Source organism: Calothrix sp. CBUCES-K 9914, assembly GCF_059640475.1.
This window is the reverse complement of record NZ_JBXXZH010000057.1, coordinates 1-42,143: the sequence shown is the minus strand read 5'-3', so window position 1 is coordinate 42,143 and position 42,143 is coordinate 1. Positions and strand designations below refer to the sequence as shown.

The 42,143-nt window shown below is 38.9% G+C and carries 38 protein-coding genes; 24 read left to right on the top strand and 14 right to left on the bottom strand.

The window, feature by feature from the left end:
* Nucleotides 1-1,039: aspartate kinase (locus tag AC2JBO_RS15385; protein ID WP_496954527.1), on the bottom strand; the 1,039-nt coding region annotated here is incomplete at its 3' end.
* Nucleotides 1,040-1,160: 121 nt separating this feature from the next.
* A complete protein-coding gene (locus tag AC2JBO_RS15380) occupies nucleotides 1,161-2,090 on the bottom strand; it encodes a lysylphosphatidylglycerol synthase domain-containing protein (protein ID WP_496954526.1) in 930 nt (309 codons plus the stop codon).
* Between the two features lie 154 nt (nucleotides 2,091-2,244).
* On the opposite strand from AC2JBO_RS15380, the gene AC2JBO_RS15375 reads away from it, so the two are divergent.
* The 5 genes from AC2JBO_RS15375 (at nucleotide 2,245) to AC2JBO_RS15355 (ending at nucleotide 7,738) form a co-directional block, all read left to right on the top strand.
* Nucleotides 2,245-3,120 carry an alpha/beta fold hydrolase gene (locus tag AC2JBO_RS15375; protein WP_496954525.1) on the top strand — a complete coding sequence of 292 codons (876 nt, stop codon included), beginning with the start codon at nucleotides 2,245-2,247 and terminating at the stop codon, nucleotides 3,118-3,120.
* Nucleotides 3,121-3,158: 38 nt separating this feature from the next.
* Entirely contained in the window at nucleotides 3,159-4,151 is a 993-nt protein-coding gene (locus AC2JBO_RS15370; RefSeq protein ID WP_496954524.1) for an alpha/beta hydrolase, read from the top strand.
* Between the two features lie 191 nt (nucleotides 4,152-4,342).
* A complete protein-coding gene (locus tag AC2JBO_RS15365) occupies nucleotides 4,343-5,287 on the top strand; it encodes an alpha/beta hydrolase (protein ID WP_496954523.1) in 945 nt (314 codons plus the stop codon).
* Between the two features lie 112 nt (nucleotides 5,288-5,399).
* On the top strand, nucleotides 5,400-7,076 hold the full coding sequence (locus tag AC2JBO_RS15360) for a phosphatidylglycerol lysyltransferase domain-containing protein (protein ID WP_496954522.1): 1,677 nt from the start codon (nucleotides 5,400-5,402) through the stop codon (nucleotides 7,074-7,076).
* Between the two features lie 326 nt (nucleotides 7,077-7,402).
* On the top strand, nucleotides 7,403-7,738 hold the full coding sequence (locus tag AC2JBO_RS15355; protein ID WP_496954521.1) for a hypothetical protein: 336 nt from the start codon (nucleotides 7,403-7,405) through the stop codon (nucleotides 7,736-7,738).
* A gap of 27 nt (nucleotides 7,739-7,765) precedes the next feature.
* On the opposite strand, the gene AC2JBO_RS15350 is transcribed toward AC2JBO_RS15355, so the two are convergent.
* The 5 genes from AC2JBO_RS15350 to AC2JBO_RS15330 form a co-directional block, all read right to left on the bottom strand.
* Entirely contained in the window at nucleotides 7,766-8,200 is a 435-nt protein-coding gene (locus tag AC2JBO_RS15350) for a DUF4276 family protein (protein ID WP_496954520.1), read from the bottom strand.
* A gap of 127 nt (nucleotides 8,201-8,327) precedes the next feature.
* Nucleotides 8,328-8,540 carry a DUF4276 family protein gene (locus AC2JBO_RS15345; RefSeq protein WP_496954519.1) on the bottom strand — a complete coding sequence of 71 codons (213 nt, stop codon included), beginning with the start codon at nucleotides 8,538-8,540 and terminating at the stop codon, nucleotides 8,328-8,330.
* Nucleotides 8,537-9,625: an AAA family ATPase gene (locus tag AC2JBO_RS15340; RefSeq protein ID WP_496954518.1), complete on the bottom strand. Its 1,089-nt coding sequence runs from the start codon at nucleotides 9,623-9,625 to the stop codon at nucleotides 8,537-8,539. The genes AC2JBO_RS15345 and AC2JBO_RS15340 overlap by 4 nt, the downstream gene beginning before the upstream one ends.
* A 25-nt stretch (nucleotides 9,626-9,650) precedes the next feature.
* Nucleotides 9,651-10,958 (bottom strand): glycosyltransferase, encoded by a 1,308-nt coding sequence (locus AC2JBO_RS15335; protein WP_496954517.1) that lies wholly within the window; start codon nucleotides 10,956-10,958, stop codon nucleotides 9,651-9,653.
* Nucleotides 10,959-10,966: 8 nt separating this feature from the next.
* Nucleotides 10,967-12,310, bottom strand: a complete 1,344-nt coding sequence (locus AC2JBO_RS15330; protein WP_496954516.1) for a cytochrome P450 — start codon at nucleotides 12,308-12,310, stop codon at nucleotides 10,967-10,969.
* A 148-nt stretch (nucleotides 12,311-12,458) separates the two neighbouring features.
* Between AC2JBO_RS15330 and AC2JBO_RS15325 the strand changes: the two genes are divergently transcribed.
* Nucleotides 12,459-13,124, top strand: a complete 666-nt coding sequence (locus AC2JBO_RS15325; RefSeq protein ID WP_496954515.1) for a TetR/AcrR family transcriptional regulator — start codon at nucleotides 12,459-12,461, stop codon at nucleotides 13,122-13,124.
* A gap of 575 nt (nucleotides 13,125-13,699) precedes the next feature.
* Here AC2JBO_RS15325 and AC2JBO_RS15320 read toward each other — a convergent pair.
* Nucleotides 13,700-14,320 (bottom strand): DUF3611 family protein, encoded by a 621-nt coding sequence (locus AC2JBO_RS15320; RefSeq protein WP_496954514.1) that lies wholly within the window; start codon nucleotides 14,318-14,320, stop codon nucleotides 13,700-13,702.
* A gap of 227 nt (nucleotides 14,321-14,547) precedes the next feature.
* Here AC2JBO_RS15320 and AC2JBO_RS15315 point away from each other — a divergent pair, with 227 nt between their 5' ends.
* The 3 genes from AC2JBO_RS15315 to AC2JBO_RS15305 all read left to right on the top strand — a co-directional run bounded on the left by AC2JBO_RS15315 (nucleotide 14,548) and on the right by AC2JBO_RS15305 (nucleotide 16,831).
* Nucleotides 14,548-14,775: a hypothetical protein gene (locus tag AC2JBO_RS15315; protein ID WP_496954513.1), complete on the top strand. Its 228-nt coding sequence runs from the start codon at nucleotides 14,548-14,550 to the stop codon at nucleotides 14,773-14,775.
* Between the two features lie 625 nt (nucleotides 14,776-15,400).
* Nucleotides 15,401-15,535, top strand: coding sequence for a hypothetical protein (locus AC2JBO_RS15310; protein ID WP_496954512.1), 135 nt, complete (start codon nucleotides 15,401-15,403; stop codon nucleotides 15,533-15,535).
* Between the two features lie 207 nt (nucleotides 15,536-15,742).
* Nucleotides 15,743-16,831 carry a glycosyltransferase family 4 protein gene (locus AC2JBO_RS15305; protein WP_496954511.1) on the top strand — a complete coding sequence of 363 codons (1,089 nt, stop codon included), beginning with the start codon at nucleotides 15,743-15,745 and terminating at the stop codon, nucleotides 16,829-16,831.
* Nucleotides 16,832-16,870: 39 nt separating this feature from the next.
* Here AC2JBO_RS15305 and AC2JBO_RS15300 read toward each other — a convergent pair whose 3' ends face one another.
* Nucleotides 16,871-17,374 (bottom strand): hypothetical protein, encoded by a 504-nt coding sequence (locus AC2JBO_RS15300; protein ID WP_496954510.1) that lies wholly within the window; start codon nucleotides 17,372-17,374, stop codon nucleotides 16,871-16,873.
* A 401-nt stretch (nucleotides 17,375-17,775) separates the two neighbouring features.
* On the opposite strand from AC2JBO_RS15300, the gene AC2JBO_RS15295 reads away from it, so the two are divergent.
* From AC2JBO_RS15295 to AC2JBO_RS15255, 9 genes are all read left to right on the top strand, one after another.
* Nucleotides 17,776-18,363 (top strand): TetR/AcrR family transcriptional regulator, encoded by a 588-nt coding sequence (locus AC2JBO_RS15295; protein WP_496954509.1) that lies wholly within the window; start codon nucleotides 17,776-17,778, stop codon nucleotides 18,361-18,363.
* 50 nt (nucleotides 18,364-18,413) lie between these two features.
* Complete coding sequence (locus AC2JBO_RS15290; protein ID WP_496954508.1) at nucleotides 18,414-20,354, top strand: FAD-dependent oxidoreductase; 1,941 nt, start codon at nucleotides 18,414-18,416, stop codon at nucleotides 20,352-20,354.
* A gap of 80 nt (nucleotides 20,355-20,434) precedes the next feature.
* The gene (locus AC2JBO_RS15285) at nucleotides 20,435-20,959 is read left to right on the top strand and encodes a DUF5673 domain-containing protein (RefSeq protein WP_496954507.1); all 525 of its coding nucleotides are present in this window, start codon (nucleotides 20,435-20,437) and stop codon (nucleotides 20,957-20,959) included.
* A gap of 103 nt (nucleotides 20,960-21,062) precedes the next feature.
* Nucleotides 21,063-22,304, top strand: coding sequence for a damage-control phosphatase ARMT1 family protein (locus AC2JBO_RS15280; RefSeq protein WP_496954506.1), 1,242 nt, complete (start codon nucleotides 21,063-21,065; stop codon nucleotides 22,302-22,304).
* 561 nt (nucleotides 22,305-22,865) lie between these two features.
* Nucleotides 22,866-23,240, top strand: coding sequence for a hypothetical protein (locus AC2JBO_RS15275; protein WP_496954505.1), 375 nt, complete (start codon nucleotides 22,866-22,868; stop codon nucleotides 23,238-23,240).
* Between the two features lie 288 nt (nucleotides 23,241-23,528).
* Nucleotides 23,529-23,831, top strand: coding sequence for a hypothetical protein (locus tag AC2JBO_RS15270; protein ID WP_496954504.1), 303 nt, complete (start codon nucleotides 23,529-23,531; stop codon nucleotides 23,829-23,831).
* Nucleotides 23,832-24,522: 691 nt separating this feature from the next.
* Entirely contained in the window at nucleotides 24,523-25,710 is a 1,188-nt protein-coding gene (locus AC2JBO_RS15265; protein ID WP_496954503.1) for a DNA cytosine methyltransferase, read from the top strand.
* Nucleotides 25,711-25,722: 12 nt separating this feature from the next.
* Nucleotides 25,723-26,358, top strand: a complete 636-nt coding sequence (locus AC2JBO_RS15260) for an Eco29kI family restriction endonuclease (protein ID WP_496954502.1) — start codon at nucleotides 25,723-25,725, stop codon at nucleotides 26,356-26,358.
* A 735-nt stretch (nucleotides 26,359-27,093) separates the two neighbouring features.
* On the top strand, nucleotides 27,094-28,500 hold the full coding sequence (locus AC2JBO_RS15255) for an NAD(P)/FAD-dependent oxidoreductase (RefSeq protein ID WP_496954501.1): 1,407 nt from the start codon (nucleotides 27,094-27,096) through the stop codon (nucleotides 28,498-28,500).
* 105 nt (nucleotides 28,501-28,605) lie between these two features.
* Here the strand turns inward: AC2JBO_RS15255 and AC2JBO_RS15250 are convergent, their stop codons facing one another.
* A complete protein-coding gene (locus AC2JBO_RS15250) occupies nucleotides 28,606-31,503 on the bottom strand; it encodes a CHAT domain-containing protein (protein ID WP_496954500.1) in 2,898 nt (965 codons plus the stop codon).
* 1,210 nt (nucleotides 31,504-32,713) lie between these two features.
* Here AC2JBO_RS15250 and rbp point away from each other — a divergent pair.
* Nucleotides 32,714-32,986, top strand: coding sequence for an RNA-binding regulator (rbp, locus tag AC2JBO_RS15245; protein ID WP_496954499.1), 273 nt, complete (start codon nucleotides 32,714-32,716; stop codon nucleotides 32,984-32,986).
* A gap of 108 nt (nucleotides 32,987-33,094) precedes the next feature.
* Nucleotides 33,095-33,550 (top strand): response regulator, encoded by a 456-nt coding sequence (locus tag AC2JBO_RS15240; RefSeq protein WP_496954498.1) that lies wholly within the window; start codon nucleotides 33,095-33,097, stop codon nucleotides 33,548-33,550.
* A gap of 2 nt (nucleotides 33,551-33,552) precedes the next feature.
* On the opposite strand, the gene AC2JBO_RS15235 is transcribed toward AC2JBO_RS15240, so the two are convergent.
* Nucleotides 33,553-35,163, bottom strand: a complete 1,611-nt coding sequence (locus tag AC2JBO_RS15235; RefSeq protein ID WP_496954497.1) for a B12-binding domain-containing radical SAM protein — start codon at nucleotides 35,161-35,163, stop codon at nucleotides 33,553-33,555.
* 452 nt (nucleotides 35,164-35,615) lie between these two features.
* Between AC2JBO_RS15235 and AC2JBO_RS15230 the strand changes: the two genes are divergently transcribed.
* Nucleotides 35,616-35,927 carry a hypothetical protein gene (locus AC2JBO_RS15230; RefSeq protein WP_496954496.1) on the top strand — a complete coding sequence of 104 codons (312 nt, stop codon included), beginning with the start codon at nucleotides 35,616-35,618 and terminating at the stop codon, nucleotides 35,925-35,927.
* A gap of 36 nt (nucleotides 35,928-35,963) precedes the next feature.
* Here the strand turns inward: AC2JBO_RS15230 and AC2JBO_RS15225 are convergent, their stop codons facing one another.
* Nucleotides 35,964-37,214, bottom strand: a complete 1,251-nt coding sequence (locus AC2JBO_RS15225) for a hybrid sensor histidine kinase/response regulator (protein WP_496954495.1) — start codon at nucleotides 37,212-37,214, stop codon at nucleotides 35,964-35,966.
* A gap of 318 nt (nucleotides 37,215-37,532) precedes the next feature.
* On the opposite strand from AC2JBO_RS15225, the gene chlP reads away from it, so the two are divergent.
* Both chlP and AC2JBO_RS15215 read left to right on the top strand, forming a co-directional pair.
* Complete coding sequence (chlP, locus tag AC2JBO_RS15220) at nucleotides 37,533-38,753, top strand: geranylgeranyl reductase (RefSeq protein ID WP_496954494.1); 1,221 nt, start codon at nucleotides 37,533-37,535, stop codon at nucleotides 38,751-38,753.
* A 442-nt stretch (nucleotides 38,754-39,195) separates the two neighbouring features.
* Nucleotides 39,196-39,939 (top strand): choice-of-anchor K domain-containing protein, encoded by a 744-nt coding sequence (locus AC2JBO_RS15215; protein WP_496954493.1) that lies wholly within the window; start codon nucleotides 39,196-39,198, stop codon nucleotides 39,937-39,939.
* 99 nt (nucleotides 39,940-40,038) lie between these two features.
* Here AC2JBO_RS15215 and rpaA read toward each other — a convergent pair whose 3' ends face one another.
* Nucleotides 40,039-40,779, bottom strand: coding sequence for a two component system response regulator RpaA (gene rpaA / locus AC2JBO_RS15210; protein ID WP_496954492.1), 741 nt, complete (start codon nucleotides 40,777-40,779; stop codon nucleotides 40,039-40,041).
* 153 nt (nucleotides 40,780-40,932) lie between these two features.
* Here rpaA and AC2JBO_RS15205 point away from each other — a divergent pair, with 153 nt between their 5' ends.
* Nucleotides 40,933-41,982, top strand: coding sequence for a YheT family hydrolase (locus AC2JBO_RS15205; RefSeq protein WP_496954491.1), 1,050 nt, complete (start codon nucleotides 40,933-40,935; stop codon nucleotides 41,980-41,982).
* On the opposite strand, the gene AC2JBO_RS15200 is transcribed toward AC2JBO_RS15205, so the two are convergent.
* On the bottom strand, nucleotides 41,959-42,143 hold a 185-nt coding region (locus AC2JBO_RS15200), incomplete at its 5' end, for a hypothetical protein (RefSeq protein WP_496954490.1). The genes AC2JBO_RS15205 and AC2JBO_RS15200 overlap by 24 nt on opposite strands.

Below are 42,143 nucleotides of genomic sequence, written 5' to 3'. Positions count from 1 at the left end.
CTTCTTCATATTTTGTTGGGTTGCTGCGAAGTACTGGTGCAATCGCTGCTGCAACTGCCTCAGCCTTTTTTAATATTGGTGACATTACAGTAAACGCAATGTCATTACTGTTACCATCATGAATTGATTGAATAATTAAATCAACATCGACCTTTTGATGTGCAATTTCTCTAAACAAACGCGCGGCAACTCCAGGTTTATCAGGAACTCGTAACAAAGCTATTTTGGCTTGGTTAGCATCAAACTCAACTGCATCAACTGGACGGGCAATTTCTAAATTTATCAGCGAACGTTCTTCTTGTTTTTTTGAAGTTACCCAAGTACCTGGTTGATCACTCCAACTCGAACGCACTACTAAAGGCATACTATAGTTACGAGCAATTTCTACCGCACGTGGGTGTAAAACTTTTGCCCCTAAAGAAGCGAGTTCCAACATTTCATCACAGGTAATTTCGTCCATTAACTGCGCTTCGGGAACTAGTCGCGGGTCAGTAGTGAGAATACCTGGAACATCGGTATAAATTTCGCAAAAGTCTGCTTTTAATGCTGCCGCTAATGCTACTGCTGATGTATCCGAACCACCCCGTCCCAAAGTCGTAATTTCTAACGCTTCAGTACTGCTAATACCTTGGAAACCAGCAACTACAACTACTTTACCTTCTTTAAGGTGACGCTCTAATCTTTCGGTTTCGATGTGTAAAATCCGTGCGCGCGTATGGTGAGCTTCTGTGACAATTCCTACTTGGGCGCCTGTCATTGAAATCGCTGGTTGCCCAATTTCTTGTAAAGCCATACTCAACAAGGCAATAGTAACCTGTTCCCCCGTCGAAAGCAGCATGTCCATTTCCCGACGGTTGGGAGTTTTAGAAATTTCATGCGCTAACTTAACAAGTCCATCCGTGGTTTTACCCATCGCAGAAACCACTACAACAACTGAATTCCCAGCTTTGACAGCTTTGCAAATACGTTGTGCTACCGTTTGGATGCGTTCCACCGAACCAACAGATGTACCACCATATTTTTGTACTATTAGCGACATAACTTTAATGAAGTATACTAGAGCCTGTTATTTTGAAGTACTTTAGATTACTAACTTATCAGAATCTAACGATATGTTGAAGGAAAACTTTAGTTTAGATTCTGGCCACCCGCAACGATTGCTATTTAATACGATGTTTAAATTCATATACGACCAGCATTCCTGCGGCAACGACCATTGGTAGAAGATAGTAAATCGCGCGGTAAGCTAGCATTGAACCAAAAAGTGCGGCGCCAGAGATTTTTGAAGAGAGAATTACTAAGATTATCGTTTCAAATACACCTAGTCCGCTAGGAACGTTACTGGCAACACCTGCAAACATTGCAAGCAGGTAAACTCCTAAAAAGTCAAGATAAGAAAGCGGTGTATTTGCAGGCAATAATACATAAAGGACACCTGTTGCTAATAGCCAGTCTAAGCTAGATATGACAACTTGTATAAATCCAGTTTTGAAATTTGGAAATCTAAACTCATGACCCCGTATAACTAGGGGTTGCTTTAAAAATATACTGCCTAGTAAATAGATAAAAACTAGTACTAAAAATAATACACCTACTGGACGAGCATCGCTGAAGGGTACGTGTAGTTGCGGTGGTATTTGTAACGGGTTGACTACGAACATCAACCCTGCGACATTTAATATTCCTAGCCAGAAAGTGATATTTTCAAAGGCCATGACCTGCGCGATGTCAACAGCAGCTACTCCCCAACTCGCATAATATCTATACCGAACGGCGCCACCTGTCAATATACCAAAACCAATCGTGTTGCTAAAAACGGCACTAATAAAACCGACAAAGGCTATTTTATTCCAGCTAAGTGGGCGCCGAATATAAGCAAAAGCCAAAATATCATATGCTGCCAGTATTATATATCCTAGTGCAGTCAACCATATTGATAAACTCAAGCGACTTTTGGGAATAGCATTGATAGCATTCAATACATCACGGTAATTATAAGCGCGTAACTCATGGCTGATTGCCCATATTGAAAGAATGAGCAAAACCAAACCAATCAGCGAAGTGAAATTTAACTGGAGTTTTTTAAACATAAATCAAAAATTAGGGTTATATTCGCAAACTTGCCATTCAGAAGACACAGAATCAACACAATACTTATATAAGCTATAAACTGTAAAGACAAGTTATAACTATCAGTTTGAGCGCGCATAAGGTATTATTTATGACTAGCAGTCATAAGTGTGATTGTGTTTTATTTCTGACTCTGAATTTTTACAAACGATGGATGACTCCGCGCGCGACGCTTTGCATGGTTCTACAATTCATCTGCGACCAGGGGTAAATTTACAAGTTTGCCACAGTCCAGGTAGTACACCGAAGATTGTATTTTTACATGGGGGAACAGGGAATCGTTTTAATTTACGCGCGCAGTATGAGTTTGGTAAAAATCTGGGTTGGGAGGTTCTTGCTTACGACTTGGCTGGACATGGACAGTCAAGTTCCTATGCTCGTTATTCAATTGGTCGGCACTGTCGAGATTTAAAAAAATTATTGCAGCGCTTTGGTATCTCGTCACCGATATTGTGCTGTCACAGTTACGGTGTGCCTATAGGTTTAGAATTTGCCCAGCGTAACCCAGTTAGTGGAATTATTGCCATTGCTGGTGGCGCCCATAATTTGGCGCCGTGGTGGGAAATTCCACTGATGAAATTTATGGCTTGGGGTGGGAGATATATTTTCCTTTTACCTAGCATACAGTCATTAAGCAACCGTTTATCGAGTTCATACACTCATAATACAATCGCCCAATTTTTTATAGAGTGCCCTGTAACTACAGATATAAGAGCGTATAAAGCTTTAGAGATTTTTTGGGACTATAGTTTCTTTACCCGTAACCCTGTACCAAAAATTTCTCATATCCCAGTATTAGTGATTAGTGGCGGCAAAGACCCAACGTTTACAGTTGAGATGGGTGATGAGTTAGCGAGTATATTTGTTAACCGTACTCACTTACATGTCAAAAACGCCGGACATTTGGTAATGGCTGAATGCTCGGAACTAGTAAACGCAGCAATTAGCGATTGGGTGAAAAAGCTGGTAACGGATGTAACGGATGATTAAAAATAAATACACACAAATCAATTATCTAACTTATTGTTATGGTCAAGCACAAACATAAATTATTTTTACTGATATCGCTGTTAACTTTATTTGGTTGTGGATATTTTCGTGATATTACAGCGAAAGCGCAATCATATTCCACCTGGAACGGTCGTCTCAAACCCCGTCAAGACGTGATGAATATTCTTCCTCCTCAACCAAGTACTAGCGACCTTGCAATTCCTTTAACGTATATAATTGAAAATTATACTAGTACTGCGATGAGTGGAAATCGCACTTACGGTGTTTCTTTACCTCCTGGTTACGACCGGAATAAAACTCAACGCTATCCGGTTGTTTTCCTGCTCCACGGTGGACATGGTAATCCTAAAGACTGGTTTGAGCAAAAAGGCAACGCGCTAAAAACTTTACAAAACTTATATGCAACTGGCAAACTCTCACCGAGTATTGTTGTTACTCCTGATGGGAATGATAAACGTGGCTCAAGTCGCTATTGGGATCCACAATATATAGATGGACCAAATGGTAAAGTGTCTACAGCGGTTGGTGAAGAGCTAGTTAAAGTTATACAATCGAGATACCGTACTCTCCCAAATCCTGACTTTTGGGCAATTGGTGGTTTATCTTCGGGTGGATGGGGCGCCGTCAATGTCGGATTACAGAATTCCAAAAATTTCTCAGTTCTATTTAGCCATAGTGGTTACTTTAGAGATAAAAGCGGTCCGAAGAACAGTCCTATCAGCTACATCAAAACAATGGCGCCTGCGTCTTTGAAAAAACTGAGAATTTATATGGACTCTGGGATATCAGATACTGAAGAACTCGATGAAGCGAAAGCCTTTAGTGAGGTACTGAGCCAACACAAGGTTTATAATTCATTTCGCTCCTTTCCAGGCAGCCATACTTGGGATTATTGGCGTACACATTTGAATGATTCGTTGACATTCGTTGGTGAACAATTCAAAATTGCTCAAATTGCACATGCAGCAGATAATCTGGGTTTTGACAATCCCAAAACTGCGCCAAATTAACAAAATTAATCAAAAATTAATCATTATTGCCAATTGTGGCTCTAATATTAACTCTAGTACCCAGGTTATAATCTGTTTAAACTTGGGTAATAATTATGTTTAATAACTCTTAACGAAAATTAGAGATGTAATGCGCTCGAATTGTAATTAAAGATAAATGAAGTTGGTTTTATTATATAAAGTTTGTTCAGATGAAATTTTACAAGAAATTAGTAGGAATTTTGGGTGTACTTGCTGTACTTACGGGTGCTGGATACTGGTATGTTTTTGTTTTAGGCGCCCCACAGTTTGACCCACCGAAAGAGGTAACGGACACAGAGTTGAAGTTTAAGATTGAGACTTTTGAAAGTCAAGCAATGCAAAGCACTCGAAAATACGGTATTATTTTTCCTCCGGGATACGATAAAGATTTGCAAAAACGCTATCCAGTTATATTTTTGTTACATGGTGGTCATGATAATGAACGCGCGTTTGTCGATAAATATGCCACCATCAATACGCTTGCGGAATTGTACAGAACCAAAAAATTACCGCCGGCAATTATAATTACACCTGACGGTAACGATAAACGCGGCTCTAACCCTATATATGACTCAGATTATTATGATGGACCGAACGGAAATGTTGGGACTTTGATTGGTTCCGAGTTGGTTCAGTTAGTCAAACAGCGCTACCGTGTGCTATCTGAACCGAAGTATTGGGCAATGGGAGGAGTTTCTTCTGGGGGATGGGGGGCGTTTAACATTGGCTTACGTCATCTCGATAACTTTAATATACTCTTCAGCCATACTGGTTACTTTACTGATGATAGCGGCGCCGTTAATAGTCCGCAAAATATAGTACAACAACTGTCACCTCAACAGCGCGCGAGTTTACGAGTTTATTTAGACGCAGGCAAAAATGACACTGACTTACTCGCATCGACTCGTAAATTTCACGAAACATTAAACAAACTTGGTGTCAAAAACGTTTACTATGCTTTTCCAGGTGGACATGGGTTATCAGGCCCTGATATTGGCTGGAATTATTTTCACAAACATTTAAAAGGTTCGCTATCTTATGTAGGTAGTCAGTGGCAAAGCCTTATAAATGTAAAACCAAATGCAAAACCATCCCACCCAAAATCAAAATCGTAATTGTTACCTTATACTGTATCGTAATATACATAAAATTAAAAAATCAATTGCAGTGATAACGAAATAAGGATAATTAGATGTCAAGAAACCAAAAACCAAAATCGTTTGACCAATGAATAATGAATTAAAAATCAAAATCGGGCTTTGGAGTGCATCGCTACTTACTGGTTTAGTAGGGGTGGTAAACTTACTCTCATCAGTCACACCAAATTTGTATGGTAGAAACCATTTTCTAAAGCATTTCTTACCATTTGAAATCCGCGCAGGTGGTCATGTATTTGCAGCATTAACAGGATTTATACTGTTGACGTTATCGACTAATTTACTGCGTCGAAAACGAATTGCTTGGTTAATCACAGTTACTTTATTAGTTTTATCGATTATTAGTCATATATTTAAAGGTTTAGATTACGAAGAAAGTTTACTTTCAGGTGTATTGTTGATACAGTTGATTGCAATGCGTCACGTGTTTACCGCGCGTTCTGACCGTCCTTCAATAGCACGAGGAGTCAGAGTACTAATTGGCGCCTTATTATTTACGCTTGCATATGGAACAATAGGATTTTATTTATTAGACGGTAAATTTACAGAAGATTTCAATTGGAGTGAAGCGGTTATACAAACTTTAGCGATGTTTTTTACCGAGGATAACTGGGGACTTCGGCCAAAAACCAGATTTGGAGATTTCTTTGCTAATTCTATCTATATAATTGCTGTCGGTACAATTGCATATGCTTTATTTTCAATTTTACAACCAGTATTTTTACGAAGTAAAGCGGCGCCAGAAGAAAGACAAAAAGCCAAGGAAATAATTGAAAACTACGGTTGTTCTTCGTTGGCTTCATTTGCTTTATTAAGTGATAAAAGTTACTATTTTAGCCCATCAAATAGAAGTGTAATTGCATATGTACAAAAAGGACGCGGCGCCATCGCATTAGGAGACCCAATAGGAGCAAAGGAAGACCGTTCTGAAGCAATAGTAGGATTCAAAGTGTTTTGTCAACGTAACGATTGGCATCCAGCATTTTATCAAACTTTACCTGATGATATTGACTTATATAAATCAGTAGGTTTTCGAGTTATTCAAATTGGCGAAGAAGCAATTGTAGACCTAAAGGCATTTACCACACAAGGTAAAGCTGGTAAGAACTTGCGTACAGCACTTAACCGCATGAGTAAAATGGGGTTTGATGTAAAATTTTATAAACCGCCAATTAGTGATGAATTAATACGTCAGTTAAAACCTGTGAGTGATGAGTGGTTGCAGACAGTACAAGGTTCAGAGAAACAATTTTCTTTAGGTTGGTTCGACGAAGAATATTTACGTGGAAGTGAAATTGCTGTAGTTGAATCAAACGAAGGAGAAATAACAGCATTTACAAACATAGTTCCTGAATATCAACTCAATGAAGTTACAAATGACTTAATGCGTCATCGCAAGTCCATCGAAAACGGCACGATGGACTTTTTGTTTATTTCGATGTTTCAGCATTATAAAGAACGTGGTTACGACAGCTTTAATATAGGATTAATTGCATTAGCTGGAGTTGGGGAAAGCTTACAAGGAAAAACAGGGCGCCGAGATAAAGTATTCAAATATCTATATGACCACTTGCAGCGCTTCTATAATTTCCAAGGGTTGCGTGCGTACAAAGACAAATTTCAACCGCGCTGGGAACCACGTTATTTGGTTTACCCTAGTGTGACAGCTTTACCCGATGTTGTTGTCGCATTAGTACGCGCGGACTCTGGTGATAGACTCTGGGATTATTTTAAACCCGGCGCCTAAATATTCCCCCGTAGGGTAGGCGTCCTGCCTGCCCTACATCAGAAACGGGCAAGGATGCCCATCCCACAAGAGTGTATATATTAGTTTTGATAGTAATATTAATTACCACAGAGTCGCAGAGGGCACAGAGAAGAACACAAAAAAATACTAAGTGATGGTGCAGTTAGGTGGAATAAAAGTGACGAGTTTCTAATTGAAAGAAATGGAAAAATAGTGTCATACGGACAAAATTAATTAATACAAAATTTATGTATAATCTAAAAGAAAATCTCCCAAATAACTCTAATACTTCAAAAGAGTATCTTAACAAAGTCTTAAATCAATTATTGATTGATTATAAAGACACGCGAGAGGAGCGTCGAAAACTTGTAAATTGGGAAGAATCCAAAGATTTTTCAATTCTAGGTGAAATCGAAATTTTTACAGACAAGATTAGGGGGTATGCGTCTCAATTAACAACCAATGCTAATATAAAAAATCCTCAAGAATCTATAGAAGAATTGAAGCGAATACAAATATTTAATATTTCTGATTTTATCGAATGGTATTTTACATATGATACAGAGTATCCTCAACTAAGAAACTATATAGAAAAACTCAACTATTTGCGTTTGCTCATTATCGAGTATATTAGTCAATATCAATTAATTGTAGCTGCATGAAAAGGTTTGCGATAAGTTACAGTATTGTTACAAATTTATATTTTCAATCCGTAGCAACCATTGGTTAAAATGCTGACATTCCCGACGTATTGTATCTAAACCAATATCTATAGCAAGCAGCGAACCATGCAGCGGTTTATCATATCCATTGCAACAATTACGAATTCGTTTCGATGGCGCCGTTAGTGGGCTATCGTTAATATGTTCAGGTGAAGGGAAGGCATTACGCTGGGCTTGCAAAATACTAACTACACTTTCATCGAACCACGCAGCAAACACTTGTGGCTGACTATACAAAAGCCCCTCAAACTCGTGAACCAGTAAATTAGGAATAAAATTTTTGTTACCGATATCTTTGCCCATCTCAATTTCTAGATATTCAGCCTTTTGGAAGGGGTCGCTCGTTTTAGGTAGAGAAATCACTCCCGGAAAATCATTGGGTAGAGCGTACATATCAAACATTGTGGTAAGTAGGTAGGCACAATTAAACTGAACTATATAAACTTATGTAAAGTGTCGTAAATGCTTTAAAGATAAGCTTTTTAGCCAATTTATATTTCTTAATCCAGTTGCGTTTTTCAGCACCCACCTACTTAACTATTGCCGATTTATCTTCAAGGCACTTAGGATTTAATTGTGGTTTAATTTTGGCATAGCTCACTACACCTCCTTTGCTAGTTGAACTAGTTTTTACGAGAATTGGGTTGAGGTATATATTTTTCTCTTGAAAATAGCTGTAAAGTAGTTCCCTAACAAAAGTTTCCTCGGTTTGCCCTTCAACAAAAACATTTACTCGAATCACCGTGAAGGTCTCCCTGCAAAAACATTTTTCTTCCAAAGCTCACCTAAGCTATAGTCTTCAAGCCAAGCTTCTAGTTGATGCTTATTCAACCTCCGAAGTAATGATTTCCCGTCATTGCGGTCTACAACAATCACATCATCCGCATCAAATTCGTTGAGCAGTTCCACGGACTGAGTTGAAACTATTACCTGTTTGGAAGTAGTACGCATTAATGAAGCGAGTACGGTTATGGCATAGGGATGAAGCCCCAATTCTGGCTCATCAATCAAAATTGTCTCAGGTTGGAGCTTCTCAGGTTGTAAGAAAACAGTTGCTAGACAGATGAAACGTAATGTGCCATCCGAAAGTAAATGTGCTTTAAAAGGAATATCCTGCCCTCGCTCGAACCATTCTAATTCAATTACATCTTGATTTTGTGGAGAAGGACGCAGGTAAAAGTCCCCAAAGAATGGCGCCACAAGCCGAATGGTTTTAATAATTTTCTGATAGGATGCTGGGTAACTGTCACGCAATAGGTACAAAAAGGATGCAAGGTTACGAGCATCAGGTCGCAGATAAGCGTTGTCATTTATACCGTGTAGTTGTTTGACATAAGCACTGTCGCTTGTATCATGAAAATGGTAAACTCGCCACTGCTGCATAACCGATAAAACGTATTCATCAATACTTGTCTGAGTATTTGTGAAAGCCTTAGTCTCAAAATGTCCTTTGCCAAGTGTACGCTCACCATCTATGTTTGACCAAAAAGACTCTCTAGCAAACATTAGGTGATTATCTTGAGTTGGTTCTAATTCGGTAAAGTACCCATTATTGCCAAAGTATAACTGAAACTTCAGTTGCTCCGTTGTTTTCCGACCATAGTACAATAGTGCATCAGGACTACCCTGGCGACTAACAAAAACTTGCAGGTTCTGCTCAAATAATTGCTGTATCATACGGAAAAAGCCGATGAAATTGGATTTTCCGGCGCCGTTAGCTCCAATCAAAACGTTGAGTTTCGATAGTTCCAGGTCACACTCAGCAATAGACTTAAAGCCTTTTAGAACTATTCTTGACAATTGTTTATCACTATAAGTCCCCGACATGGAGCAACCTCCCAATATTCAGGCGTTAACTATGTGTAGTGTATACAGAATTTTTAGTTGATGCTAATTGCTCTAGTAATTCTGTTGCCAAAGTAGGTGTGTCATAGCGATTAATTTCAGCTTTAAAGCTTTCTGCTTTTTCTTTATACTTCGGTGTGCTAAGAATCTTCATTACAGCATCTTGAATTTGTTTAAGTGTAGGTGTACTAGTTTGTAAATCTATTCCAGTTCCAGTCCATTGAACTCTGGCGCCAATTTCGGGTTTTTCTTCAGTTTGACCAGCTGTTACCATTGGCACACCAAAAGCTAAAGCTGTCTGCACACCATTAAATCCACCGTTTGTTACCATTACATCTACATAAGGTAACAGATAAGCATGAGGAATAAATTTTTCTAACCTAACGTTTTTGGGAATTGAATTAAGTTGTAGACTTTCTATTGGTTGTCCTCCTGTTGTCACTATTAATAATACATCTTCGTTTGCGAGAGCTTCAATTGTTGGCAGTATTAAATCTTTTGCTTCTGTTGCAACTGTTCCTTGGGTGACGTGAATTATCGGTTTATCTAATTTTAAATCATCCCAGCAAGCAGGAGGTGTAAATGCAGGCGCCGGAGGTAAAAAAGTTCCAATAAAATGAATTTGTGGTGCAAGGTCGCTACGAGGATACTCAAATGATGGCGTAGTGCCTTGTAGATAAAGAAATGGAGATAAAGCAGCATTGAAAAAATCCTGTGATTTCTTTGGTAGTCCAACACTTTCTCGGCACTGGTCAAGATGAACCGTTACATCACGCATTAAAATATTCTGTGATAGGTAATTCAGAAACCTATTTCGTAATTTTTCCCCCCAAGAATTACCAGGTGGAATTCCTAACCCAAATGGTGCCGTATCTTTACTGTTAAAAGGTAGCGCTGACATGCCAAACGCTGCCCAAGGTAAGTCTGTTTTTTCATGTAACCATGAGATACCAAGGCAGAAAACATCACATAGCAGAACATCAGCCGGAAATTCATTTAATATATTAGTTAAATCTTTAAGTTGTGTTATTGCTGAATCAATAAAGCCGTGTTTTAGGTAAAATTTAAACTGCGCTACTCCCTTTAAAGCATCTTTTTGTTCTATCCAAGCTTGAGGAATAGTATCAATGTCAGTAAAATCTATGCCTGTGCGGATAGGAACGTGACTGGCGCCAGTTGCTTCAATCTTTTCTTTAAAACCTTTTCCAGTATACCAGCATACTTCGTGACCGCGTTCAACGAGCTTACGCGCGATTGGTAAAGCTGGGTTAACATGACCAGCAGCAGCAATTGTAGCAATTAAAAAGTTAGTCATATTTATCACTATTTTTTTGTTATACGTACACGTAATTGATTTTGAGTTTTGGGAGGAACTAAGACTGGCGCCAGTGCAGAATATTCTGGTGTTACGGAAAAACGGTAGTAACGCAGTAACATAGCTAGAAAAACTTTGATTTCAAGGAGCGCAAACTCTCGACCGATACAAACATGGGCGCCACCTCCAAACCCTAGTAATGAAAACGGGACTTTTTTATCTTCTTCGCGTCCAAGTGCAAAGCGGTCTGGGTCAAACTGTTCTGGGTTGGTATAAATTTCTGGCAACCGATGCGTGACAAATTGAGAAATAATAATTGTCCACCCCGGTTCTATTCGATATCCTGCATATTCAATCTCTTTGACCACACCTCGAACTATCAATGCTGTAGGTGGATATAAGCGCTCAATTTCTTTGAGAAAGTTGGTCATTTGTGGTAACTTTCTCAAATGTTCGATATTTAATTTGTCCTTGACAACTTGTTCAAGTTCCTCTAGAAGACGCTCTCGCCAATCCGCGCGTGCTGCCAGTTCAAACATTGCCCAAGACAACATTCCCGCTGTTGTGAAGTGAGAAGCATTGACCAAATGTATTATCTCATCCATGATTTGGTTTAATGACAGTGCATTGTCTTCGCTATCTATATCTATATCTATTGCTGCTAAAAATAATCCCAATGCATCATGTGACAATTGTAAATTCTGGTTTCGTCTTCTTTCTGTAATCATTGCTTGGAGTTGATGCTTTAACAAAGCCCTTGCGAGTTGCCCCTTTCCAAAAGCTGTGAATGGTAAATTAACTCGAAGTAATGACAGGGAAGCTTGTAATTGAGCATTATATAACTGCTCGATTTCATCAATTTCTTTGTCTGCTTGCACTCCTAGTAATAATTTAGCCCCTACTAGCAAAGTCATTTTTCGCAGTGCGTCTATCAAAACTATCTCACCAAGATTTGCCCAAGTACTCAAACAAGCTTGTGTAATCTCCTGCATTGTCTCAAGATAGCTAGTAATTGTCACACCGTGAAACGCTGGCATCATTAAACGTCGCGTCGTTGAATGTTGTTGTCCATCTTGAATCATTAGCGTTTTTCCAAACGCTGGTTCCACAAAATATCGCCAACCTAGATACGAAGATAGACGTTCTGCTTGCTCAACCAGTACTAACTTATTTGCCTCGGCACCGATTAAAACTGCACACTTTTGTCCTAATAGTCGCATTTTGAATACAGAACCATAGCGCTGCCAACTTTGCAGTAAAGAGTAACCTTCATTTCTAGCAAATTGAAGGTCGCCAATAATTGGTACACCAAAACTACCCGGCATTTCTAGAGCCGATTTGAGTTGTTGCATTTTATCTAATGAATTAAAAATTTATTTCATAAATACAGCATGAAATAACCGCACGCTATTTGTCAATAGTTAATTAAAAATTTAATTTATAGTTTGAGTCTAAAAGGTGGTAACTATGAGCGAAAGCTTGTAAAGTCAGATAATAAGCTTGCAAGACGCAATAACTGTGGGCAGTATAGATAATACACAACCATCATCAAAAGTCAACCGGGCAACTCGTGATGCCGAGGTGACAAAACAGCAAATTCTGGATGCCGCAGAAATTGAGTTTGCGAAAAATGGGTTATTTGGCGCCCGAACCGATGCGATAGCCAAAAGTGCGCGAGTGGCGCCGAGGATGATTTATTATTACTTCCAGAGTAAGGAAGGGTTGTATCAAGCAGTGTTGGAGCGACCAGCATCAGAGTTTCAACAGATGTTGGAGCAAATGAATTTGGAGGAACTACCAGCAAAAGAAGCATTACAAGTGTTTTTGCGAACAGTAATAGCTTATGAAATTTCCCATCGTTATCAAGGGATGCTGTTATTTCAAGAAGCAAATCAAAATCAAGGTAAATATTTTCAGCAAACAAATTGGTCGCAACCACTTACATACGTTACCAAGATATTAGAGAAGGGAATGCAAGAAGGGACTTTCTGTAAACAAGACCCATATATGACAACACTGACGATAGCGGGGATATGTGTTTTTTATGCAAATGCCTATGAAAATTTAAAACACCTAACCCCGGATGTTGAGTTACTAAGTGATGAAATGATTGAACGTTACACGCAAGCAGCAATAAACTTAGTGTTAAATGGTGTACTTGCTTAAACACATACCAATATTCCCGACTTCTTAAAGAAGTCGGGAATCTTATTTGTAATCCACCTCGACGACTGGCAAGTTCTTTTTCTAGTTTATCTTCGTCTAATAAATGTTTACCAGAAGCAACAATTCTAGCACGAATTTGCCGTAAACGTTCTCCCAAAGGAAGTTTATTAGGAGAGTTTTTAATATGAAGAAATTCAACAAAATCTAAGAGGATGTTTGAAAAGTTATTTTTAATACATAATCCTTCTGTTAATCCCCCCAACCCCCCTTAATAAGGGGGGGCTTAAATGCCTCTTTTTCCCCCTTATTAAGGGGGGCAAGGGGGATTTTCCAAGGCTATAGTTTAATTTTATACTTTTCAAACAAAATCTAAAACTTTCTCCTGTTTTTATTTTGGAAGAGAATGCCATTTCACTAATAAATCTTGTTCTGGACTCATTTGTATTTACCTAGGACTGTTACAACTTAGTATTGTTTTAAGGTACTTTTTTTATATTCATTTATGCGTCATACGCGTCTGCATTTTTAGTGAAGATATTAAAAGAGGTTGGGTTTCACATACAGCGCGTTTAGTACTATTCTCTGTGTAACCAATTCAAAATACCTAAACCCGCAACTAAACCTACAAAGTTTCCTGTGATGCCGTTCATGTTAGCTAAGGCGACGAAAATATCAAGCGCGCGTATAATACGGTTAGGGTCAATTAAAGCAACACCTTGAGGAACAGCAATTGACTTTGCCAGTAGCACTCCTAAAGTAACGCCACCTCCTATAATTGATGTTAGCATTCCTATCAAACTGGAAATAATACCCCATCGTACAATTTGCATTACTTCAGATTTTTTAGGATGCGTGCTAATATCACCATTGCGGAGTCGTCTAGCAAGTCTTGTTTGTCGAAACGCTAAGTAAACATTAAATAAAAGCAGTAATATTCCGCAACCTGCCCAAAATATCCCAATTCCAAGACCTGGCGTAGCGGATTGATTGTAATTAACTGCTACTCCTGGTACTGATGTGGGGGGTGTAATAGTTTGGCTGAAACTGCGTCCAGTAATGGCAAATAACAAAGTTAGTCCCGCAGCAACAGCAAACCCAAGTTCCACCCAAAAACCAATCCATCCTGCTAGCCGTAAAATACTACCAATTTGTTCCAGCTTTCGCTCAATTCTGTCTACATTTGACCTAGTTTCCATCTCACTTTCTCGTTAACTTCTCTGTACAGACATAATTAATCGTGTCTCTACTCTGCGTAGTCTGTGTCTCTGTGGTCAAAATTTAATAGCCCAGAGACACAAAATAAACCGGAAGGAAAAATAAAATTATGTAGTTGTATAGAATATTTACACTGAATTTACACTGATATTGAAACAGTTTCTCTAAAAATTTACTTCTATCTTGAGTCACAATTAATATTTGGTGCGTGACACCACCAATCATTGCGCTTCGTTTCACAATAGTAAGTGGTGTCACGCACCCTACAAATATTAACAACAGTGCCATACACCAACTAGCACAAACAGGTAAACCTGTGCAACTAGGTACATTTGAACGACAACATAGACCTGGCGCCGAGCAAATTATCGGGCATCCAGCTTCAGAGCAAGAACCAGAACTAGTCCACGCTGCCAACCCATCAGGAAAATCATAGTCACAAAATCAATGTAGAGACGTTACATGTAACGTCTCTACTCTACAACAATCAAAATCAAACGTTTACATCATCAAGTTGACTACTAGCCAGTAGCCTACAAGCACGGAAACTACACCTACCCACAATTTCGCTTTATCCATAGGTCAATATCAAAGGTGAATTTTACAGATTGAGTACTTTGAATCTGGACAACAACATTTGAAATGAATCAGTTTGTTAAATCTTTCTGTAATTTTAATTACCATTTTCAACTGTCAAACTGCACTTAAGGTAATGTGTACTCTCTGATTAAAAAGATGTTATTTAAGTATCGAATGTGTCATCCCGGACGGAGTAAAGTATCTCGCTTCATAATAGATACGCTTTGTGAAATGCTATTCTATAAGAAAACGCTTTACGTGCGTAAAGTTAACATTTTATACATAGATTCGACAAATAAACATCTACTAATGATTTAAACAAGCTGTCAGCAATTACAACGCATTCCTTAAGCAGTGTGAGGTTTTTACTGATTCATCACAACGTACAGCTAATGTAAAAACTTAATAAACGGGTATAGTATTACTCTCACAAGTATAATACCAGTTATACGTTTACCAGCTTCCTTATATAGCTGTACTAAATGCTTACTATTATTGTAGCAATTGCATTAGTACTAAAAATCTTACGTATGGTGGTTGTCAGTTATAAAAATTTTTATCTAACTCAAACCGAACCTGAAAAGTCTGATTTAAACTGTCGCTCGATAGCTATCTAAAGGCATATTCCGATAAAAATATTTCTTGTGGTAGTATAATTTCAATACTTCGGGTAGATAGTTTTCCACTTTTCAAACCCTTAAAGTTCTTATCAGAATCTCAAATGCACCTTTAAATCAGCTTAACGTTTATTAACACAGATAAGACTATCACAGGCGCCGTTCAAGGGACGCAAGTGTGTCTAAATCACATTTAAGGAGAAAAAAATGCGGATTGCTCAAGTTGCTCCATTATGGGAAAGAGTACCACCACCAGGTTACGGTGGCACTGAGTTAGTGGTGGGGTTGCTGACAGATGAATTGGTTCGACGTGGACATGAAGTAACGCTTTTCGCTTCGGGAGACTCGCTTACTTTAGCAAAGCTTGAATCGGTTCATCCCCGCGCGTTGCGGTTGGACTCAAATGTTAAGGAGTACGGCATTTATGAAATGCTACAACTTAACTGGGTATACGAAAGGGCTTCGGAGTTTGATGTTATTCATTCTCATGTGGGCTTTAGTTCACTACCTTTCGTGAATCTAGTTTCGACACCTACAGTTCACACCCTACACGGTATTTTTACGCCTGACAATGAGAAGATGTTTAAGCACGCCAAGCGTCAGCCGTATATCAGCATTTCCGATTCACAACGTGAACCAAGATTAGACTTAAATTATGCTGCCACAGTCTATAACGGTATAGATGTTGCCAGCCACAAATTTTTCCCTCAACCTTCCGAAGAACCTTATTTAGCCTTCGTCGGTCGTTTATCTCCAGAAAAAGGACCTCACCACGCGATAGAAATAGCCAAGCGTTCAGGATGGACTTTAAAAATGGCTGGCAAGGTTGACGTGGTAGACGTTGAGTACTTTGAACGTGAAGTCAAACCTCATATCGATGGTGAGCAAATTCAGTATTTGGGTGAAGCAAATCATATTCAAAAGAATGAACTTATGGGACGTGCGGCAGTAACGCTATTCCCAATAACCTGGCGTGAACCTTTTGGTCTAGTAATGGTTGAGTCAATGGCTGCTGGTACACCAGTTATTGCGATGAAAATGGGTTCTACACCTGAAGTTATCGCGCATGGTAAGAGTGGTTTTGTTTGTGAAAGCGTTGATGAATGCGTCGAAGCTATTAATAAAGCTGTTGCTCTCGACCGTAATGTTTGCCGTGACTACGTTTGGCAGAACTTTAGCGCTCAGAAAATGGCTGATGGTTACGAAGCAGTTTACCGTCAAGTTATAGCCGAACGTTTAGGAAAGAGAAACGGACACTTCAAAGGTTCAGTTGTTGCAGCAACAAGTATGAATTAAGAAGAAGGTGGATTAAACTTATCCACCTTTTTTTATCAGTTACGCTTCTGCATAACCTTGAAGATTCTCCGGTTCAAACGAGCGCAAAATCTGGGTTGCCGTACTAACTAATTCTTGTGTACCCCTAACAATCACAAGATATTTGCCTGCATCAAGGCGGTTCCGATACGGTAAAGCATCACCGCTACCTACTGTTAAACCTACTCCACCGCCTACGAAGTACGCACCCAAGGCGCCGGATAATGCACCTAATACTCCCCCGAAAACATGATTTCCAAAATGACCAATTGGAAGTACTTCAATACCCGTTAAAACATTGAAAGCATAACCAGCAACATAGCCGAAAGGAACTAGCCACAGCGACAAACGTTTGAATCCTTTTTTAGCTTGCTGTTCAGGATTAATTAACCCAAATTCATCAGCACTTTTATAGCCTTGACCCAAGATATCAATTTGATTAGTAGGCAAACCTTGTTTTTCAAGCGCAGTATATGCTGCTTCAGCCTTAATTTTATCTGGTAATACTGCTACAAGATAATTCATATAATTATTACCTCGAACTACACTAAAATAAGTTTTATCTAAAAATTTAAACTCCCACGCTACCGCAAACCTCATTCTTGAGAATGATTTGTAATATTAACAAGATGGCGCCGTAAATATACACAATTAGATGTAAATATACATAATTAGATGTAAATACACACGTTGTAGAGACGCGATTAATCGCGTCTCTACAACGTGTGTATTTTATAATGATACGCGGATTGGTATATATTATGAAGGTGTAAATTCTTCAACACATTAGCCGCTGGTATTTATGGAAAAAGACCAGGTATTATTAAAGAAATCACTGTAATAATTCGTTACATATGTTTCAAATTTGGGTAGTTGTACTATGATTATTTACAGATATCCAACTACCAAGCGTTAGGTAAGTTACATTGTCAGAGGCGCCATCCGAGGTATTAAAGTCTTGTAGTGGACGTTCGCGTGTTATTGATGCAGCAGAACGGCTGTTTCGTGCGCGCGGGTATAGCAATGTGACAATGCGAGATATCGCCAAAGAGGTAGGAATTCGGCAAGCTTCACTGTACTATCATTTTGAGAGCAAGGAGCAACTTTATGTAGCTGTGACTGAACTAGAGTTTGAGCATCATTATCAGGGTTTACAACATGCGATATCACAAGATAATCTACGCGCGCAGCTTCAAAGTGCATCACAATGGTTTCTCTCTCAACCTCCCGTGCATTTATTAAGTATGCTACATACTGATATGCCTTGCCTAAGTGAAGAAAATCTTAAGAAATTGTCGGCAAGCTCACATCGATGTATATTCGTACCAATTCAACAAATGTTTGAACGGGCACAACAAAAAGGAGAAATTCGTCAAACACGCTCAAATCTTTTAGCAGGATTTTTTCTATCGGTGATGGAAAGTATTCCGTTTGTAACTCCGAGAGAAATGGGGTCATCCCAAGCTATTGTTGACGAAATGATTGATGTTTTATTCAATGGTCTTCTGCCTTAATAATTTTTTTCTTATTCCACCTAACAAGCGATAGGTAGTTAATTAGATTCATGAGTATATTATCTAACTTACCAGAAGAATCGACGGCAATTTCTCGGAGAACACTACTACAATTAATGGGTGTTGGTGCAGTTGCTGGAATAGCTGGATATTCGCGCTTTGTTAAACCAAAACCCACGGTGTTTCAAAGAGATACATTAAGTTTACCGTTTGTATTAGATAAAACTAAGACTGCTGTTGTTGTTGGTGGAGGTTTAGCGGGTTTAGCTTGTGCATATGAATTAAGTCAACGAGGGTTTGGGGTAACGTTACTTGAAAAGTCTTCGCAGTTTGGAGGAAAAGTTGCTAGTTGGCAGATTAATGTGGGCGCCGACACATTTAGAATGGAGCATGGTTTCCACGGATTTTTTCCGCAGTATTATAATTTGAATAGCTTAGTTAAAGACTTAAACGCTACAGATAACTTTAAATCGCTCAATTTTTATTCGCTTGTTTACCGTGAACACTATAAACCAGAAGTGTTTCGTCCCAGTAGTTCAGCGTTTCCTTGGAATATAGTTGATTTAGCAATTGCTTCACCGAATAGGTTACAATGGGGGATAAATCTGACGAAGTTCAAGCATTTACAAGTTTTTCAAGCGATAGGTGGGTTTGAAAGGGAAAAGAATTACCAGCGTTTTGATAATATATCAGTGGCTGATTGGGTTGCCAAGGATTTTCCTCAAGGTTTGTATGACTTATATTTTTTGCCTTTCGCTAAATCAAGTTTAAATGCACCTGATGTAATGAGTGTGGGAGAATTGATGCAGTTCTTCCACTTTTACTTTTTTGGCAACCCCGAAGGATTAGCTTTTAATGGAACTAAAGATGATATGGGTACTAGTTTAGTGCAACCTATTGTCGATGCGATTAAAAGTTTTGGTGGCAAAGTCGTAACGAGTGCAACTGTTAGTGAAATTAAAGCCGAAAATAACAGCGTCAACTCGCTTACTTATACTGTTGGTAGCGGCGCCAGTAACGTACCTTTCTCTGTCAAGCGTAACACTGTTGTTGCCGACGCGAGTAAAATTGAGTACTTTGGCGCCGCAGACGAAGTGTTTGCAGTAAAGTCCGGTAGTGTTGAAGCAATTTCTCTAACTTGTACTCACCAAGGATGTACAGTAAGAATGGCAGACGATGGCAAATTTCATTGTCCTTGTCACGGTGCAGTTTTTGCCGCTTCGGGGAAAGTTTTGAAGGGTCCAGCAACTCAAGACTTAGCGAAGTATGACATAACTCGGCGCCATACTGATGAATTAGAGTTAGTAGCTGCCGTTTCAGATACGATACCAGAGAAACTTGAAGCTGATTACTATATATTTGCCACCGATGTCCCTGGAGTGCAACAGCTATTTAAACGCTTAGATGGAGATGTAAGTCAAAAAGCGCGCGAGCAAATTCAAAAATTGAGCGTCGCAGACCCGTTTGCAGTATGTCGCTTCTGGTTCGACCGTGACTTTAACTGGGAACAAAGCAATTTTACTTCGTTGTCTGGCTATGCACTTACAGATAGCATTACTTTATATCATCGCATTCAGCAGCAATTTATCGAATGGTCACAGCGTACAGGTGGTAGTGTCGTTGAGTTACACGCTTATTGCTATAAGGAGAAAGAGTTTCCTACTCAAGAAGCACTCCTCGCAACTTTTGAACAAGAACTGTATGATATTGTGCCAGAACTTAAGGAAGCAAAAGTACTGCACCGTGAACTAGTTAATCAAAAAAACTTTTCTGGCTATCCACCCAATAGTTACGCAGACCGTCCTGAAACTCGCAGTAATATTAATAACTTAATATTTGCAGGGGATTGGGTGAAAATGCCTTTCCCATGCGGGTTAATGGAACGCGCGGTAAGTAGTGGTTTGTTAGCAGCGAATGAAATTTTACAAAGCGAAGGTTTACAACGACGGGAGATTCTATCGGTAAACCCAGAAGGTTTATTACAAATTTAATAGTTTTATCGCTTATTTTTGGGAAGGAATGAAATATTATGATTACTTAAAGAAAACCGCTTGATTAAAACGATATTACCATGACACGTCAGGTTAGTGACATCTTATATATCATCTTGATTCCATTATCTGCATGGTTGATTTTTAACTTAGGATGGGGAAGAACACAAGCTGGTCGGTTACTGCTGAGTGTTCCTAGTCGTGGAAGATATATCGGTCAAGTATTAGCTTTTGTAGTAGGAATAGCGTTTATAGTGTGGGCAGCTATATCTATTCGGACGTTTGTTACCGATAACAACACCTCTGAAGTTGTAGCTGCTATCTCTCGACTTGTTTTTGGTGTTTACATGTTACTGAACGGGTTGACATATCAACCTGCTATTACACAAAACGGTATTTGGTTGGGAAATGGAGTATTTGTCAAGTGGGAGAAAATACTATTTTATGAGTGGGGTGTTAATCCCTCGCAACCAGATGTAGATGTATTAGCTGTACGAAGTTCCAGTCGTTTGGCAAAAAGAGTATCCAACTTGATTGTAAAATCTTTCCAGCGGCAACCTGTTGATGATTTGTTACGCCAGTATGTTCCTACTATTAATGGGTGATGTATGTATAGGAATTTTAGCACAGAGACAGTAGAGACCGGATTAATACCGTCTCTACATAGATTGTTATATATATAGATAGAAAAGTATATTTGGGCAATTTGTGAGTATATTACTTCCTAAACTACCTTTGCCATTACCTCTTATTGGCGCCGAAGTTGGTTCTTTTACAGAGTACACTGTTACGCAACGAATGCCCGCTATTGCCCGTCGTGTCATAGTTGAAAATTCTTTTCCTGCTACGGTTAATGATGGTTTGGAAACACTAGCTGCTGCATTGCCAACAGGATATATACAACCTTTGGTAGATGACACAGGTGCCGATATTAGTGATTGGAATAAATATCTTCAAGCTTATCTTGGGCAACGTTGGGTTGATATTCCCTGGTTTTTTGCCGAAACTTATTTTTACCGTTTAATTTTAAATATTACTGGGTATTTTTCTAATGGAGAAGGACGAGGTGTTGACCCGTTTGCACTCCAAAAGCGTCAAGGTTTAGAAACTGGTTTTGACGCCATTGCTACATTATGTCATCAAGTTAATAGCTGGTTGGATAATCCGGAACCAGAAGCGCGCGTATCTGAAGATGCATTATTTGGGTTATTATATTTTGCCTTATGGGGTAATCGCGTTGATTTAAGTTTGTGGTCAGCATTTGAAACCGACCGCAGTAAATTTGATATTCAAACCCAGCTAGCACATATATTAGCCAATGATGCAGCTTCGGTAATTGATTTGATTAACAAGAACCAGCAAGGACGTTTTGATGTAGTCGTCGATAACGCTGGGTTTGAATTAGTTTGTGATTTGTGTTTAGTTGATTATTTATTAGGTAGCGGTAAGCTGTCACAAGTAAAATTACATCTTAAACCACATCCAACGTTTGTATCAGATGCCATGATTCAAGACGTACACACCACAATTGAATTTTTTGCCAACTCGAATAATTGGGATGTAACATTTTTGGCAAACCGTCTCCAAGAATATTTGGAATTAGGGAAACTCGTTTTAAGCAGCGATTATTTTTGGACATCACCACTACCCTTTTGGGAAATGCCTGACGCAGTTAGAAATGATTTAGCAGCTAGTAATTTGACAATTAGTAAAGGTGATGCAAATTACCGTCGATTACTCGGTGACTTACATTGGGACTACACCACTAACATCAACGATATAATTACTTACTTCCCGGCGCCATTACTTGCACTACGCACCTTAAAATCAGAAGTTGCCGCAGGAATTCAACCTGAAGTAGTGCAAAAAATAGTACAAAATGACACAAATTGGCTAACTAATGGGCAATGGGGTTTAATACAGCTAGTGCAGGCTGGCAGAAATCACTAGCCAGTAGGTTTACACTTCAAACCCTGGTATATAAGGATTTCTTTCTTTTTAATGAGTGCCTTTTTACTTTTGCCTTGTTGCACTAGTGGTCTGTGTCATTAATTCTGGGGTGTAGGCGCCAATATCTCATTCTCTTAACTCTTATCTTTGTGTTCTTTGTGTCTTTGTGGTTAATCCTCTTACACCCTAAAACTTTTGACATGGACTAGTAGTTCAAAATTAAGACCACCAATAAGTTAAACCTCTTGTGGGATGGGTGCGAATGTTACGCGCGAAAACCCGAATGTAGGCTGACGCGGGGATTTGGGGACGCGGTGAGATAAGAAAACAAAGAGACTGCTCGCGCATAACGCCCGCTAAAAAGTGAGTACAAAAGTTCACTTCTCATTGTTCAATTGTAATTGCCCAAATTGCGTCCTCGTGTCTCCAAGTCGTTGTTTCTACTCTAATTTACTCGCTACCGTCTTGCATACTGTTGTGTACAAATAGCCTTTTCGTGATTCGATGCGTGAAGGCGTGAACGAGACAAAAATGTGAAGCAGCGAGCGATAAATAATAAAATTGGCAAATATTCGCTCATTTAACGTTATTTTCAGCTTGATAACTGGCGCTGCAATGGCTTTGGCAATAGATAAATTAAATACTAACGATATCAAATTAGCTCGAAGAATATATCAGTTTTTACATCCACTAGATGTATTACTAGGCGATAGTGCTTTTTGCTCTTATGCTGATATTTGCTGGATTTCTAATAGTGGCTGTGACGCTGTTGTTAGAAAACATAATGGTCGATGTCAGAAATTACAAGGAGGTAGTCGAGTTGGAAACAATGATAAAATATTAACTTGGTTTAAACAAAGAACTCGTCCAACAACATTAACAAAAGAAGAATTTGACGCTCTACCTAATAGTTTTAAAATTTGTGAGATATTTTAACAGTTTATATCACTTTTATATTTATGAAAACCGACCATTATTAATAAGGATATTTAGAAGTAGTGTAAATACGAATAATCTTAGTACGGTAAACTCAACCGAGGCGCCGAACTAACAAATAAATACTAAATTGTCAATTTCTTATATTTTTCCACAATGACCTGTATCATTAAACCTAAACATCGTAAGCTTTGGCTAATTGCTATAACCGTATGCATTTAAAACTTTTTTCGTTATTCCATCAAATGTTGAGTTAATAATATATTCTTCCGTGTCAGTGCAAAGCGTTTGAGACAAGCGCAAGCTCAAGAACTTGTCAAGATAATTGGCAAAGACACACTGGTTGATGTTTTCCAGTTATTGTTCCCCCCAGATGTTGTTTCGGAGTTTTGTCGCGAACTAGAGGATTTGGGAGTTCCAGTAGACGAAAAATTGAGGGCTAAGATACGTAGTAACGAGCCAACAGTGGTACGTTACGCAATTGATGCTCTAAAAGAAGCTTTGATGCAAGGTAGAGTAGATAACCCAACTGGGTTTATACATCATGCAATTCAAGGTCAGTGGAGGCCGAATTCTCTTAAGAATCTATAAGTTTTATGACCAATTAGATTAAGCAGTTAGCGGTTGCTCTCGGAGCATACTTGGGTGCAACCGCTTTTTTATAAATGTGGTTTACTTCTAAGAGTCAGAGCAATGCGACCGGAAGTGAAGTATTTAAACGCAATTCTAGAAAAGGCACCCCATACAGGCAGGGCTGTTTCATTCTTGGAAGTAAATCAAATTAAGTTTGAACTTGCTACGAGATTACTCTTAACTTCTGTCTTTATCTTTGTGTACGAGCGTGACAAAAGTGGTTTATTTCTTTGATGAACCACAAAGACCACGAAAGTTCACAAAGGGTAATAGTGGATTATTCTTTTTAGAATGAATCAGCCCTGCCCCATACAGGGGCTTACAATCATTCAACAACTCTTACTGTGTAGCCTTTGCTACATTTTTTTACTAATATCCATGTTTTGGCTTCTGGCTCTAAGGCAGGCATAATACGAAAGTTAAAAACATCTGCCCAAGTTTCTACACCCTTTACGGACTAATTCAATACCTTGATGCCACAAATTACCCCGCACCCTTACATCTTGCTGCAAAAGCTGGCGCCTATAAACCAATTCAAGCAATTAGAAAACCATAATCAAAGTTTGTTTTTTGCTTACGCGCACTCTCTCCAGTACTATAAAAGTACTATAAATATGTTTTACAACATGTACTTAGGGCATTCAACAACGTGAAATCAGTAGAGTTATTTACAGGCGCCGGAGGTTTAGCGATGGGAACGGCGAAAGCTGGCTTCCATCACTTAGCACTTGTGGAGCGTGATAAACATAGCTGTCACACTATCCGTGAAAATCAACAGCGCTCTAATAATGTTGTTAGTGACTGGCGCCTTCACCAAATGGACGTAGCGGATTTTGATATCTCTACTATCGATGGGGAAATAGACTTATTAGCTGGTGGTCCACCTTGTCAACCTTTTTCAATTGGTGGTAGGCACGGCGCCTATCTTGACGAACGAGATATGTTTCCCCAGTTTTTTCGGGCAGTACGTGAACTACGTCCCAAAGCCTTTTTAATTGAGAATGTACGCGGATTGCTGCGTCAAAATTTTATCAATTATTTTGAGTATATTACCTTGCAACTTACTCACCCAGAAGTTTTACTTAATAATGATGAGTCTTGGGTTGAGCATGTTGCTCGGTTAAAGCATCATAATGGCGCCGTTCTCGATGACCTTGAATATAAGGTTGCTTTTAAATTACTAAATGCGGCTGATTATGGCGTACCACAAAAACGCGAGCGAGTTTTCATTGTTGGCTTCAGGTCTGATTTAAACATCAATTGGTCTTGGATTGAACCGACCCATACCGAAGATGCACTTATTTGGGATAAGTGGGTAACGGGTGAATATTGGGAGCGTCATAGTGTTCCCAGTAGCGCGCGTCCAGATTGTAACCCAAAACTACGCGCGCGCTTACAAAAAACTGGCGCCAGCTTATTAGGTAGTATGACTGCTCCTTGGCGTACCGTTCGGGATGCTATTTCTGACTTACCCAACAGTCATGCAGTTTCATCTATACCCAACCATATTTATACTCCAGGGGCAAGAAGTTACCCAGGACACACGGGTAGTCCTTTAGATGAACCTGCTAAAACATTAAAAGCTGGTGTACATGGTGTTCCTGGTGGAGAAAACATGCTTGCTTTACCATCAGGAGAAGTGCGTTATTTTACAGTACGCGAGGCAGCAAGGTTGCAAACTTTCCCCGATGATTACTACTTTCCATGTACTTGGGGTGAGTCGATGCGTCAAATTGGTAATGCAGTTCCCGTCAACCTCGCTTATATTATTGCTTCTAGCATCTACAATCATTTACAGTTTGCTACAGCTAATAAGAAAATTGTAAATGCTGTTTAGTAATAATTATTTATGCCCTTAGAGGTTTTTCAGGCGCCTGCCACATTGCGCGACCAATTAATTGAATTTCAAACTAGACAGCAGTGTTATCCACTTGCCGAAATTGAACGATTGAAAAAGGAATTATCTGGTTACGTTGGTGTTTATTTATTGTACTACCGGGGAGAGTTTCCTTTGTATTCAGGTATTAAAATTGCTAACCAAAACTCTTGCTGTATGCCAATTTACATTGGGAAAGCAGAAAATCCAGGTAAGCGTACTGGTAAAGAAAATGTAACAGGGGGTTTAATTGGGCGTTTGAGGGAGCATAGAAGCTCAATTCTAAAAGCCACAAATCTTGATGTTGCGGATTTTGATTTTGCAGTAGTGCCAATGGCAGTAGACTTAGTTGCTTGGGGTGAAGCTATATTAATACGTCACTTTCAACCCGTTTGGTGCAGTATAATTTCTGGCTTTGGTATCCATGCTCCAGGCAAAGGACGGGGAGCGCAAATGCGTTCAATGTGGGATCAAATACACCCAGGACGCTCATTTGCAGAAAAGTTATCCCCTAATCCAGTTACAATTGAGAGTTTACAAACACAAGTGACACAACATTGCCAGAATGTAGCGACACGGTTGGGATGTCCACTAGAGAATGAAGGTTAAAAACAGACGTAAAAAAGCACCTGCATTTATCGACCGCTTACAAATCAGAAACGCCACGACAAAAAAAGGACGCAACATAACAATCATACGTGCTTCTCGGAAAGGGTATTTCTGCTAAAACGCTTAGGCTCCTCATCATAAAAATGGAATCAAGTTGAGCGATTCGGCGCATTAAATAATTATATGTTAAGGATATTTTTTATGTAACAATACTATGTTTATAGTTATAAAAAATACTCTAATTACTTAATATTTATTTTTTGATTGCTGTTATACTTGTGTGTTCTTCATTTTATTTTTACAAGTTTTCTCGTTCGCACAAAATATTAAGTTACTTAGAAATTAAGAAGTATTTTTATTGACTGCCACTTCTAAATATTTATGTAGTGTATTATGCGACAATCTGAAGTGCGGAATGTGGGTTATAGGTAACTTGACATACGGGCACCAACCTTAACTTGACACCAATAGCAGGGATGCCCACCCCACTCATATGGTGCCAATGCTAAAGATAACCTAATATTTTCCAACTTTTAACGACCAGTTATACATGCATTGGCTAAAATGTCAATCGTACAGATATGGATAATGCGTATCAATAACTACGTATAAAGCGCAAAAAATGTTACTTTAACAAAACTTTATATGTAAAAAATAGACAATAACTCTTACGACAAAATAGTTAAAATTTGTTAAGAATAGTGACAGGAATGTCAAAATTAGGAAAGCCTTTATATGGTATACGCAGTCGATAACCAGCCACCATTAAACCAAACAGTGTTTTTAGCAGGGGAAACTCCGGCGCCAAGTCGTCCTCACGTTGTTATAGTTGGGGGTGGTTTTGGGGGGTTGTACGCAGCAAAAGCGTTGAGCCGCGCGAATAATGTTCAGGTTACGCTGATTGATAAACGTAATTTTCACCTTTTCCAACCGTTGTTGTATCAGGTTGCCACTGGTACAGTATCACCTGCAGATATTTCTTCACCGTTACGCGCGGTATTAAATCAGAGCAAAAATACTAGAGTATTGCTGGGTGAAGTTACGAGTATTGACCCACAAGTACAGAAAGTGTTTATGGGTGATGAGATAATTCCTTACGACTCGTTAATTTTGGCAACCGGTGCAAAACACTCGTATTTTGGTAAGGATGAGTGGGAACAACATGCACCTGGTTTGAAAACGGTTGAAGATGCACTTTCTATGCGAAGCCGTATTTTTAGTGCATTTGAAGCGGCAGAAAAACAAACTGACGCAGAAGTTCGACGCGCGTTGTTAACGTTTGTAGTGGTTGGTGGTGGTCCGACTGGAGTGGAGCTAGCAGGCGCCATTGCAGAAATTGCTTACCATACAATGAAAGAAGACTTCCGCAATATTCATACATCGGAAGCGCAAATAATACTTTTAGAAGGTTTAGACAGAGTTTTACCGCCGTTTGCACACTCGTTATCAGCACAAGCTGCCACATCATTAAAGCAATTGGGTGTTACTGTACGTACTAATACAATGGTGACAAACATAGAAAATAATATAGTTACAATCAAGAGCGGTGAAAATGTCGAGCAAATTCCAGCACACACAGTGTTATGGGCAGCAGGAGTAAAAGCATCACCGTTAGGTAAAACCCTTGCCCAAGCGACGAATGTAGAATGTGACCGTGCAGGACGTGTGGTAGTAGAAGCAGATTTTAGCGTTAAAGGTTATCCCAATATATTTGTAATTGGAGACTTAGCGAATTACTCGCATCAAAATGGTAAACCATTACCAGGAGTGGCACCAGTAGCAATGCAAGCGGGTGAGTATGTAGCATCAGTAATAAAAGCGCGACAACAAAACAAAAAACCAGCAGCGTTTAAATATAAAGACCACGGTAGTTTAGCAGTGATTGGAAGAAATCGCGCGGTTGTCGATTTAGGTTTTATGAAGCTGACAGGTTTTCTTGCGTGGGTATTCTGGCTATTCATCCATATTTACTTCTTAATTGAATTCAACAACAAATTAGTAGTAATGGTGCAATGGGGATGGAACTACATCACCAGCAACCGAGGTGCAAGACTGATAACAGGTAGCGAGGCGCCAACACCTGTCAAACAAAGTCCAGATGATTACTCAATAGTTAATAATCCTTCAACTGTAAAAGTGTAGTAGAAACAATATTTGTCATTAGTTGCAAAGCTTGTCGGTATTTAATTTTGGTGGATGTAAGGGCGGGCAGGGATGCCCGCTCCACGTTCCACTAACTCCTAACTCTTACTCAGCTTCTCCAATAAGTGTGAATGCAGCCCAATTTAATGGTTGTGGATATTTCTTCATGGTGGTGAGCATTGCCGCGCGGAGTGCAAAGGCTTTATTTGGGTTTTGCTGTAGATTTTGATAAAAGTTGGTCATCAATAACTTAGTAGAGTCATCCGATACTGCCCATAAAGAAACAATAACACTAGGGGCGCCTGCTGCAATCAAAGAGCGTGACAACCCAATAACACCATCACCTTTAATATCTCCTCTACCAGTATCACACGCACTCAGGACAACTAAATCGGCATTAAGTTTCATATCAAAAATTTCGCTACTTGTTAGTAGACCATCATCTTTAGCATCAGGAGTAAGCGCAATAGCTCCCGGTATACCAAATCCTTTAATATCATCAAGTAGTCCATGAGTTGCTAAATGCACAATTCCTGCTGACGTAATATAACGCTTGATAGAAGTTTCGGTAGCGCTACTACCTATCAAAGCCTGTGTTTGTAGTATTTCACCAATTTCTAACGCTTCTTTTTCTGCACCAGGTAGTGATGATAGTCGCTCTTGTTGTCCTCCTACTTCTTGTGCGACACTCGGCATTATTGGATTACCAACTACTAATGGACGTTTCGTTGTAACTGTAGCGTTTTTTATCTTCTGTTGATGAGTTAGCTGTAAAACTTGGATAGCAGGAGCAGTGAGAATCGTATGTTTTTCAATTAGATATTTGCCTAATTCGTCTTGTAAAGCTGCGAAGGGAAGTAAAAATAACTCACCTTGTGGAACAAAGATAACAGGTTGATTTAGGTTTTGCGGTAACTCGGATACTATGGGTTGAATAAGAATTTGATATAGTTGTTGTAATGTGTTTATACGCTGACTTATTTCCTCATTAGTTGAAGCAACTGTTACAATGTTCCGACCTCTAGCTCGCATTAAGTCGCGGCTCTTAAAAATAAGCCTGTCGAAAGAAATGTTTGAATTAGATGTAAGGTCTACTTGCCTGAAACTAATTTCACCTGTTGGTTTTACAACCCAAATGTAAAGTTTGGATGGACGCAATTCAATTTGATTATGTTTTATAGTGGGAGCGTTAATAATTGAATATTGAACAATTGTACTTGATCTCTGTTGAGCTATTTTTTGAATTTCTTTAATTAATGGTGGTTTTATATTTGTTTGGGTTTGGTTATTACTGTTAAAAGAGAGTCTTGAAGCTAGTAGTTCGACGAAAGCTCTAGACCTACCGCGTTCTGCAATTTCTAAAGCAATATTAGTTTTATTTTGAGCGACTAAAGCTTGTTGTAAAAATTGGTAGGAAGTAACTTGATTTTCAAAGATAGATATTTTTTGGTCATCTAACAGTCCGCGTCTTAAAGATTCCCACGTTTCAATAGCAGTAAATAGTAATTTTTCGGCATCAGAATACTTGCCTTGATTAATGTAAACAAAGCCAATGCTATTCAAACTCTTAGCTTTTTCCACTTTATCATCAGTTACGAGTGCAATCTTTAAGGCTTGTTGATAATAATTTAAAGCTTGAGAGTAGTTATTTTGATTTACATAAACTGTGCCTATTTTTCTAAGAGTCTCAGCTTGTCTTGGTTGGTTATTGATTTTTTCTTGAAGGCTTAAGGCTTGTTGATATGACTTCAAGGCTTTGTTATAATTACCGAAGTTTTGATAAGCTTCACCAATACCACTTAAAGCTTGTCCTTCTAGCGAAGAAATCTCGTGTGGTTTATTTTCACTGTCTTCATCAGATTTAAGCGCTTGCTGGTCATTGATTTGTTGAAGAGTAGCTAAAGCCTGCTCATATAGTTTGATAGCCTGAGAATTATTTTTCTGACTAATATGGGCATCAGCAATATTAACAAGGATTGCAGTTTCCTTAGATTTATCGCCATTTTGTTTGGCAATTGTCAAGGCTTGCTGATAAAAGTTTAATGCTTTGGAGTATTGTCCTAAATTATAGTGTATTAGACCTTGATAGTTGAGTGCTATACTCACTCCGACTTTATCTCCAATTTGTCTTTGAATTGCCAAAGCTTGCTCGCAATACTCTAAAGCTTTAGAATAACGACCCAAACTATTGTAAACTAAAGCAATTACAGTTAAAGTTGTAGCTTCATCTTTACGTCCGCCACTAATTTGTTTCTGAGCATCTACAATCCATTGTAGCTTTTGAAGTGCTTCTTGATATTTGCCCATTTGATATAGCCAAAATGCAACTTGGACTTCAGCACGCAAATTCTCTGGTAAACGTCTTAGCAAATCAAGTTGACGTTGCATTTCTGCTTCACGCTGCATCATTTCTTGTAATAATAATTGCTCTTGCCGTGCTTGCTCTGCTTGCTGTTCACGCTTTCTCCTTTTTTTCTCTTCTTCTTCAGATGTGTGAAAGACACTATCAGCTTGATCTGTACCTGGTAATTCTTGCGGTTGAGGTATTGTTGTTTGTGAAGGATTTATCTCTGGTGGTTTAGGTACTGTTATTTGTGGGAGAGTTATTTCTGGCTGTTTAGGTACTGTTATTTGTGGGAGAGTTATTTCTGGCTGTTTAGGTATTGTTATTTGTGGGAGAGTTATTTCTGGCTGTTTAGGTACTGTTATTTGTGGAAGAGTTATTTCTGGTTGTTTAGGTACTGTTATTTGTGGAAGAGTTATTTCTGGCTGTTTAGGTATTGTTATTTGTGGGAGAGTTATTTCTGGTGGTTTAGGTTTTGTTGGTGTTTGTGCTAGTTCCAACGGCACCTTTCTCGTTACATCAAAAGTGTAGAAGAGTGGAACTGTAAATGCTTCTTGATGATTCACAATATTTTTTACCTCTGCTCTACCAATACCAGCAGGCAAAGTTAGCGACAGTAGCGCAATAGTAATGACGGCAGATTTTTGATAACAATACACGGATATTAGCTCCAGCAGTTTCTTCCATAGTCATTTATATTTCTAGTTTGAAGGAGCTTATGCAAAAACTAAAATATAAAATAAAAATTATATTTCTACCATATTTTTATAAGTATAATTACATGTAATATTTACAACCTAAGTAATAAAATTCTGTATAGTTTTCTTACTTAGTGCTGAATTATACGAAAATTAATTATATAAAGAAAAAGCTAAATTGTATCAAGTGTAGCTAAATTGAGAAAATCCTCTGCGCTCTCTGTGTCTCTGTGGTAAAAAAAAGTGATCAATTTGAATAGAGAAAAAAGTTCGAGCGGGAGTTCAAACATTTAAACCTTAAATAATTCCTTAACAGGCACCCAAACTTTAGCTTGATTAAAAATTGCTTCAGTAAAGCTTACAATACATGTGCGCGTAAAGATTTTTGGGAAGAACGTTATACCAAGTGTTATACGCTCTTAAAGCGTAATTACATATTCCGTGCTACTATTAAATAAGAGATAATTATTTTCGGCTACGTGACTACGCCATAGATACATTGCTATAGAAGCCTTCCCCGATTTAAATCTCTAAAACCTATCAGGTTAAAGAGGTACTGTATGTCATTTTATGTAGTCAAAGCATATTACCAGTTTAAATTGAAAAATTGTCGTGCTTAGGTAAAAAGATTGTATACTCGCGTGCTGTTTTTATAAATTTTGACTTAATTTATAAAATTGTCTCACAAAAACGCATAGCTAAAGGCTAAAAAGCTTTAGGTAGAATAATCGATTTTCAAATCTTAAAACGAAAACCAAGAATTAAACGGTAAATTATTGTTTGATAATAAAAAATGAGCGGAATATTTAATTTCATCACAAAATTTGGGTAAAAACATGCAAGTTTTATTAGATAAGTCTCTTAAAAAACTATATAGTTCTATAGCTAGAAGTAACCAGAAGAACAGAGCCATATACACATCGCAAACCATGCTCGGCAAGTTTACTTGTCCGTGCTGCTCATACACTTTGCTTCGCCATATAAACTTGAGAGGAATTTACTGGCGTTGTAGTCACTGTCACGAAGAAATGCCAGTTTATTCACTATTACATTCAGCAGCCTAACTTGTTCGACTCACTGTAGTATATTATCAGACTCAGTACTTTTGACACTTAATAAATGTTTCAGTGTTACGTCCAAATAACCAAGTAAATAAATTGAGAGGTTTTTTATGTCAGTTTATGTTAGTAATCTATCTTACGAAGTTCAAGAGTTAGACCTTAAACAAATATTTTCAGAATATGGAACTGTTAAGAGAGTTCGATTACCCATCGACCGGAAAACAGGTAAGAAAAGAGGATTCGCTTTTATAGATATGGAAACAGATGCTGAGGAGACAGCAGCAATTAAAGCGCTTTTAGGCACTGAGTGGATGGGTCGTAGTCTCAAAGTTAATAAAGCTATTACTAAGGTAGACATAGGTTCGTTATCATACAATTTGTAATTACTTGTTTAATAATTAAAGCTTTAATATTTTATTGGGTACAAAAACTAAATTAATTACATAACGTCTATTTGGACTTAGTTTTTATTTGTTTCCAAACAACTTTTTATGACAGCAACAATCGGCTTCACGGAACAGAATAATTTTTCATCTCTCAAAGGTTTACAAGTGCTTGTAGTAGATGATAATGCTGATTGCCGAGATTTGCTAAAGTTTATTCTTGAAGAGTTTTTTGTAGTTGTAAAGACAGCAAAGTCAGTTCAAGAAGCTTTGCTGATATTGGTGCAATGGCAACCAGATGTTTTGATTAGTGCCATTGCCATGCCAGGTGAGGATGGTTACTCATTGATAAGCCAACTCAGAATTATTGAAAAATATCAGCAGCGTAAACCTCTTACAGCCATCCCCATAACAAGTTTCATTACACAAGAAACATCCATCCAAGCTCTTAATGGTTTCTCTATGTACGCAGAAAAACCTCTTAACCTTGATGCATTACTAACATCTGTTAATTATCTCGCTGAACAAAAATGGCATGGCGAAGTTCATTCATTCATTCATTGATTCTAAATATTTGAAATGTTTGAAATGTTTGTAACTAGCATTGGTTCATCTCTTAACACACCTACAGATGATAATGGGTCATAGCCTAACTGTTGAATTATCCGTTCCCTGGCTAAAACTCGGTACTCCCAAAAATGCTCTCCTGTAGCGCATAGCCCTAAGTACATATTAAGAACTTGGGGCTTTTTGAGCAGAAGCGTCCATAGTTGGCGCCAAAACTGTCCTCGAATGTCTGGTCTTCGTAAACCCTGATGCCAAATTATCTGAGCAACCAATCGTAACTGCTTGCCTCTAGGAAGATGCATTGTTTGTGTTCGCCTAGAAAAAGGAGAAACACTGAGGCACTGCTGAAAACATCGCCTCAAATAGTTTGCAGGTTCGTATAACTTCCAGAAGCCTTCAACATACTCTTTAGCAATTTCGGCAATAGGACGGGTAGGAACAAAATTCATCAGGTTATTCTGGTCGCCCGTAGCAATGATGCCGACGCCACCGTCGATTAAACGCTGCTCTACTTGAAGTCGGTTCCAGAGGGCTGTGTTAGGCAAAGCTTGGAGGATGCCCAGCATGGGTTGAGGAATATTGGTTTGTTCAACAAAGTCTTGAATTCGTTCACCAGCGCCAGAACGTTCTCCATCAAAGCCAAGGATAAACCCGGCATAAATTAGTAGTCCCGCTTCGTTTATCTTGCGACAGGCATCTACCAACGGGTTGCGCGTATTTTGCATTTTGCGTGTAACAACAAGGCTATCTTGGTCAGGAGTTTCAATGCCGAGAAAGACAGCATAAAATCCTGCTTCTACCATCAGCTCTAGTAATTCATCATCTTCTGCTAAATTCACAGAGGCTTCGGTCATGAAGGTGAAAGGATAATTATGTTGCTTCATCCAAGGTATCAATTCTCGTAAGAAGCGTTTAACATTACGCTGATTCCCAATAAAGTTGTCATCGACAATGAACAGTGACCCCCGCCAGCCTAAATCATACAGATTTTGCAACTCTGCCAAAATTTGATTCGGCTCTTTAGTGCGCGGTTTGCGACCGTAGAGGGAAATAATGTCACAAAATTCGCAATTGAAAGGACAACCGCGAGAAAACTGAATCGCCATCATGAAGTAAGCATCCCGCTCAAGTAGGTCAAACCTCGGCATGGGGCTAGTAGTTACATCCGGCTTCTCAGTAGAGCGAAAAATTCCTTGGGCTTTACCTTGAGCAATGGCTTCTATGAACAGCGGAATCGTCATCTCCCCTTCATCTAGAATCAAATAATGCGCTCCTTGTTCAAGCGCATCTTGTGGCACAGACGTAGGGTAGGGACCTCCAACTGCTACTTTTTTGCTTAACTGCACAGCTTTTTTAATTAAGGTATGGAAATCCGGTTTCTGCACTAGCATGGCAGAGAGAATTACCAAGTCACACCACTCCCAATCTGCCTCTGTTTCTAAACTGACATTGCGGTCATAAAATCTAATTTCCCAATCTTTTGGTAAGAGTGCTGCAACAGTAATAATTCCCAAGGGCGGGATAACTGCCTTTAGTCCTGCCATTTCCATCGCGCGGTCATAAGACCAAAAGGACTGAGGAAATTGGGGGTAGAGCAATAATGTTTTCATACTATCCTTATACCTGAAAATGCTTATCAATTATTTGGATGTTGTAATAAGCTTGTATTGATGCTGTGATTAAAGAACTATTCCGCTGTTTAGCTGTTCATAAGGGACTTTCTCAAACAGTAATTATTTTCTATTTCTTTTGACATCTACTAAAAGAAAGAATAAATATAAATTTTTGTATAAATTTGGCTATATTTCAGACTTAATATTTCAGCTAATTTTTTGTTTCAATGCTTGCGTCTACGTTTAACCTCTCTCTTGAGATGGTGAGAACAACATAAAATTCGGACTATAATTAAAAGATATCTACTCTAGATAGTACGTTGTAATAAGTTATACTTGCAATTTTTAAGTGGGAGTTAGAAATTCCCTTAGAAATTCCCAATATTCTACTATTGTTTGGATATAGTACAAAGACTCATATAAGATTTGGCAACTTAGCCAAAAAAATAATGTTTGATTTCAATACCTTAACTGAATTCTCAAGTCGCTACTGCATTGACATTTGTGCATTTCTAATTCCAGCTAATCTGATTGCGACCATATCAACAATAACTTTAACACTGTTGCATCGTCCGGCTGTTCGTATCTGGCAAAGTGCTGGAATAGCCAGTATCTTTGCTCTACTGATGATACTGCATGTACTTGCTTGGTTTATAATCGGAGTTGTCATGGCGCCTACGTACATTTTATTAGTTTTGGCAAGCATCTGTTTATTAGCCAATTCATGGGCAGTTTTTCAATATAGACTAAGATTCCTTTAATTTAAGATTTCCGACTTCTTAAAGAAGTCAGAAATCTTACCAACCGCAAATTTCAATGATAAATTCGGTTCCTTTACCAAGGATTGAATGACAATGCATTTTTCCTTGATGTTTATCTTCGATAATTTGCTTAGAAATCGATAATCCTAGTCCAGTTCCTTTACCAACTGTTTTGGTTGTAAATAAAGGTTGAAAAATCTGAAGCATAACTTCTTCAGTCATGCCTAACGCATTATCACTAATTTTAATCATGATGTTACTACCTGAAATTTCAGTAGTAATTCTCATTATTAGTGAGCGTTGGTCTTTTTCCCATGCTTCCTCAAGTGCGTCAATTGCATTTGCCAATAAATTCATAAAAACTTGGTTCATTTGTCCAGGGAAGCATGTGACATGAGGCAAATTACCATAATTTTTAATAACTTCAATAGCTGGGCGATGTTTTTGATTTTTAAGACGATGTTTTAAAAGTAGTAAAGTACTTTCTAAGCCTTGATGTAAGTCTACAGCAACAGGTATATTTACATCTGAGCGGGTAAAGTTTCGTAATGACGCTGAAATATCTTCAATTCGCTCGGTTCCTAAGCACATTGAGTTGAGAATATTAGCAAAATCATGCAGCACGTACTTTAAGTCCATTGCATCAATTTTTGATGCAATGTCTGGTGCGGGTTGAGGATAGTGTTGTTCGTAGAGCGCAAGTAGTTGGGATATTTCAGTCAGATATTCTTGAGCAGGTGCAATATTATTAACTACAAAACTAACTGGGTTCTTAATTTCATGTGCTACTCCCGCTACAAGTTGTCCTAATGCCGATAGTTTTTCTTGCTGTACGAGTTGTACTTGTGCTTGTTGTAGAGCATTTGTTCTTTCTTTTACTTGCTGTTCGAGATTATCTGTTAGTTGTTTGAGGCGCCAGTGAATTTTCACCCTAGCTAAGACTTCCTCTTGCTCAAAGGGTTTGGTGATATAGTCTACAGCTCCTAAAGACAGACCTCGAATTTTACTCTCAGCGTTGGATAAAGCTGTCATAAAAATTACTGGTATATTTTGCGTAAGCGGATTAGCTTGCAGGCGCCGACAAGTTTCAAAACCGTCCATAACTGGCATTTGTACGTCTAACAGTATCAGTTCTGGAGGAGTGCGCGTGACTTGGGAAATTGCCTCTTGACCATTTATAGCTATTCGTGCCTTGTAGCCTGCTGTTTTTAAAGCGTGCGAAAGTATAAATAGGTCACTTGGGTCATCATCTACTATTAAAATAAATTTTGAGTCAGATTTCAGCATTTGTTTATAAGAATACTTAGCAGTAATTAAGTACTAACGAGAATTACACAAATAAGAATAATAAAGATTCGCTCACAAAGGTTATTATTCCCCTTGTCAAACAAGAACTAACTTGCACGCTTTGTTTCATCTCATTTAATTAGGTACTGGGGCGCCTCTCTTAACTCTTCTCTCTGTGTCCTCTTTTGTTCGGGGATTTTGTGGCGAAATGTTAAAGTATGTTGCAAATAGGTCAAATATTATAGCTATATGGGAAAAACGACTGAAAGTCCGTGATAGGATTCTCTCGATGATATAAAAAAGTATGGGAGAAGACCTTTGGCACTACGGGTTGCTGTTGTCGGCTCAGGTCCAGCTGGTTCATCTGCTGCCGAAATCTTGGCAAAAGCTGGCATTGAAACTTATTTGTTTGAGCGGAAACTAGATAATGCAAAACCTTGCGGAGGCGCCATCCCCTTATGCATGGTTAGCGAGTTTGATTTACCTAGTAACATTATTGACCGTCAAGTACGGAAGATGAAGATGATTTCACCCTCGAATCGCGAGGTTGATATTAATCTGATAAAAGAAGATGAGTATATAGGTATGTGCCGTCGCGAAGTACTAGATGGTTACTTACGTGACCGCGCAGCAAAACTTGGCGCCAATTTAATTAATGCAACAGTTCATAAATTAGATATTCCCACAAATAATACAGATCCTTACACCATTCATTATGTAGACCATACTGAAGGTGGGGCGCAGGGTATCGCCAAAACCCTCAAAGTCGATATGATTATTGGGGCAGATGGCGCCAACTCTCGCATTGCCAAAGAAATCGATGCTGGGGATTATAATTATGCGATAGCTTTCCAAGAGCGGATTCGTATTCCCGACAAAAAAATGGCGTATTATGAAGATTTAGCGGAAATGTACGTCGGTGACGATGTTTCCACAGACTTCTACGCTTGGGTATTCCCCAAATATGACCACGTTGCTGTTGGTACTGGTACGATGCACGTTAATAAAGCCAGCATCAAACAACTTCAAGCTGGTATTCGTGCGCGCGCAGCGAGAAAACTCGAAGGCGGTAAAATTATCAAAGTTGAGGCACACCCCATTCCAGAACATCCCCGTCCACGTCGGGTTGTTGGTCGTGTTGCACTCGTTGGTGATGCTGCTGGTTATGTTACCAAGTCATCTGGTGAAGGTATTTACTTTGCGGCAAAGTCTGGACGTATGTGCGCTGAAACTATTGTTGAATTGTCTAACAATGGCGCCACTATTCCAACCGAAGCTGACTTGAAAGTTTACATTAAACGTTGGGATAAGAAGTACGGATTGACTTATAAAGTACTTGATATTCTACAAAACGTTTTCTACCGTTCTGATGCAACGCGCGAAGCTTTTGTGGAAATGTGCGCTGACCTTGATGTACAAAAATTGACATTCGACAGTTATTTGTACAAAACAGTCGTACCTGCAAACCCAATTACTCAACTAAAGATTACCGCTAAGACAATTGGTAGTTTGCTTCGTGGCAACGCTCTTGCACCTTAAAACAAGCTAGAAGAAACGGTTCTAATTCATACATCGACTATACAAAACAATCGCAGTGGCGCCAAGCGCGTGTAGATAACGGGCTTGGCATCACTGCGATAATTATATTTACCTACAAATTACAATTTAATCTATGTATATTTACTGATAAAAACCAAGTTGTAATATTCAAGTCAGTAAAAATGTTACCTTTTTATTGTTAGTTATATAAGTATTATTCACAAACCAATAATTACGATAGTTGTGCGAAGCGGGTACATCAAGACGAGTAAGTTACTCAGTTAGTTTCATTAAAAAGCCTAAACAAAGTTACCATAAAGATTTTATGAAAAGTGCATTTATCTATTGGCAATGCATCAGTAAATTTACTAACTTAAATTAGTTACTTGACGTAGAAATATACAAAAAACACATTATACGCGATTGGCAATGCGCTCGAACAATGAAACTAAGTATAATTATCAAAAAATCTTTGTCAACCTTGGCAATTTCTACTGTTGCAGCATTTGGTTTCTGTGGTCAGGTTAAAGCAACCGTATTTTCTGGTTACTCTAGTGGAATTTGGGGGATACCTGACCCAGGAAGTATTAATACAGAACCACATTACACAGGTGTCGGTACATCACACTTTACTTGGGGTGATGATTCTTGGTTTGAAACTCCTGCCAACAGCTTGACTTTTCAAGGCACGCAATTTAACGCTGACTTTAACTCTTTATTTAAAATTGGCAATTTAACTTATTTTAATGGTACGGTTCCTTTGTATACAAGTGTTGATCAAGTTCCTTTGGGATTAAAAGTCTCACTTCAAGCTCCAACTGCAATCGAACAGTACTTTGATTTTGATTTTAAATTGGTAAACATACTGAATGACCCTGATAAACCTCTAGAAAGTATTGACAACGCTGACTTTGTATATATCAATCAAGCATTCGCGAATCGAAGCTTTGTATATAATGGAAATAAGTATACTTTAGAATTGACAGGATTTAGTCAGGATGGCGGTTTGACGAGTACCAAAGAATTCCGTGTGATTGAAGGCGCCAAAACAACGGCTGAAATTTACGGCAGGATAACTTATGTGCCACCTGCCGAAAAAGTACCCGAACCGGGAATTGTAATTGGTTTGTCGTCGTTAGGAGTTTACATGCTTGCTCGTAAAAAACACGCTTCAACTAAAGATTGATAATTATCGCGCTACCGTACAACAGTAGAAAAATTACATGCTCTTCCCCAAACGTTAGATTTTATCGTCTGAGCCAACATTAAATTTAAAACAAAAGTCTTATTCTACTCCCACCGATACATTCTCACCTGCTGGAGCAGTACTAGGCATCTCCAAGCAATAACCTGCACCGTATACTGTTTTAATATAACGGGGATGACGGGGGTCAGGTTCGAGCTTCGTTCGTAAGTGACGGATGTGAACTCGAATAGTTTCTATATCGTCATCTGGGTCGTAACCCCAAACTTCTCGAAGAATTTCGCTAGGGGAGACAGTTTGACCGTGACGTTGCAATAAGCAGTGAAGTAACTCAAACTCTAAATGTGTAAGCTTGACAGTTTCACCAAACCAAATTGCCTCGAAACGTTCTGGGACTAGTGTTAATGGTCCGTAGTTAAGAATTTCGCTGTGTTTAGCTGCTTGAGGTATACGGTCAGTGCGTCGTAATAACGCCCTGACTCGTGCCAGCATTTCCTCGACTTCAAATGGTTTAGTTAGATAATCATCGGCGCCAGCGTTGAAACCCTCGACCTTATCTTGGGTTTGGCTTAAAGCAGTCAGCATCAGTACTGGAATTTCAGAAGTACGTTCATCCCGACGCAACCGCTGACAAACGGTAAAACCATCGACTCGTGGCAGCATTAAATCAAGCATAATTAAATCAGGCTGTAGCTGGAGAGCTAGAGCCTGACCCTTAATACCGTCTTCAGCTTGACTGACATCATAGCCAGCCATTTCTAAATTGACGGCAACTAGTTCTGAAATTGCGGGGTCGTCATCGATGACAAGAATCCTTGGCATTAGGTAATCTTATTACTTGTTTTGAAGGATGAGTAAGAATCTTTGAGTGGTGCAAAGATTTCTGTATTGATTATAAAAAAATTTTTAAATCTAACATAAAGATTAAGATGAAATATTTATAAATCTTGGTAAGGAACATACATTTTATACACCATGCATTATCCTGCTTACAATCCGCCACCATTTTTACGAAACGGTCTGTTCATGACTCTGTACGCAGGTTTGTGGGCACATCGGAATTGGAAAAATCATATTTTAGATGCTGAACCCCCTTACCAGCAACAGATCTTTATAGGCGCCCAAGGTGTACCGCTGTTTGGTTTATACGCAATACCTCCCCAACCGTGCGGTACTATTGTGGCAACTTACGGAATAACTGGTGATTTAGAAGACCAGTATTTGCTGAGGATTTTTGCTCGTAAAGCATACGCGCGCTCTTTTGCAATAGTAATATTCGATTGGCGCGCGCATGGCAAATCAATGGAGTTGTCACCGACGTTAACTTCGGATGGGTTGTACGAAGGAGAAGATTTTGTCAGAATAGCAGCACAGGCAGCATCGTTAGGGTGTCCGGGGAAATATTGGTTTGCCGGGTTTTCGTTGGGAGGGCAGTTAGCCCTTTGGGCGGGTAAAGTGGCGCCAACAATACTTCAGGAAAACACAGATTTAGGAATTAGTGAATCAGACATTGGTGGTGTAGCAGTAATTTGCCCTTCTTTAGACTCAAACCGTTCGCTTTCCTACTTGATCAGCCACCCTTCAGGTAAACATATCGAAAAAGGTATCGCTAGGCGCCTGAAAGATTTAGCAATGAAAATTCATGATTTACATCCAGGCGCCATTGACCCTGAAGCCATAGAAAAAATTGATAGTATATGGAGTTTCGACAACGAATTAGTAATTGGGAAATTAGGGTTTCCTTCAGTTGAAGCATATTATGATGCAACAAGTGGTTTACAAGTACTACCTCATCTTCGTAAACCGACTTTAATTATTTATGCAGTGAACGACCCATTTTTTGACTTAGGAATAGTAAAAGACTTAGAAGTAACTTGCGCGGAAAACCCTGTTATTGACTTAATATTAACTCGTTATGGAGGTCATGTTTTTTATTTAAACAGTAAAAAAGGTCAGGAGCAAGCAAAAGACCCTGACCGATGGTGGGCATGGAATCGAGTTCTACAATGGATCGAGAATAAGTAGAAAGTGCTGAGTGCTGAGTGTTGAGTGTTGAGTGCTGAGTGCTGAGTGCTGAGTGCTGAGTGCTGAGTACTGAGTGATGAGTGTTGAGTGCTGAGTGCTGAGTGATGAGTGCTGAGTGATGAGTGCTGAGTGTTGAGTGTTGAGTGCTGAGTGCTGAGTGC

What these genes read in the sequence shown, in the direction of transcription:
- AC2JBO_RS15380 (WP_496954526.1), bottom strand. Translation starts at nt 2,090, where the DNA reads ATGTTTAAAAAACTCCAGTTAAATTTCACTTCGCTGATTGGTTTGGTT.
- AC2JBO_RS15370 (WP_496954524.1), top strand. Translation starts at nt 3,159, where the DNA reads ATGGTCAAGCACAAACATAAATTATTTTTACTGATATCGCTGTTAACT.
- AC2JBO_RS15365 (WP_496954523.1), top strand. Translation starts at nt 4,343, where the DNA reads ATGAAATTTTACAAGAAATTAGTAGGAATTTTGGGTGTACTTGCTGTA.
- AC2JBO_RS15360 (WP_496954522.1), top strand. Translation starts at nt 5,400, where the DNA reads ATGAATAATGAATTAAAAATCAAAATCGGGCTTTGGAGTGCATCGCTA.
- AC2JBO_RS15350 (WP_496954520.1), bottom strand. Translation starts at nt 8,200, where the DNA reads ATGTTTGATATGTACGCTCTACCCAATGATTTTCCGGGAGTGATTTCT.
- AC2JBO_RS15340 (WP_496954518.1), bottom strand. Translation starts at nt 9,625, where the DNA reads ATGTCGGGGACTTATAGTGATAAACAATTGTCAAGAATAGTTCTAAAA.
- AC2JBO_RS15335 (WP_496954517.1), bottom strand. Translation starts at nt 10,958, where the DNA reads ATGACTAACTTTTTAATTGCTACAATTGCTGCTGCTGGTCATGTTAAC.
- AC2JBO_RS15330 (WP_496954516.1), bottom strand. Translation starts at nt 12,310, where the DNA reads ATGCAACAACTCAAATCGGCTCTAGAAATGCCGGGTAGTTTTGGTGTA.
- AC2JBO_RS15320 (WP_496954514.1), bottom strand. Translation starts at nt 14,320, where the DNA reads ATGGAAACTAGGTCAAATGTAGACAGAATTGAGCGAAAGCTGGAACAA.
- AC2JBO_RS15310 (WP_496954512.1), top strand. Translation starts at nt 15,401, where the DNA reads ATGCTTACTATTATTGTAGCAATTGCATTAGTACTAAAAATCTTACGT.
- AC2JBO_RS15305 (WP_496954511.1), top strand. Translation starts at nt 15,743, where the DNA reads ATGCGGATTGCTCAAGTTGCTCCATTATGGGAAAGAGTACCACCACCA.
- AC2JBO_RS15300 (WP_496954510.1), bottom strand. Translation starts at nt 17,374, where the DNA reads ATGAATTATCTTGTAGCAGTATTACCAGATAAAATTAAGGCTGAAGCA.
- AC2JBO_RS15290 (WP_496954508.1), top strand. Translation starts at nt 18,414, where the DNA reads ATGAGTATATTATCTAACTTACCAGAAGAATCGACGGCAATTTCTCGG.
- AC2JBO_RS15285 (WP_496954507.1), top strand. Translation starts at nt 20,435, where the DNA reads ATGACACGTCAGGTTAGTGACATCTTATATATCATCTTGATTCCATTA.
- AC2JBO_RS15260 (WP_496954502.1), top strand. Translation starts at nt 25,723, where the DNA reads ATGCCCTTAGAGGTTTTTCAGGCGCCTGCCACATTGCGCGACCAATTA.
- AC2JBO_RS15255 (WP_496954501.1), top strand. Translation starts at nt 27,094, where the DNA reads ATGGTATACGCAGTCGATAACCAGCCACCATTAAACCAAACAGTGTTT.
- rbp (WP_496954499.1), top strand. Translation starts at nt 32,714, where the DNA reads ATGTCAGTTTATGTTAGTAATCTATCTTACGAAGTTCAAGAGTTAGAC.
- AC2JBO_RS15240 (WP_496954498.1), top strand. Translation starts at nt 33,095, where the DNA reads ATGACAGCAACAATCGGCTTCACGGAACAGAATAATTTTTCATCTCTC.
- AC2JBO_RS15235 (WP_496954497.1), bottom strand. Translation starts at nt 35,163, where the DNA reads ATGAAAACATTATTGCTCTACCCCCAATTTCCTCAGTCCTTTTGGTCT.
- AC2JBO_RS15230 (WP_496954496.1), top strand. Translation starts at nt 35,616, where the DNA reads ATGTTTGATTTCAATACCTTAACTGAATTCTCAAGTCGCTACTGCATT.
- AC2JBO_RS15225 (WP_496954495.1), bottom strand. Translation starts at nt 37,214, where the DNA reads ATGCTGAAATCTGACTCAAAATTTATTTTAATAGTAGATGATGACCCA.
- AC2JBO_RS15215 (WP_496954493.1), top strand. Translation starts at nt 39,196, where the DNA reads ATGAAACTAAGTATAATTATCAAAAAATCTTTGTCAACCTTGGCAATT.
- rpaA (WP_496954492.1), bottom strand. Translation starts at nt 40,779, where the DNA reads ATGCCAAGGATTCTTGTCATCGATGACGACCCCGCAATTTCAGAACTA.
- AC2JBO_RS15205 (WP_496954491.1), top strand. Translation starts at nt 40,933, where the DNA reads ATGCATTATCCTGCTTACAATCCGCCACCATTTTTACGAAACGGTCTG.